Raw genomic sequence first — 53,482 nt, forward strand, 5'->3', positions numbered from 1 at the left:
TCTGCACCAACGCCGTCTACCACCACCAGGACAACCGCACCCGCCTCGCCCCGCTGCGGACCCTCGCCCTGAAGGCGATCACCGACGAACCCTAGGAGGGCCACCCGTGCCCAGCACCACGCTCGCGTCCCTCACCACCCTGCGGCTCGGCGGCCCGGCCGGCGGCCTCCTGCAGGTCGCCGACCCCGACGACTGGTTCGAACTGGTCCGTACAATCGGCGACCGACAGGAGGACGCGCCCCTCACGCTCGGCCACGGCAGCAATGTCATCGCCGCCGACACCGGCCACGAGGGCACCGTCGCCGTGATGAACACCCGGGGCATCACCGTGAAGCGGGTGGACGACGACACGGTGGCCGCGACCGTCCAGGCCGGCCACCCGCTCGCCGACCTCGTCCAGTGGGCCGCAGCCGAACACCTCGCCGGAATCGAGTGCCTGGCAGGCATACCCGGCACTGTCGGAGCTGCCCCGGTCCAGAACGCCGGAGCCTATGGCCAGCAGGTCTCCGGCACCCTCGACCACCTCACCGCCTGGGACTGGGACATGGGCCGCCTGCGGACCCTGCCCGCCCAGGCATGCCGCCTCCGCCACCGCGACAGCCGCTTCAAGAACGACCCCGGCCGCTGGACCATCCTCACCGCGACGTTCCACCTCACCCGCTCACCGGCTGCCCCGATCACCTACCAGCCGCTCGCCGACGAACTCGGCGTCTGTGTCGGCGCCCGACCGCCCGTCGCCGAGGTGGCCACCGCCGTCCTCGCCAACCGTCACCGCCGCGGACTCCTCCTCGACCCCCACGGCCCCGACGCCCGCCAGGCCGGATCGGTCTTCCTCAACCCACCCGTCACCGCCGCCCAGGCCGCCCGTTGGTCGGCTGCCGGCTGCCCAGTCCACACCGACAGCGACGGGCAGCTGCGGGCCAGCGCCGGCTGGCTGCTGGAGCACACCGGCTACCGCCCCGGCTACAAGATCGCAGACGGCATCCGCTGCTCGGAACGCCGCACCCTCACCCTCACCGCCCACGACGGAGCAACCGCGACGGACTTCGCCCAGGCCCTCACCGAGCTCTCGGCCCAGGTCGAGATCGCGACCGGGATCAAACTCCGGCCCGAACCGACGTTGGTCGGCGCCTGGACCGCCACCGCCAACGACCCGCAGCAGACCACGGAGATCAAGTGATCGAGGTGCGGCCCAGCCAGCAGATGCAGTCCCTCGGCGTCGTCCAACAGGGCATCCCCATCCTCAACCAGCCCGCCGAACCCTTCGACCTCCCGGCCGAACACGCCGCCGCCCAGACCGTGATCGACGAGCTGTTCGCCGCCGTCGATCGCATCGGCCGCGTCCACTCCTTCGCCAAGGGCATGGGCCTCGCCGCCCCGCAGATCGGTATCCCCCGCGCCGCCGCCCTCGTCCTTCCCCTGACCGCCGACGCCGAGCCGATCATCCTGCTCAACCCGACGATCACGGCCGTCTCCGACGAGACCGACGAGAAGTACGAGGGATGCCTCAGCTTCTTCGACGTCCGCGGCATGGTCCCTCGCCCCTCCGCATGATCGTCACCGCGGCCAACCTCGACGGCACCATCACCACGGTCACCTACGAGTTCGGCTTGGCCCGCCTCATCGCCCACGAGATCGACCACCTCGACGGCCTGCTCTACACCGCACGCATGGCTGCCGGCGTCGAGCCCATCCCTGTCGAGCAGTACCGGCAGACCGGCCAAACGTGCTCCTACGAGCGGTGAGCGCCTGCCGACCTCACCCTGAGCACTCTGGCGTCTCACGGTGACGGCCCTGGACACTGGGCTTGTCACACGTTCCATCGCTCACCGCCTGTCGTGGCCGGGCCAAGCCCCGGTTGCGCCGCCCGTGCACTCCTCCATATTGGAATAAGGTAGGACAAAGGGGGTCACTGACCGGGGAGGTCGGATGGCTACGAGCCTAGTGACCGAGTACAGCCCGAAAGAGTGGAAGAACCTAGTTCACCTCGGGCAAGAGCTGGTCGACAGCGAGAGCACGGTCCAGTTCCGGCTGGGTGACATCGGCCTTGAGCTGGTGCCGCTACCGCCGAAGGGCAAGCGCTTGCCCATGAAGGCGTACAGCATGCTGGCCGACTACGCCGACGAGGTCGGGCTCACGCGGGAGACGTTCGAGGGCTACCGGCTCGTCGCAGGCGCCTGGCCGAAGGACAAACGGCAGGAAGACGTCTGCTGGACGGTCCATTCCATCCTGTCCTACCGGCACGACCGGTTCGAGTTGATCCTCGACCCTCCGGTACACCGCAAGACTGGCCGCCGAGAGTGGACCTGCGCTGCGGCCCAGCGGGTAATGGGCTGGAAGACCGACGTTCCTGAGACTGAGGACGAGCGCCTCCAGATGGTCGAGGACCTCCTCAACGACGAGCAGGTAGCGGCCAAGGCTGTTGAGCGCGCCATGAGCCGGAAAGAAGTGGCGCGCCGCGTCGTCGAGCGGCCGGCTGTTCGCGAGTCGTTTAACCGGGCACAGACCGAGCGAATCGTCGAGGCGCACGAGCAGACGAAGAAGCGCCCTGAGATCCGGCGCATCAACGAACAAGCAGAGGTGTACTCCGTCCTGCATCTCTGCTCCGACTTCACTCACGGCATCGGCCGAGCGTTGCCAACCCTCCACGTGGCCCAGCTCTCCGAGGACGCCAAGGACTCGATCCGCGAGGGACTTCAGCGCGTGACTGCCGCAGTCTCGTGGACAGAGCATGCCCTGGACACGGGGAGCACCGATATCGACTCCGCACTGGAACGGCTGCTGGCGGAGTAGCGAATGAAACAACATCCACAGGAAGGAGCAGGCCGTCTGCCCTCCGCGCGCTCGGGGAAGCACAGACAGGGAAAGCATCAAGACGATCGGCTGGAGGAGCCGGAAGGCTGCGCGGAGGATGCTCGTCCAGTTCCCAAGGGATGAATAGCGATGACCGTGTACCAGCACGCCGAGGTATCGGCACAGATGGTCAAGGACGCCTTGGACGAGGCAGGAACCCGGGGCTTGACGTTTGACGAGCTGCTCGACGAAACAGGTCTCACGCGCTGCCAAGTCAGGTACGGGATGGCTTACCTGCGAGAGAGCCTTGCAGGGCTGAAGGACTCATCGGCCGTGTTCACGTACGACCCCAGAGACAACGTGTACCGCACCGAGTACATCCCGGAAGTCGCCGACTACTACGAGATTCTGAGGCTCCAGGGCGACGCGACTCGGACCCTCCGGATGTTGGCCGGCACGGTGATCCCCCACTCGAGGCTGGCCCGGACCAAGCAGGTGCGTCTTCTGCGCCGCCACCTGGAGGTCGTCGTCGAAGACACCAAGGACATCCTCGCGCCGGTGTGACCGGTCCAGCCCAACACGCGAAGGGCTGGACTGCGGTGAAGCCGTATGCGCCCTCAGCCGGCTCCACCTCGATCCGTCGCGCCGCAACGGGGAGCGATGCGCCCTCGACCGAGATCCCGCTCCCGTCGCCGGCCAGCAATGCCAGACACCGGAACAGCTAACGCAAGACATGGCAATAAGGGTGGACTAGTAGTCCAGGGAAGCATCTAGACACCTGGATACGAGGCATGCAAGTATCCAGGCATCCGCCAGACGGCGGATGCATTGGGAGGGATGGCATGTCTCAGGAACAGCAGTTCGTCTCGGTACCGGTTCCGATCCAGCACGTCACGCAGGTGTACGCGTTTCTCGCGGAACTCGCCGGCATCACGACGGGTCCATCGGCAGAGACCACCGCCACTCCGCTGGACGACGGCGAATGGCCCTTCGTCGAGTGGGGCGTGCAAGACCTGCGCAAGCTGACGCAGGACGCACTGGACTCCGTGCAGGTGGTCACCGGAGTACTCGACATCCTGGCCAAGCAGCCCGGCGAGCGAGTGAGCTACACCTCGCTCGTGGAACTGCTCAACGTGGACCGAAAGCGCCTACGGGGCGTCCTGTCCGCCTTCACCCGCGTCGTACACAAGCACTACGGTCGACGGAACTGGCCGATGACCTGGGTGGAGGCTCCCAGCGAGGGGACCGACCTCAAGTCCGAGTTCTACTACACGGTGAGCGAGACCACCGCCGCGCGGTGGCGGGAGGTTCGCACTCAGAGCTGATGGCGGCCGAGACGAGTCCCACCGCGCGGGAGATGTCTGAGGCAACCAGTTGTGGTTGCAGTTCTGGTTGCATTCACCCCCGTCCGGGGGCGTTCAGCGCCCGACCGGCGAGTCATTCCGCCGCAGGTCAGGACGCCTACGACCGTCCCCGGACAGCCGGACGAACAGTTGGAAAGCGTGTTGGGGGCAACCCCTCACGAGTTCGAATCTCGTATCCTCCGCCTCTGCCCAGTAGGGCAGTTGAAGGCCCCGACCGGGTTCCCGGTCGGGGCCTTCTTCGTGTCGTGGTCTCAGTTTTGGTCTCAGTTCGTCGGCACCGGGTGAGCAACTGCCCCGGACCGCCCCGGCGGCACCGCAGCCCCGGAGACCCGACCACTGCCACGCACATGATCCCCACCTGAACGGGTAGCCGCATGGTTCGAGGAGCTGCAACGGGAAGCAGGCGAACCACCGTGGAGAGTCACCTCGGCCCAGCAGCGGTTCGCCGTCACTGCCAGCTCGATTTCACCGCCGGAGGTGGAACGTCCCCCGTCAGCGAAGGTAGGGCATTCACGCGCCGAACCCTGTCCGGTTGGCATCTCGCCCCATCCGTTCTCGGCGACGACGTCCAGCTCATCGTGTCGGAACTGCTCACCAACGCCGCCAGGTACACGACGGGCCCTCTCGCACTGGATCTGGACCAGAACGGCCCGTGCCTGCGCATCACCGTCATCGACCCCCGCTCCGGCACCGTGCTGCCCGATCCGGGCACGCACCGGCCGGCACGGGTCGGCGGCCATGGCCTGTTCATCGTCGACCGCCTCGCCCTCTGCTGGGGCACCCTCCCGAACGCCGGCGGCAAGGCCGTATGGGCCGAACTCCTCGTCCCCTCCGAACAACCACCGCCATCGCCTTGAAACCCCGCGCCGTGACACGGATCCGCGGGCGAAAACTCGACCCCGCGTTCCACGGTGTGGCCCAACAGCGGATCCTCAAGTCAGGCATGGCAAAAGCGGAATCCAGGTTCATACTTATGGTATGTCGGATGAGCGAGAGCCGCGAACGAGCTGGACGTTCCTGACGCAGCACGCGCGTGTGCTGTTGATGATCTCGCGGGATGCGGACGTCCGCTTGCGGGACCTGGCCGCGATGTGCGGCATGACCGAACGGGCCGCGCGGGCGATCGTCACGGACCTGGAGAAGGCCGGCTACCTGACCCACTCCCGGCACGGACGCCGCAACCGCTACCAGGTGGTCCGCGGCACGTACTTCCGTCATCCCGCCGAGGGCCACCACGAGATCGCCGGGCTGCTGGCCCTGTTCGCCGATCTCGCCCCCGACGCCGGCCACCAGCCTGCGACCGCCACCGGTGATCATCATGATGAGCATCCGTGACCCCGCGCCAACCCGTCTCCCGTACCCCGCCGCACCTTGTGCGCGTCCCGGCCGCTCTGCCACCACCCCTCCCGTTGAGGCGGTGAGTCCAGTGCCCGACCCCAGCGGATCCACCCGGCACGGATCGGGTGAGGAGCTCCGGACGGACACTCCGTCTCGCTACGCGGTGACCCTTCCGGGTGTACCCGGCAGGCACAGTCCGCTCGAGGTCGTCGTCGTTCATGCCACGGACGAGGTGACCGCGGACGGGGCCCTGGTCTACGCGGACAAGGCCGGCACCTTCCGCGTAGAGATCATCGGGGAGACGGCCCGACCGCTCGCCGAGCCCGACCGGTCCGGAACGGCACACGTGCATGCACGCCACCCCACTGCCCTGACCTCGCCGCAGCTTCGCTCCGGGCATGGCCCGACCTGGCACCGTGCTCGATTCCTGACCGGCGCAAACAGCTCAGGACTCTCGAACGCGGGCACTCAGCCTCAGGCAGCCTTGCCCGCGACGAGGCTGGTGACACGGTCGGCCATGAGGACACCGAGGATGTAGCCGTCCTCGTCGACGACGGGCCAGACCGCCAAGCGCTTGACCCGCATGGCGATCGCGGCCAGGGCCAGGCCCATGGTCGGCCAGGCGAACGGGCCGCGCTGGTGGGTGGTGGCACTGATCGCGGTCCGTCCGGTGTACCAGGAGCGGTTCAGGAACGGATGGAGTCCGGTGCGGGTGACCAGCCCCTCGCACCGGCCGTCGTGGTCGCGGACCAGCAGGTAATCGAGGTGGGCGCCGCGGAGGACGTCGTCGGCCTGGTCGACGGTGCTGTCGTCGGCTATCTGGTAGTCGCAGGTGTCCATGGCGTCGGCGACCGTGAGGCCGCGGCCGGGCCGTACCGCCTGCGGGGAGTGGGTGGTCACGGTGCTCACCGTTCCCGTCTCCGGCCGCCCTCTGGGGCTGCCGAGCTTTCCTTCACCCAGAACGAGGCCGGAACGGTTACCGGAATACGTGATGCCCTGGATGCCTACGACCCTACTCCGGTGGCGAGCGGACCGGAGCAGCCCGCTGCGGAGTAGCTTGGAAGACAACCGAGGACATATCGCACATCGGCATCAGCGTCGACGTCGCCCTGGGTCATGACGGGTCCCTCGCGGACCGGACGGGCGGCTTCGCATGATGCCGATTCCTTTCCCAACCTCTTCCTCTCCTGGGCCGTGGACGGCACCCGGCGCCCCGCTGCTGCCTCGCCTGGTTCTGGAACCGACGATGTCACGGGAGGGCGTCTTCGACGGCGCCTGGTGGCCCCGCTCGAACCACGTCCTCGCCGAACTGCCGGACCTGATCACCGCGCTCGGTGCCCACTTCGGGCGCATCGTCCGGGTCGGCCTCGACACCTCGGCCTGGGACCTCGTGCCCCGGTCCGTGGCGGCGAACGGCCTGACGGTCAGAATCAACTGGTTCACCGGCAGCGACGCGACGATCAGCGTCACCCGGGGGTTCCAGGACCACTTCCTGCTGCTGGTGGTACCGCCCGGCACCAAGTCGGCAACGGCCGCCTCGGCGATGGCCGGCGCCTCGGCGACCGGCAACCACACCCCGGCGGCAGAACTCCTGCTCGGCTGAACGGCCCGGGCACGGTCTCGGCTGCCGCTTCGAGAAGGCGGCAGCCGACGCCGCGTCCGGACCGGACCGGACCGGACCGGAGTAGCCTGGACATCACCGAAGGCACTTCGCATGCCGGCACCGGATACTGGCGTCGTCTCCGGCGAACGGCAATGCCGGACCCGGCTTCTCGGCCGGGCCCGGGGACAGGTCTCTGATCATGACCACGACCCTCGATCGTGCGACGACGCCCGCCGCCACGGATTCCACGGCTCGGCTCACCCTCGCGCCCAGTGGCGTGCGGCCCGGCCGTCTGGACGGTGCCTGGTGGCCCCGCTCGCGTGATCTTCTTCTCGAACTCCCCGCCCTGGCCGCCGAGATCGACGAGCGGTGGGGCCGGATCACCCGGATCACCGTGAACCCCGCGCGGTGGCCTGTCATCCCCCGGCGGATCCCGGTCACGGGTCACACCGTCCACGCGGGCTGGTTCACCATCGAACAGGACCAGCACATGATCATGGTCTGTTCCTATGCCCCCCGTCGGCTGAGCCTGCTGGTGGTCCCGCCCCAGACGGATGCCGTCGAGGCCGCCCGGCTGATGGCCGAGGCCGCCGATCCCGCGAACACCAGGACCGCGAGCGAACTGCTCGCCGCCGAGCCGAGCACCGGTGCGACCGGGCCGGAAGTCGGTTCCGATTTCCTGCCGTCGGCCGTCACACCCTCCACCGGGCTTGGCGAGGCCGACCGGCGAGCCGATCTCGCCCGGAGCCGGGCCGCCTCCTGGCCGGCATCCGCGTAGGCGGCCGGCGGGAGCTGCCCGGGCCGGAGCCGGGCTGGCTCACTCGCGTGACCACTCGGTCTCGGCCTGGGGTTCACCGTCGGCACCGGTCCCTTCCCAGAGCCGGACCCTGACTGCCCGAGGGCCCGGCGCGGGTCGGGAGAGGGTGCGAACGAACACGTCCCGGAGATGGTTGGCCGCCCGCTGCGGCGGACCGTCGTACTCCAGCGGATTCGACATCGTCGTGTCGTCCTGCCGGGACCAGCGGCCGTCGTCGTCCTGGGTCTCCAGAATCCACCGGTAGCGCTGCATCGTGCCCTCCTGTGACAACCCTCCTGCCCTGACACGACCGTACGAGGCGGGCGGGCGGAGGGCGACCGGGGATGTCGACCGGCAGCCGCGGCACCACAATGGAACCAGGAGCTGAGGAGATGGCCGATGTTCGAGGCAGGCGCCATCCGGGAGTGGCGCGGCCATGACGTGGTCGACGCCGACGGACACAAGATCGGCACGCTGGAGTCCGTCTATGTGGACACCGTGACCGATCAGTCGTTCTTCGCGACGGTCATGGTCGGCCTGCCCACCCGCCGCCGCCTGGTGTTCGTCCCGCTGTCCGACGCGACGGGTAGGTCCCGGTTACCTGAAGGTCCCCCGGCCCAGGAGCCAGGTGAAACACGCCCCGGCCATCGACACCGACGGCGAACTCCCCGCCGAGGACGAGGCAGCCGTCTTCGCCCACTACGGGCTGGACTACGCACCGGGCACGGGCGGAGAGCGCCGCCTGGCCCGCCGCTAGGAGCCCTCCTGACCATGAAGGAGGCCGACGATGGCCCTGGTACTGTTCCTCGTCATCGTGGCGATCGTGCTCGGACTGGTCGGTGTCGTCGCCGAGGGCCTGAAGTACCTGCTGTTCATCGGCATCGCCGTGCTGATCGTCGCGCTGATACTCTCCGCCGTCCGGTTCCGGCGCGGGGGCCGGTCCGTGAACCGCTGAGTACCGTGCCGGGTCCGGGCCGGACCGGGAGTAGCCTGGACATCACCGAAGGCACCCCGCATGCCGGCACCGGACACTGGCGTCGTCTCCGGCGAACGGCAATCCCGGACTTGGCACCGGCCAGGCTCGGAGACGGGTCCTTGATCATGACTGTGATCGACGGCGCGACGCTTGCCACCCCCGAACCCGCCCTGCGGTTCTCCCTGGCACCGGACGGCCCGCGAGCCGGACGGCTGGACGGGGCCTGGTGGCCCCGATCGCACGACCTTCCTTCCGAACTCCCCGCCCTGGCCGCCGAACTGGACGAGCGATGGGGTCGAGTCGCCGGAATCACCGTGAACCCCGCCCAGTGGTTGACCGTCCCCCGACGGATCCCGGTCGCGGGCCACACCGTCCATGCGAGCCACACCGTCCACGCGAGCTGGTTCACCGCCGTGCAGGACCAGCACACGATCTCGGTCCGCTCGCACCTTGCCCGTCGGCTGACCCTGCTGGTCGTCCCGCCGCGGACGGGAGCCGTCGCCGCAGCCTGGCTGATGGCCGAGGCCGCCGATCCCGCGAACACCAGGACCGCGAGCGAACTGCTCGCCGACGAGCCGTCCGCGAAGATGCCCGACCGGCGGGGGATCGTCTGGCCGGTACGCGACCCCTTGGTCTCGGCCTGGGGCTCCGCCCGGTGGGGCGGGCCGTCGTCCCCGCCCGGGCGCTCCGGCACTGGCCCCCGACCGGCCACCGGTGACGCCGACCACCGGTGACGCCGCCGCCCGATCCTTCGTTCTTTCGCTCCCGGCGGGTCGCCGTCAGTACTCGGAGCCGCTTCGCAGGTAGGTGCCAGCGACCTGGAGCCACGCTCCGGGGCTGAAGCATGCCTCGATCCGGTGCGGGGTGTCCTCGAAGACCCGCAGGACACGAAGCGCCCCGCTGGGGTGCAGGTCGTACTCGAAGGTGACGCCGTCCGCACCGTCCTCGTACTGCAGGTCCAGCGGCCCCTTCGACGGCTCCGCCGGCGACCGGGCCTCCGCCGAGAGTTTCACGTAGACGGACATCTTCACGTCCCACCTTTCCTGCCTGCCCGGCGTGACCGGCTCACGGGTCTGCCCCTCAGGGCGTTTCGGCCGGGGGGCCGGAGCTGACGCCGGTGTCGATGAGGATCTGCCGTGCCGAGTCACTGCCACCGGCCCTGACCGCGCGTGCCATGGAGGCCAGGGCCGCCTCCTGGCTCGCATGTGGGGGGACGACGAGCAGGCTGAAGTGGTCACGGTCGCCCCGTGTGACGATCACGGTGTCGTCGCCGACCGGGTAGCGGTCGATGTGCACCGACCGGCCGTCGACCATCAGACTGGCCGGGACGTCGTCCCAGGCGCCCGCGTCGAGGCCGACGCTCACGATGGGGCCGAGATGACCGGTCAACGCGTGGATCAGGTCAGGGAGTTCGGCGCCGATGTCGCGTGAACGCGGCCACCATGCACCGTCGAGCACGCCTTCGCGTGACCGGGTGGTCTCCAGGCGCAACGCTACCGTCCCCGGCTTCGCGGCCTGCCGGAACCGCTCCGGCAGAAACCCGTAGCGGGAATCGCTGGCTTCGTCCGACATAGCTCGCCACCTGTCAGCCCTGAGAGACCTGGCACGCCGGGTGCGGGCCGGGCCTCGCGGGGAGCGACAGCTCGGGCCGCTCCGATATCCCACGGTACTCCGCCCGCACCTGGCCGGCCCGACCGGTCGTGAGAGCAGGGGCGGCGTGCCGCTCTCAGCGCCACTCGATCAGGAACAGGGTGGCGTCGTCGCTCGTGTGCCCGCCCCGCTTCTCCTTCAGCACGTGGGAGAGCGCCCGCACCACGGCCCGCACCCCCTCCTGCGAACGCTCGACGCGGTTGACCCAGTCGATGAGCTGGTCCTCCCCGAACTGTTCCCCGCCGGGCTCGCGCTCCTCGACCAGGCCGTCGGTGAAGCACAGGACCCGGTCGCCATGCCGCAGTGCCCGCTCGCTGATCACGGGCTCCTCGCCGCCGAAGCCGACCGGCAAGGTCGTCTCGCTCTCCAGCCGCTCGACGACGGCGTGGTCGCGGATCAAAAGGGGCTGCGGATGGCCGGCGTTGACCCACTGCAGGTGGCCGCTGACGGTGTTCAGGCGCATCATCTGCGCGGTGACGAAGTGGTCCGGCCCGAACTGCTCCGCGATGGCCCGGTCCATGAACGCGTAGATCTCGGCCAGTCCGATGTCGGCTCGCCTGGCGTGCCGGTACGCGCCGATGGCCACGGTCGCCATGGCAGCGGCGTCCAGCCCGTGGCCCATGGCGTCGATCGTGGCCACGTGCAGAAGATCGTCGTTCAGCGCGTAGTCGAAGCTGTCGCCGGCCACCTGGTAGGCGGGTTCGAGGATGCCGGCCACGGCGACCCGCGGGGCGGTCATCGCCAACGGAGGCAGCAGTGACCACTGGATCTCCGCGGCCACGCTCATCGGCTGGAGGCGCCGGGCCTGGAAGATCCGGTCGGTGTAGCCGCTCTTGGTGACCAGCAGATCCGCGACCAGGGAGGCGAAGCGCCGTAGGAGCCGCCGGTCGTCGCCATCGACGTCGTCCAGCGTGAGTGCCAGCACTCCCACCTCGTCCCCGCCGTCCAGCAACGGCAGGTACACCCGCACCCCGTCGCCCTGCGGCACCTCGACGGAGACACCACTCAGAAAAGCCGCGCCTGCGGACGAGCCGTCGATCGGCACCGGCTCCCGGGCGGCCAGCCCCCGTCCGGACAGCGGCACCAGCACCAATTGCCCGTAGTCCTGCAGCAGGAGCACCGGGTCACGGCCACCGATCCCACGCACCGCGTCGGCGACCAATGGAGCAATCAGATGGGGCGGAAGCTCGTGGGCCTGGTCGAGCAGTGCGCCCAGCAGGTGTTCGCCGAACCCCTCCGACCGGTCCAGGCGCCGCTCGCCGTCCCTGCCCACCGACGATCCTTCCTGTCCCGTACAAGTCGGCACGGGCGCGATCAACCCCGGCACCCCGGTGCGGTTCACCGGGCCGGTCCTTCCATTACGCCCGACGGCGACGCATTCCGCCCCCCGGTTACGCCCCTCCCTGCGGGGCGACGCCGCCGAGAAATCGGCTCTACCACCCGTGGGCACGACCCCGATGCGCTGCGGAGGCCGCCGATCCTGGTCTCAGTTCTGGTCTCATTCACCCCCGTCCGGCCGGGTTCAGCCGCCGCTCAACCACATATTTCGCCGCAGGTCAGAACCGGTGTGAACGCCGACGGACACCGTTGCGGAGAATTGGAAAGCGTGTTGGGGGCAACCCCTCACGAGTTCGAATCTCGTATCCTCCGCCTTCACGAAGGCCCGGACCGTCTCGTACGGTCCGGGCCTTCGTCGTACCCGCCCCGTTGGTACGTCATCCTTGTGCTCCCGGCCTGTGCTCCCGGCCGACTGCGGCAGGGCACGGATGTCCTCCTACGTGGTGAGGTGCCTCATCAGCAAGAAGAGCGGATCGGTGCTGGCCACCTGGCTGCGCGGTCTGGACGCGGCCGAGTTGGAGCGGGTCCTGGCGGCGCGCCCGGACGCCGTGTCGGCTCCGGAGCCGCGGTCGGTCGGTGAACTGGCGGACCGGCTCCAGCGGCCGGCCTCCGTGGCACTGGCCCTGCCCCGGCTCGCGCTGCCGTGTCTGCAGGTGGCGGAGGCCGCCGCCGCGCTGACGGTCGTGTCACGGGACGGCCTGGCGGGCATCCTGGGCGCGACGCACGGTGACCGCGCCCACGCGTTGGATGCCGTCCTGGCGGCGATGGCCGATCGCGCCTTGGTGTGGCCGACCGAAAACGGGCTGCTGCACATGGCGGCGCCCCTACGGAGTGCATGGAATTCACCCCTGGGACTCGATGCACCGCTCATGCACCTGCTCGCGGGCTCGAACTCCGACGAGGTGGCGCGCATGGTGGCAAAACTCGGCGTCAAACCGGCCGCCAACAGGAAGGAAACGCGGCTGGCGGCGCTGGTCGAGCATCACAGCGATCCGGCTCGGGTCGCGGCGCTTGTCGCCACGGCGCCTGCAGCGACCAGGAAACTCCTCGAACGACGGGCGCACGAGACTCCGGAGCGACCGGGGTTCGTCATGTTCGGGACTCCGCAAGCCGGCCCCAGGCCCGCCGAGCAGTGGGCGCTGGAGCGGGGGTTGCTGATCCGGGACCGCCGCTGGTCCGGGCCGGCCCGGATGCCCGCGGAGGTGGCACTCGCACTGCGCGGCTCCGACTGGCACGCCCCGTTCACTCCCGTCCCGCCCGACGTGCGGTCGGTGCCCGTCACCGCCCCGGACGTCGAACGGGAAGCCACAGCCGCCTCGATGGCGTTCGCCGCCCATGCCGTGTCCGTCCTGGGGGCGTGCGCCGCCGCTCCCCCGGCTCGGTTGAAGGCCGGCGGGGTCGGCGCCCGCGAACTGTCCCGGATCGGCAAGGCGGCGCAGTGCGACGAGATCGTGGTGCGCCTGGCGCTGGAGGCGGCGAGCGCGGCCGGGCTGCTGGCCCGGGACGGCGACCGGGTCGCGGCGACCGCCGCGTACGACACCTGGGCCGAGCAGAAGCCGGCCGACCAACTCACCGTGCTGCTCCAGGCATGGTGGGCGCTCCCGCTGACCCCCGGCGGGAGCCGCGACGAGGATGGCAAGGCTCTGCCAGCGCTCGCCGGGGCGCCGCCCTGCGGAGGCTGCGTACAGGCCCGGCACGGGCTGCTCGCGGCCGCGGCGCAGCTCCCGGTCGGCGAAGGGGCGGTGAACTCGGCGGAGCTGGGGGCGCTGCTCGTGTGGCTCCGCCCGCTCGCCGACGAACTCCCCCAGGACGCCACACCGTTCGCCACCTTGATCCGGGAGGCGGAACTGCTCGGCGCACTCGCGCTCGGGGCCGTGTCCCCGATCGGGGCCGCCCTGCTCGCCGACGACGCCGAGGACCTGACCGACGCCTGCCGGCGACTGCTGCCCGCAGCCAGCGGGACGGCCCGCTTCGGCAGCGACCTCACGGCCGTGGTGACCGGTACGCCGTCGGCACCCCTCCTCGCGCTACTGGACTCCGTCGCGGACCGGGAGACCGCCGGTGCGGCGTCCGTCTGGCGGTTCAGCCCGAGAAGCGTCCGCCGGGCCCTCGACACCGGCCTCACCCCCGACGCCCTCACGGCCGACCTGGCCGCCGTCGCCGTCGAGTCGCTTCCCCAACCACTCTCGTACCTGATCCAGGACACCGCTCGCGGCCACGGCCGGGTGCGCATCGCCTCCGCCGCCTGCGTGATCCACGGTGAAGAGCCCGCCCTCCTGGCCGAACTCGCCGCGCACCGCAAGCTCTCCCGGCTCGGCCTGCGGCAGCTGGCACCAACAGTGCTGATCAGCCGAACTCCACCGGACAAGACGCTCGCGGCACTGCGCGACGCGGGCTACGCCCCGGTCGCCGAGAAACCAGACGGGTCCGTCCGGATCGAGCGGGCCCAACACCGCCGCGCGGCAAGCCCCGTCCCACCCCCGCGCCTCCCCGGCAGCCGGCGCCGCCCACAGCAGACGGGCGACCGCACCGCAGACGTCGGGGCCGGCGTCGACCTCCCGGCCCTCGCCACCCGCCTGCTGGGCGCCCCGCAGGACGTTCCGGAGCCCAACCCGTACGACGGCCGCCCCTACGCCAGCGACACCGAGGAGATCATCGCCGGGCACGCGCGCAACCTCGCCTTCACCGATGTCCGCCAGCTGGCCCACGCCGTCAATAACGGTCAGGCCATCACGATCGAGTACGTGGCCACCTCGGGCAACGCGACCGTCCGCACGCTCAGCCGGCTCGAACTGGACGCCCCGTATCTCCACGCCTGGTGCCACCTGCGGAACGACGAGCGGGTGTTCACCATCTCCCGCATCCACGGGGTGATGCCCTCGTAGCCGGCGACCCAAGGCATGAGCGCTCGGCACTCCGGTCTCGATTGCGGTCTCTGGGCCCAGGGCGACGTCTTCAGCCGAGATCCTGCTCGGGCCTTGAGCGGCCCGGGTCGGACAAGCTGTCCAGCAGGTCCGCAACGGTGGGGTGATGGGAGTGGGGGGCGAGTCGCCCTTGGAACCACTCGGCGAGGCAGGCCGGTAGGCGGCCGGTGAGAACGGCCGCTCGCCGTACGGTGGCGGCTGCCGCTTCGGCCTCCCCGAGGGCGAGTTGCGCCTCCACGACGCCCTGGAGCCGTTCGCCGAGGTGCGGGGAGAGCGTGTGCGGCGTGGCCGGGCCGACGCCCGGCACGGTCTCGTAGGAGGACATCGCCCGGTCGGGACGGCCGAGGCGCAGCCAGGTGTTCCCCCGCGAGACGGCGAGGTACGCCTCGTCGACGGCGGCGCAGGAGGGGTCCGCGGCGGCGTGCCACGGCGGGGCGCCCCGCAGGGCTGTGGCGGCCCGGTCGAGTGCGCGCAGGCTCCCGCGGGCCTGGCCGAGGTCGGCGAGGGCGCGCGATTCGTGGGTGGCGAAGGCGGCCGCCAATCGTGGGGTCGGCCTGGGGAGGACGCTCCGGGCGGCAGCTATCAGCGACAGCGCATCGCCGGGGTCGCCGAAGCGGAGGTGTCTGACCGCCAGCAGGGAGAGGTATGCGGCGGCATGCCGTGGTGCCCCGGCCGCGCCGGCGGCGCGGATCGCGGCCAGGGTGTACCGCTCGGCCTGGCTCTCGTTGCCCTGGGCGCCGCAGAGCCAGGCGCGCAGCGCGGCGGCGCGGGCGGCGAGCAGGAGCAGTCGGGCGCCGAGTGCGCGGTCCTGGCCGTGCGTGGCGAGCAGGCCGCCGACCAGCTCGTACTCGGCGCGGGCGGCCGTCTGGAGGGCGGCCGGGAGCACTGGTGTTCCCACTTCCAGGGCCTCCAGCGCGCCGAGCCGGGTCCCGATCCAGCCGAGCGTCTGCGGAACGGGCGGGACCGCGGCCTGGCCGGACGTCCGGTGGCCGTCCGCCAGGACGGCGAGGGCGTCCTGGATCTGCGCGGAGAGGACGGGACCGGTGACGACGAGGCCTGAGGCGGCCGGCCCGGCCGACGGCGAGATCCCGTTGAGAACGGCGACCGCGCCCTCCGCGGTCCACGGCTGGGTCAGCAGGTCCGCGTCCCCGGTGGCCAGACGCAGCCAGCACGGCCAGCCGAGGTGCCGTACCGCGCCCTCGGGCACCTGGTGGATGTGCGCCATGGCCAGCTGCGCGGTCGGCTCCGGGACGATCCGGCCGGACTCCCAGCGCGACACCTTCTCCCGCCGCGCCGCCATCTGCCCGAAGCCGAGCTCGGCGTGCGTTCGCGCGACCAGCTGCGCCCGTCCGGTCCCCCGCCGCGGGCGGCATCGGTGACCGGACAGAGGGGAGGTGACCCGGTGGACGACCCGGGACAGGGGCGGCGGGGCGGTTCTGTTCAGCTCATCGCCGTGGCGCTCGCGTCCGTCGTGTCCGCCGCGGCCTCCCGCGGCCTCTCCGACCGGCCGGGGCTCGTGGTGAGCACGGCCATCGGAGCGACCGTGGGCGCGGCCGCGCGCTGGTCGCTGTACCGCGTGCGGCTGCGCGACGACCTCGACAGGCACGGGCAGAACCAGTGAACTCTGCCGGAATGAACCGAGGGGAATGGGAAAACGTGCGGGGACAAACCCTCGCGAATTCGAATCTCGCATTCTCCGCCTTCGGCGTCAGGCGGGCTGGTTCCAGGTTGCCATCTGGTCGCGGAAGGTGGGGCAGCTGACGATGTCGGTCTTGCCGCACTGGAGGGCGTGGGTCAGGAGTTGGTGGGCGTGGTCGAGGTCGATCATGCGCTGTTCGATCTCGGCGATCTTGGCGCGGATCATCGCCTGGCGGCGCGGCTGGTCCTGCTGGAACTCCCGGACCTCGGCCAGGGTCAGTCCGGCCTGCTGGAACTTGCGCAGCAGCACGATCCGCTCCGCGGCCTGGGGCGGGTAGCGGCGCTGGCCGCTCTGGCGTTCGGGAGCGGGGAGGAGGCCGTGGCGCTCCCAGAACCGGATGGCCGACGCGGGGACGCCGGTGGTCTCGGCGAGCTGGCCGATCGTCATGCGCATGGTCCGCCCCTCCTGTCGCTTGACTTGAACCTTAGTTCAAGTCGCAGAGTTGCCGACACGTGCGGCGGCGGCGAAACGGCCGCCGCCGAGAGGGACTTGGGAGACGTAGAGATGACAGAAGCACCTGAGGCCCGGCAGCTCGTCGAGGCTGCCCGGCAGCTCTTCGTGGCGGGGGTGATGTCGCACTCCGGGCACGCCAACCTGAGCGTCCGGCTGGATGCCGACCGCTTCCTGCTCACCCCGGGGTTCGTCCGCGACCTGGAGCCCGATCAGTTGGCGACCGTCAGTGTCGACGGGCAGGTCCTGGCGGGAGAACTGCGCTCCGTCAGCGCCGAGATCATCACCATGCACGGCGTGGTCTACCGCGCCCGCCCGCACGTGGGCGCGATCATCCACACCCACTCGCCGGCCGCGACGGCCTTCGCGGTGGCCCACCGGCCGCTGCCGTGCCGCACCGAGCCGATGCTCCGCTTCGGACAGCCCGAGGAGGTGCCGGTGGTGCCGTGGGGGCCGCGCGGTTCGGACGTGTCGGTCCGGGGCATCGCCGACGTCCTGGAGCGGCGCCCGACGACGGCCGCGGTCCTGCTGGCCAACCACGGGCTGCTGGTGTTCGGCCCGGACGCGGCGGCGGCCGGTCACCTCGTGGTGGCGATCGAGGAGAGCGCCGAGGCCGAGATCGCCGCCGCGGCGATCGGTGGGGCCGTGGACTTCCCCGCGGGCGCGCTGGACGCCGTCCGGGCCTCGATCGCTCGGGTGTCGGCATGACCGACCGCGGCTTCGCCGAGCGTTCCGAGGCCCTGCGGGACCGCTACCGGACGACGGTCGGGAGCGTCCCGGCCGCCGTGGAGGACCGCCTGCGGGTGGCGCAGGCCTACGGCCGGCTCCCCACGGAGGAGGCGTTCACGGCCCTGCGCCACATCGTGCTGGCCGACAACCCGCTCGGCGGGCGGGTGCAACAGCTGGTCCACTTCGGGCAGTTGCTGGCTCTCGGCCGGACGGAACCGGCCCGGATCCACGCCCGGGGAGCGCTCCACGCGGGCGCCGGCATCGCCGATCTCATCGGAGTCGCCGAGACCGCGCTCATCACCTCGGGCACGCCGGCCTACGCGCTCGGCATCGAGATCGTCGTCGAACTCCTGCGGGACGGCGACGACGACGGCGACGACTGCGACGGCGGTGACGACGGCAACGGCAACGGCGGGAAAGCCGGCTGAGTCAGGACAGGGGCTTGGTGAGGCACGCGGTTCCGTCCGTACCGAGGTGCGGGGCCGCCCGGTAGCCCTCGCTCTCGTAGAGGGCGATGTTCCGGGTGCTGCGGGCGCCGGTGGACAGGACGGCCCGGGAGCAGGCCGGGTCGGCGGCGGCTTCGGCGGCGCGGAGCAGCCAGCGGCCGAGGCCCCGGCCGCGCTGGTCGGGGGCGACGCAGAGGCGGCCCAGGTGCCAGTCGGGGCCGGTGCGGCGGGCTCGGGCCATGCCCAGGAGGCGGCCGTCGCGCCAGAGGCCGGTGGTGTGCCAGGTCGCGAGCCAGTCGCGGATCTGCTGCGGCGACTCGTGCAGGGCGGGGACGGCCAGGGTGTCGTTCGCGAGGGCCTCGTCCACCCAGCAGCAGCGCTGCAGGACGGTGACCTCGGCCGCGTCGTCGGGGGTGAGCGGCCGTACGTACGAGCCGGCCAGCGGACCGGGCAGGGTTCCGGGGCGTTCGCGTTCGCGCAGGGGGCGCAGGGCGTGGGCCACCTGGACCAGTTCGTCCAGCATCCCGTGGGCGGTTCCGGCGAGGGCCGGGGCGGGGCGGACCTGCCCGGCCTCCACCGCGTCGCCGAGGCGGATCGCGACCGTGGCGGCCAGCGGGACCAGGCGCAGCGTGGTCACGACCTGCTTGGCGTGCTGGACGGCCCGGGTGCCGGCCGAGGTGTTGCCGTAGCTGACGAAGCCGATCGGCTTCCAGGCCCACTCCCGGTGGAGGTAGTCCAGCGCGTTCTTCAGCGTCGCCGGCATCCCGTGGTTGTACTCGGGGGTCACCACGAGGAACCCGTCCGCGGCGTCCGCGATCGCGCTCCACCGCCGGGTGTGCTCGTTCCGGTACGCGCCCGCCGCCGGGTGTTCCTCCTCGTCGAGGAACGGCAGGTCGAGGTCCCCGAGGGCGAGGGGGACGAGCTCGACGCCGAGTTCGGCGGTCCGGGGCGCGAGCGTTCCGACCAGCCACTCGCCCACGGCGGGCCCGAGGGCGCCGGGGCGGTTGCTGCAGACGAGGACGAGGACGCGCAGGGTTTTCGTTGACATGGAAATGAAATTAGCCGGTAGATTGATTCCATGTCAACGAAACCGTCGCCGGACCGGACCCCACCGGTCGGGCCCCCTCCGGACCGGACCCCACCGGACCGGATGACCCCCCGCTGGCTGAGCCCCGACGAGGAGCGCGCGTGGCGCGCCTTCCGCCGCCTGGTGGTCGCCGTCCAGGCCGGCACGGCGCGGGACCTGGCCGCGATCGGACTCTCCGAGCCCGACTACGAGGTGCTGAGCACGCTGTCGGAGCGCCCCGGGCACACCAGCACCCTCCACGAACAGGCCGCGAAGATGGACTGGTCGCGCAGCCGCCTGTCCCGGCACGCCACCCGGATGGAGGAGCGCGGACTGCTGCGGCGCGAGCCGGACCCGGCGGACGGCCGGGGCTGCCTCCTCGTCCTCACCGAGCACGGCTTCGACACGCTCGCCGCCGCGGCCCCCGCGCACGTCGCCTCCGTGCGCCACCACTTCGTCGACCGGCTCACCGCCGAGGACCTCGCCGCCCTCGAAGGGATCGCCCGCAAGGTGGCGGAGCCCGGCGGCCGGTGACCCGCCCCCGCCGGAGCACGCGCGAGGGCCCGACCGGCGTACCGGTCGGGCCCTCGTGTCGCACTCCGCCCGGTCGGGCGGGCCAAGCAGGTCAGACGGCCCGGGCGGCACCCGAGCGGGGGAGGCGGGCGCGGATCGCCCAGGCCGCCGCCGCGAGGGCGAAGCCGTAGACGGACACCAGGCCGTGGCCGTTCTCCTGGGCGAGCCACATCGCGAGGCCGAGCGCCGGGACGCCGGCGGCCAGGGCGAGTTCCTTGGGGAGTCGGGTGCGGGTCAGGAAGGCGAGGGCGAGGGTGGCGCCGAGGAAGTAGGTGGCTCCGGAGCTGCCCGCGAAGTTGCGGGGGTCGGTGCTGGGGCCGTCACCGAGGCCGAGCAGGCTGTCGATGCGCCCGGGCAGCAGGATGCCGGCGAGGAAGAAGCCGAGGGTGAGCGGGCCGCCCCAGTACCACTGGGCGAGGGCGGCGACGGCGGCGAGGGTGAGGAGGTTCCACAGGCCACCGAAGAGGCCGCCGTTCTGCATGAACACCGAGGTGAACTCGCGCCACCAGCCGGACTTGGCCGGGTCCGCGTCGAGCGCGTCCATGGCGCCGGACCAGACGAGCTGGAGCAGCACGCCGCCGACCGCGAGCCCGGTCAGGGCGACGGCCGCCCACGGGAGCGGCCGCCCGCGCAGGGTGTCGCGGCCGACCACGCCGAGACCGCAGTTGACCATCATGACCATCAGCGCGGCCGTGGTCACGTTGAAGACGATCGCCCCCATGACTGGCTCCTCCCCCGGGCTACGGCGTTTTCCAACACCGTTCGAAAACCTGATGGCGCAAAGCTAGCACAGTTTTCGAACGGTGTTGGAAAACGCGGTACGGTGAGATCCATGAAGCTCACCAAGGACCGCATCGTCGACGCGGGCATGGCCGTCTTCGCCGAGTCCGGCTACCAGAACCTGTCCATGCGCCAGGTCGCCGACCGCCTCGACGCCCACGCGGGCAGCCTCTACTACCACGTGCGCGGCAAGGACGAACTGCTCGCCCTGATGGCCGACCGGGTCTGCCTCCGGGCGTACGACGCCGGCACCGCGGCCCTGGCCTCCCTGCCGCCGGCCGCCACCTGGCAGGACCGCGTCCACGCCCAGGCCGCCGCCCTGCGCCTGAGCATCAAGGAGCACCCCGGCGGCGCCCAGCTCCTCGCCGAGAGCCCCGGCACGCTCAGCACCGGCGCCCTGTCCCTGATGGAGCGCCTGCTGCGCACCCTGCTCGACGCCGGGCTGCCCGCCGACCGCTGCGGCATCGCCGCCGACACCCTGCTCAGCCACGTCACCGGCTTCGTCCTCCAGGAGGAGAACCAGCCCGCCGCGCCGCCGCCCGTCACCGCCGAGCTGTACGCCGAGCTGTGCGAGCGGTTCCCGCTGCTCATGGGCGGGTCGGTCCCCCGCCTCGACCAGGACGAGAAGTTCACGCGCAGCGTCGACCTGCTCTGCGCCGGCTTCGCGGCGCTCACCTGACCGGTCGGGGGCTCGGCGGGACGTTCTGGTTGACGCGGAAGAAGTTGTCCGGGTCGTAGCGGCCCTTGAGGGCGGTCAGCCGCTCGTACGTGGCCGGGCCGTAGGCCTCCAGGACGCGCTCGCGGCCCTCCCGGCCGAGGAAGTCGACGTACACGCCGCCCGCCGAGAAGGGGTGCAGCCCGGCCCAGAAGCGTCTGGCCAAGGCGATGTGCGGTTCCGAACGGCCTTGCTCCCAGCCGCTGTTGATGTTGATCAGGTACCGCGCCGCGCGGTGGGTGTAGGCCGCCACGGCCCGGCGCGGCCGAGTGCGGCCGAGTGCGGCCGGGTGCGGCGCCACCGGGCACGGCCCGGCGCTCGGGTAGGGCCGACACGGATCCTAGCGGCGCTAGACATCCGAGCATCGACACATCTAGCATTGCGTCAGAAGCTAGCGGCGCTAGGGGTCGCCGCGGCGGATCCTCGGGAGGGGACATGCAGAACGCACTGGCCGTCGTCACGGTCGTGGTCGTCGGCCTGCTGGTGGGCGTGGAGTTCGCGGTGGCGGTCTTCGTCAACCCGATCGTCGACGGGCTGCCGCACAACGGCGGTCTCGCGGCACGCAGCGCGGGGGCCCGGCTGCTCGGCCGGGTGATGCCGTTCTGGTACATCGGCTCGATGGCACTCGGCGCGGCCTGGTCCGCGACGGCCTGGGGCGACGGCGGTGCCGGCCTGGTCGCCACCGCCGCCGGACTGCTCGCCCTCAGCGTGCTGATGTCCGTCGCCCTGCTGGTCCCGATCAACTCCCGGGCCGCGCGGTGGACTCCGGAGAACGCCCCGGCGAACTGGCGCGAGCAGCTCGGCCGTTGGGACCGCCTCCACTACGGGCGGGTCGCCGTCATCGTCACGGCCTTCGTCCTGCTGGTCGTCGCCCTCGCCTGACGGGGACGGCAGCAGATCCGGCAGCAGATCCGGCAGCGGGCCCGGCCGGAAGCCCGGCAGCAGGCTCGACAGCGGGCCCGGACGCCATCCCGGCCGGCGGTCAACTCCGGTGGTAGTACTCCTCGATGGGCGTGCGCGCCTCGGCGAACAGGGCCGGGCCGTCCTGGTCGAGGACCGGCCAGGCGCCCGATTCCGGGTTGAGCTCGACGAGCTGCTCGGTGGAGAGGGCGTAGACGACCCGGCCGATGCCGGACCGGACGAGGGCGCCGCCGCACATGCCGCAGGGCTGGCAGCTGGTGTAGAGCGTGCTGCGGGCGGCCACGTCCGGGGCGAGTTCGCGGGCCGCCCAGCGGGCGAGCTTCAGTTCGGGGTGGGCGGTGATGTCGTCGTCGCGCCGCACGGTGTTGTGGGCCTCGGCGAGGACCGCGCCGTCCGGGCCGGCCAGCAACGAGCCGTACGGGGCGTCGCCCAGGGTGACGGCGCGGGCCGCGATGCCGATGGCGGCGCGCAGGAGGGTCTCGTCGGCGGGGGTGATCATGCTGCGGCTCTCCACTCGGTGGTCACGGCGGTGAGTGCCCGCCAGGCCGCCTCGGGCCGGCGGGTCTCCTCGGGGTCCCCGTTGTACGGGTCGAACACCACGGTCTCGGCGCCGAGCCGGCAGAGCCAGTGGAGGTCGTCGACGATCTGCTCGACGGTGCCCACGCCGGCCGGGCGGTCGGGGTCGTCGACCGGGGCCGCGGTCGGCCGCAGGGCGATGCGGGGCGCGAACCCGGGCATCGGCTGCTCGGCCAGGATCGCGCGCATCCGGTCCACCGGGAGCTTCAGCGGGTGCCAGGCGTCGCCGTACTCGACGGTGCGCCGGATGGCCGCCGCGCTGTGGCCGCCGACCCAGACGGGCACCGCCCGGGTCCCGGACCCGGACTCCCACTCGGCGTGCCGGGCGTCCCGCAGCCGGCCCAGGTACTCGTCGGTGAGCCGGCCGCGCGCGCCGAACGGCACGCCGAGCGCGGCGAACTCCTGACGGGCCCAGCCGACACCGACCCCGAGGACGAACCCGCCGCCGTTGAGCCGGTCGAGGGTGTCGGCCATGCGCGCCACCAGCAGCGGGTCCCGGTAGGGCAGGACGAGCACGGTCGTGCCCAGCCGCAGGCCGGTGGTGATCCCGGCCAGCCAGGACAGCGTGGTGAACGGCTCGTAGAACGGCTCCGGGTACCGCTCGGCCACGTCGGGGGTCACCACCACGTGGTCGGAGACCATGAGGAGGTCGAAGCCGAGCCCCTCCACGGTCCGCGCCCATTCGCGCAGCACGCCGGGGTCCGTCCCGGGCCCGAAGTTCGGTACGTTGACGCCTAGTTGCATGGTCCGAGACTATCCCCGCGATCATGGCGGACGGAACGGAGAACTCCCGGCGATCAGCGTCTTCTGCCGCGATTCTCCCGGTAGCATCGCGGCATGGCCGTGGATCTCGACGACATCGACTGGGCGATCATCGAACAGCTGCAGCAGGAGGCCCGGATCTCCCTCAGCGAACTGGGCCGGCGGGTGCGACTCAGCGCCTCGGCCACCACCGAGCGGGTGCGGAACCTGGAGTCGCTGGGCGTCATCACCGGCTACCACGCCGTGGTGGACCTGACCAGGGTCGGCTACCCCGTGCTCGCCGTCGTCCGGCTGAAGTACCCGGGCAACCGCCACCAGCCGCTGCACCGGCTGCTCGCCGAGCGCCGGGAGATCCTGGAGTGCCTGCGCACCACCGGCGACGACTGCTACACGCTGAAGGTGGCCGCGACCTCCATGGCGCACCTGGAGGTGCTCATGGGCGAGCTGGCCGACTTCGGCAGCACCACGACGAGCGTCGTCTACAGCCAGACCCTGCCCGCCCGCGGGCCCGCCCGGCCCTGACGGCCCCGGCGAACACAGGCCCCGACAAACACAGGCCCCCGGCGAACGAAGGCCCGGACCGCACAACGGTCCGGGCCTTCTCGCGTCCACCCGCAGGACCCCACCCCCGCCCGGGCTTCCGTACGGCCGCCCGAGCATGTCATCATCTGATGACATCATTCGATGACATCGACCGATGACAACCCGGCCGATGTCCACGGCAACAAGGGGGAACGCGCCCATGGACACCCGGACCGGCCGGCCGACGCGACGCGAACGGGCCCTGGTGCCCGTGCTGGTGTTCCTCACCGCCGTGGTGGCGGTGATCAGCAGCCTCGGCGCGCCGATGATCCCGACCATCGCCGCCGTCGACCACGTGTCGTTGTCGGAGGCGCAGTGGTCCCTGACCGTCACGATGCTGGTCGGCGCCGTCGCCACCCCGGTCCTCGGGCGGCTGGGCGACGGCCCGTCCCGCCGGACGGCCACCCTCACCGCCGCCGCCGTCGTGGTGCTCGGCAGCGTGCTGGCGGCGCTGCCGCTCGGCTTCGGCTGGCTGATCACCGGACGCGCCCTGCAGGGCGTCGGGGTCGGCCTGACCTCGCTGACCATCGCCACCGCGCGGGACAGCCTGCCCGCCGAGCGGTCCCGTTCGGCCGTCGCACTGCTCTCGATCACCACCGTCGCCGGGGTCGGCCTCGGCTATCCGATCACCGGCCTGATCGCCCAGTCCTTCGGCTTCCACGCGGGCTTCTGGTTCGGCGCCGCGATCAGCGCCGTGGCCCTGGTGCTGGCCGCCCTGGTGCTGCCCTCGACCGAGGGCCGCGAGCGCCGCCCGCTGGACGCGCCGGGCGCGGTGCTGCTCGGCCTGGCACTGGTCGGGCTGCTGATGGTGCTCAGCGAGGGCGAGAGCTGGGGCTGGGCGAGCACTCGGCTGTGGACGGTGGCGGCGCTCTCGCTGCTGCTGCTCGCCGGCTGGATCCGCCACGAACTGCGCACCGCCCACCCGCTGGTGGACCTGCGCAGCCTGGCCAACCCCGTCGTGCTGACGGCGGACGTGGCCGGGCTGGTCGCCGGCGTCGGGATGTACCTGCTGATGTCGCTGGTGATCCGCTACGTCCAGACCCCGGTCAGCACGGGCTACGGCCTGGGCGCCTCGGTCGTGGTCGCCGGCCTCGCGCTGCTGCCGTTCTCGGTGTTCAGCCTGCTGACCAGCAAGGTGGTGCCGGTCCTCGCCCGACGCACCTCCCCCGCCGCGGTGCTGCCGGTGGGCTGCGCGGTCTCGCTGGGCTCGGTGCTCTTCTTCCTGTTCGCGCGCGGCAGCCTGTGGGAGCTGCTGGTGGTCATGGCGATCGCCGGGCTCGGAGTCGGCTGCACCTTCGCCGTGATGCCGGGGCTGATCGTCGGCGCGGTGCCCGCCGGCGAGGTCGGCAGCGCGGTCGGCTTCAACCAACTGCTGCGCACCGTCGGCTACTCCACCGGCAGCGCGCTGTGCGGCGCCGTCCTCCAGGCGCACACCGCGCCGGGGCGGGCGCTGCCCACCGACAGCGGCTACCGGGACGCCGCGCTGATCGGCTGCGCGGTGTGGGTGGTGATCGGGCTGGCTACGATCGTCCTGCCGCGGCTCACCGCCGCGGCCGCCGCCCGGCGGGGCGTGCGCGTGGACGAGGAGCTGATGGTGGAAGAGAGCATCGCCGACGGCGTGGCCGGCGAGAGCGACGTGCCCGTGCTGCGGGCCGGGGCCGAGCGGTGACCGAGCCGGCCGCCGCCGAGCGGGCAGCCACGGGGGCGGCCCCCGCCGAGCCGGCCCCCCGGCGCCGGGACGCCGCCCGCAGCCGCGAACTGCTGATCCGGGCGGCGATGGAACTCTTCGCGGAGCGCGGCTTCGACCGCACCACCATCCGCGAGATCGGCGAACGGGCCGGTGTGGACCCGGCGTTGATCGCCCGGTACTTCGGCGGCAAGACCCAGCTCTACCTGGCCACCGTCCGGGAGGAGCAGGGCACCGCGACCCCGGCCGACCTACTGGAGGAGGAGCGCCTGCGCACCCTGGTCGAACGGCTGTCCCGGCGCGGCCCCGGCCCGTCCTTCCAGGCCGCGGTCATGCCCGGGGACAGCACGGAGGTGCAGCAGGCCGCCCGCGCCTACCTGCACGAACGGCTGGTCGAGCCGCTGCGCGAGCGCTTCGTCACCGAGCAGGTGGACCGGCCGCAGCTGCGGGCGGAGCTGGCGGCGGCGGCCTTCGCGGGGATCGTCCTGGCCCGCTCCAGCGGGGCGTTCGGCGAGCTCGCGAAGACCGGGCCCGAGGAACTGGTACCGCTGTTGCACGACCTGCTCGCGGCCAGCCGGCCGACCCACTGACCGGCCGACCCGCCGACCCGCCGACCCGCCGAACTACCGTACGAGGTAGGCCGGTTCATCCTCCCCGGCCGGTTCGCCCTCCCCGGCCGGAGCCGCGACCGGGCGGCGGGCGAGGCCGAGGGCGGCCGCCCAGGCCAGGCCCGCGGCGCCGGCGAGAAGCAGCTGGACCCGGTAGTCGAGCGCGGCCACCAGGCCGGTGCCGAGCAGCAGGGCGAGCCCGGTGGGGGCGAACATCAGGGTGTTGGCCGTGCCCGCGACCCGGCCCAGCAGTTCGCTCGGGGTCTCCCGCTGCACGGCGGTCATCGCCGCGATGAGCGCGCACGGCAGGCCGAGGCCGATCGCCAGGCTGCCGCCGAGCACGACCGGCAGCCACGGGGTCGCCCGGGCCAGCACGCCCAGCGCGAAGATCGCCAACCCCGCGGCGGCGAAGGCCCGTTCGGAGGTCCGGCGCATCAGCGCACCGGCCGCCAGGCCGCTGACCACCGAGCCGAGGCCCTGGACCGGGGTCAGCACGCCGGCGAACGCGGGCGGGCGGTGCAGGCCGGTGTCGAGCATCGCGAAGGTGGCCGTGCTGCTCAGGCTGGAGAGCACCATCGCCGCCCCGCCGGCGAGCACCAGGGGCCGCAGCACCGGGTGCCGCCACAGGTGGCGCGCGCCCTCGGCCGTCTCGGCCCGCCAGTCCCGCCGGGCGCGGACGGCCGGGCGGTCCTCCCGGACCCGGACGAACCGGAAGACGACGGCGGCCAGGACGAAGGTGACGGCGTCCAGCACGGCCACCGCCGGCCCCCCGTACGCGGTGAACAGCCCGGCGCCGGCGAGCGGGGCGAGCAGCTTCATGCCCTCCATCGCGGTGAACACCAGGCCGTTGAAGTCACCGCGCAGTTCCTCGGGGACGGCGGCGGCCACCAGCGCGGTCTGTGCCGCGTCGGTGAGCACCATGCCCGCCCCCACCAGGGTCAGTACGGCGAACAGCAGCCAGACGTCCGCCGCCTTGTGCACGGCGACGGGCACGGTCATCACGGCGGCCAGCGCCAGGTTGGTGCCGATCAGGAGCGGACGGCGGCGCACCCGGTCGGCCAGCGTGCCGATCACCGGGCCCGCGAAGGTGGGCAGCCAGAGGCAGAAGCCGACCAGTGCGGCGAGGCCGTCGGAGCCGGTGAGGGTCTTGACCCAGATCCCGGCGGCGAGCGCCATCGCCGAGTCGCCGAAGCCGGAGGCGACCACCCCCGTCAGGTAGAGACCCGCGTTGCGGTCCCGCAGGACCTTGACCGTGCCCCAGCTCATTCCCGTCCCCCTCGATGCGTGCGCCACCCCGGCCCGTCGGTGGGACGGGCCGGCGCCACCCTACCCCCAAGCATATGATTGGCGGTAGGGATCCGCCCCCGCCGGATGCGGTTTACTGGCCTGCGTGACCGACACCGACCCCGTCCTGCGCGCCCTCGCCCACCCCCTGCGGCTGCGCATGCTCAGCCTCGTCTGGCCCGGGCCGATGTCGGCCGCCGAACTCGCCCGCGAGCTCGGCGTCTCGCACGCGCTCGCCAGCCAGCACCTGCGGCGGCTGGACGCGGTCGGCCTGGTCGAACTCGCCGAGGAACGCACCCGCCGCGGCGGCAAGGAGCGCCGCTACCGCGCCGTCCGCGGCACCCCGCTGTCCGACCAGCAGCAGGGCGCGCCGCTGCTCGCCGAGACCATGGCGCACACCCTCCGGGAACGCGCCGGACGGCGGCTGGAGGGCGCCGAGGGCGTGACCGTCGACGCCGAACTGTGGGTCGACGACCGCACCTGGCAGGACGTCCGCCGGCGGCTCGCCGACATCGCCGTCGAACTCCACGAGGCCGCCCGCCCCCCGCACACGCCGGGCACCGCGCCGCTCGGGCTCAGCCTGATGGCCTTCCCGCTGCGGGACACCACGGCGCCGGCCGAGGACTGACCGGCCCCGTTCCGCTGAGGACGGTCAACTCGCTTGACACGTCAGCCCGTTCACGGCGAAGCGCCCCGGCACGCCCGACCGGGCCCCGCGCGCGGCTCCCGTCAGCCGCCGAACTCCCGTGCCTCCGCCATGAGTTCGGCGACGGTCGCGGCCTTGCGGTCGGAGTAGGCGAGCAGCCGCCCGGCGGCCCGGACGGCCTCCCACTTGGCGCGCGCGTACCGGGCGGCGGCCTGCGGACGGGCCCGCAGGTAGTCCCGGAACATCAGGTTGTCCGCCCACAGCGGCCCGCCCAGCGCGACGACGTGGACGTTCGCCGGCCGCTCGCCGCGCCACCGCAGGTACTGCCGGCCGGGGACGCCGGACTCGCCCAGGTGCTCGAAGCCGAGCCCGCGGACGGCCGCAACCACCGCGTCGGTGTCGCCCGGGGCGCAGCCGATCTGGACGTCGAGCACCGGCTTGGCGTCCAGCTCGGGGACGGAGGTGGAGCCGATGTGCTCGACCTCGGCCGGCACCGGCAGCGCCGCCGCGAGCCGGTCCACGAGGGCACGGCCGGCGTCCGCCCAGGCCGGGTCGTACGGGGCCAGGTGGACGGGTTCGTCGAGGTCGGGCGCGGCGGGCATGACAGGGAGGGTAGCGGGCGCGCCGGACCCGGCGTCCGGCCAGGTGTCCGGCACGGTGTCCAGCCGGGACGGGCGCTCGGCGTGGTCGGCGGCGGGCATCGCGGGCATCGCGGGCATCGCGGGCATCGCGGCATGCCGGAAGGCCACGCGGACGGCCGGACGCGCCGATGGCCCCGGCCGCCCGAGGCGGGTCCGGGGCCGTCTGCGGCACCAGGGTTCAGCAGAACGTCACCCGACCGGCTCGGCCACCGGCTGCTCCGTCTGCTGCTCCGACTGCTGCTCCGCGTGCTCGGCCTGGCCCTTCGCCCCGCCCCGCATCAGCACCAGGGTGAGCGCCGCGGCCGCCAGGACGGCGATCCCGCCCACCGTGAAGGTGGTGGAGGTCGCGGTGCTGAAGGCCTGCCGGGCGGCGCCGGCCAGCGCGCCGTCCCCGTGCTCGGCGGCGAGGGCGAGCGCGTCGGTGACGGCGTGCCGGGCCGGGGCCGGCGCGCCGGCGGGCATCTCGCCGGTGTAGGTGCTGGAGAGCACGGTGCCGAGGATGGCGACGCCGAGCGCGGCGCCGGACTGCTGGATGGTGTCGTTGAGCGCGGAGCCGACGCCGGCGTGCTCGCCGGGGATGGCGCCCATCAGGGCGTTGGCGGCGGCCGGCATGCCGAGGCCGGAGCCGACGCCGAGCACCAGCATGGCGAGGGCGACCTTGGTGAAGCCGTCGCCGACCGACAGGGTGGCGAGCAGGCCGAAGCCGCCGGCGATGATCAGCATGCCGACCGCGGTCAGCACCCGCGGCGAGACCTTCTTGCCGAGCGCGGCGCCGAGGCCGTTGCACACGAGCGAGGCGACGGCCAGCGGGATGAAGGCCAGGCCGGTGTCGGTGGGCGTGAAGTCCAGCACGAACTGCAGGTACTGGGTGAGCACCAGCATCAGGCCGCCGGTGGCGAAGGTGAGCAGGACGAGCGAGAAGCTGGCGCCGGTGAAGACCCGGTTGCGGAAGAGCTTGATCGGGACCATCGGCGAGTCGGTGCGGACCTGGCGGATGCCGAAGGCGGTCAGCGAGGCGACGGCGACGACGAGCGCGGCGAGCGTCCCGGCGCTGGTGAAGCCGTCGCGGGGCAGCACGATGATGGACCAGACGAGGGCGGTCATCCCGACCATCGAGAGCACCATGCCGGGCACGTCGGGCTTGCGCCACGGGCCCTTGGACTCGGGCATCAGGACGACGGCGGCGATGATCGCGACGACCGCGATCGGCACGTTGAGCAGGAACACGGCGCCCCACCAGAAGTGGGCGATCAGCGCACCGCCCAGCACCGGCCCGCCGACCAGGCCGATCATGGCCACCGCGCTCCAGGCGGCGATCGCCTTGGGACGCTCCTCCTCGTCGAAGACGGTGATCAGGATGGACAGGGTGCTCGGCATGACCAGGGCGCCGCCGACGCCCATCAGCACCCGCCCGGCGATGAGCTGGCCCGGGCTGGAGGCGACGGCCGCGACGAGCGAGGCGGCGCCGAACAGCACCAGTCCGATGATCATCACCTTTCGGCGCCCGAAGCGGTCGGAGAGGCTGCCGGAGGTCAGCAGCAGGCCGGCGAAGACCAGGATGTAGGAGTCGATGATCCACTGGATGTCCTGCGCCCCGGCCTTGAGGTCCGCCGCGATCGGCGGGATGGACACCGTGAGCACCATGTTGTCGATCACCAGCACCAGGCTGCTGAGGCAGAGCACGATCAGGATGAGCCAGCGCTGCGGTTGCCGTACCACCGCGCACCCCCTTCGAAGTCGCCGCACCGGCCGTGCCGTGCGGTATCCGTCGTCAGCACCCCGTCCGCAGTCCCATCGGAACGGTGTGCGCTACGCCGAACACTGTACGGACAGCGAACGGTGTGCGCAATGGCGAACACTGCACGGAAGCCGAACAGTGTGCGCGCGGCCGTACGGCGTTCGGCGATCCGGCCTATGCTGGACGGCGACGGGCCCGGCGCAGCAGCCGGGCCGGCGGAACGAGGCCAGAAGGAGGGCCGGATGACGGCCAAGTCGGAGGACGAAGCGGACACCCGGCGGAGCGCCGCGCCCAGGAAGGGCAAGGACGCCGGCCCGGGCATCACCAACCCGTGGGCCCGCCCGCAGCGCCCCCGGCGCGAACAGCCGGTGCTCAGCCGCGAGCAGATCGTCCAGGAGGCGCTGGCCCTGCTGGACGCCGAGGGCGTCGAGGCCCTGAGCATGCGCAAGCTCGGCACCCGCCTCAACGCCGGCGCCACCTCGCTGTACACCCACGTCGCCAACAAGGACGAGCTGCTGGCGCTGGTCGTCGACCAGGTCTTCGGCGAGCTGCCGATGCCGCGGGCCGAGGGCGCCGAGCAGCCGGAGGTCTGGCGCGCGGCCGTCGAGGGCTGCGCCGAGGACATGCGCGCGTGCATGCTGCGTCACCCGTGGATGGTCTCCGTGATGGGCGACGTCGGGATGGTGTACTTCGGCCCCAGCTGGATGCGGGTCTCCGAGGCGATGCTCGCCCTGATGGAGACGGCCGGCTTCGAACCCCGCGAGGCCAACGACGCGATGGGCGCCGTCATCGGCTACACCATCGGCTCGGCCAGCGTGGAGGCCGCCTGGCTCAGCGCGCTCAAGCGCAGCGGCCGCGACGAGCAGGAGTTCATGGACGAGATGCTGCCCGCCGTCATCGAGGCGACCAAGGACTACCCGCGCCTGCACCGGCTGTACCACACGGCCGTGCAGCAGGACGTCGCGGACGGCCGGGACAGCGGCTTCCTCACCGGCGTCCGGCTGGTCCTGGACGGGGTCGAGGCCGCGCTGAAGGCCCGGCAGCAGCAGGGCTGACCGACCACGGGCGGGGGCGGTCCGCCGAACGGCCGCCCCCGCCGGACCGGCGCGCTCGGACGCCTGCGGACCGGCGCGCTCCGACGCCTGCGGTCAGGCGTCCTCGGTGCCCGGCCGCTCCCCCACCGTGCGGCCGAGGTCGATGATCCCGAACGCCGCGCCCTGCGGGTCGCCGACCGCCGCGAACCGGCCGAACGGGCTGTCCATCGGCCCGAAGTACACCTTCCCGCCGCGCGCCGTCAGCCGGTCGATCGCCGCGTCGGTGTCGTTCACCCCGAAGTAGACGCTGATGTACGAGGGCGCCTCGGGCGGCAGGAAGTCGCCCACCGCCGCCATCCGGCCCAGCACCGGCCGGTCGCCGACCTTGAACATCCGGTAGTCGAAGTCACCGCCGACCATCTTCAGCTCGCCGTACGGGAAGACCGCCGGGAAGAAGGCGTCCGCCTTCGCCGGCTCGCGGGTGATCACCTCCGCCCAGCAGAACGAGCCCGGCCCGTCCTGCTTCTCGAAGCCCGCGTGCACCCCGCCCTGCCAGACGCCGAACACCACGCCGCCCGGGTCCCTGGCGATCACCATGGTGCCGAAGTCGCCGACCGCCATCGGGCCCATCACCACCTCGCCGCCGGCCGCCCGGATCCGCTCGGCGGTGGCGGCCGCGTCCGGCGAGGCCAGGTACAGGCACCAGGCGGACTGCACCTCCTGGCCGGGCATCGGCGGCACGATCGCGGCGACGGCCTTGCCGTCCGAGTACGCCTGCGTGTAGTTCCCGTACTCCGACGAGCTCTCGCCGAAGGTCCAGCCCAGGACGTCGCCGTAGAAGGACTTCGCGCCCTCCAGGTCGGTGAACATCGCGTCGGCCCAACAGGGTGTGCCCTCAGGTAGCGCAGCCATGGTCCTGCCCTCGTGTGCGGCGATGCGCGCACGCCGGCGGGCGTGCGCGGCCCCCGACTCGCCAGCCTAGCCACGGCGCGGCGGACCCGCGCGGGATCGGGCCCGCGCGGGTGCTTTCCGACTCCCGCCGCTACCTCACCGGCGCCGCCCCGGCCGGCTGCGGGCGCAGCGAGGACGTGCCCAGGCCGGTCGGGCCGAGCGGCACCGCCCCCACGGCCGCCGCCGGCGCCGGCGCCGCCTGGGCGCCGCGCGCCGCGAGCACCCGCTCCTCGCCGAAGTGCCGCCGCAGGTCCTCCTCGCGGTACCGCCGGCAGCCCTCGTGCCAGTTCAGGATGCCGGCGAGCCAGTCCTCCAGCTCCCGCACGTACCGGTCGAGGACCGCCCCGGCCGCCGCGTCCAGCCCGAAGTCCTCGGACATCACCGGGAGTTCGCTGCGCACGACGTGCTGGAACTGGTCCAGGCGCGAGCGCATCAGGTCGCCGACGATCCGCACGGCCGCCGGGTGGTCGCAGTCGAAGAAGTTCTGCACGACCAGGACGGCGTTGTGCAGCTCGCCCTCGTACTCGATCTCCTTCCGGTACGAGAACAGGTCGTTCACCAGGGCCGCGTAGTCCATCGCGGAGTTCTCCAGCGAGCGCATCGCGCCGTGCCGGTACACCTCCGGCGGCACGTCCTCGCCGTGGCCGATCCGGCTCAGGGCGGCGGTGAGGTCGGAGCCGAAGGTGGCGCGGCGCATCTCCAGGTAGTCCACCGGGTCCGGGACGCGGTTCTGGATGTGGTTGGCCAACTCCCAGACCCAGCTGGCGATCATCGACTCGACCGACGCGCGCAGCCGGCCCCGGGCCTCGGCGCCCATCGGGCCGGCGGTACGCTCCCAGAGGTCGGCGAGGCCGCGTTCCAGCGCGTTGACGGGCTCGGGTGCGGCGGTCTCGTCCAGCGGCATGAACAGCGCGAGCCGCTGGTTGGCCAGCTTGGCCCCCGGCAGGTCGCGGGTGCGCCCGAAGACCGCCGGGTAGTAGTCGTCGGCCCAGGTACCCCAGGCCAACCAGGCGGAGGAGACGTCGAGTTGCTCGGCGGTGGCCTCCGGGTGGATGCCGGCCGCGCAGAGCGGGAGGTCGTAGTCGGCCAGCGACTCGGCGTCCCAGAGGCCCGGTCCGGGCAGGCCCGGCTGCTCGCCCAGCAGGCCCATCCGCCCGGCCCACTCCGCCAGGCGTTCCCGCGCGCCGTCCAGGTGCGGACTCATCCGCAGCTCGAACGGCAGTGCGAGCTCGGGCAGTTGGAACGGACCGGTCGGCCGGTACGGCAGGTGGCTGTGCGCGCGGGCCCGCCGCACCGCCGGGGCCGGTCCGCCCGAGCGCCCGTGCGAACCGTCCGCCACCGGGGCCCCCGTCGCCCCGCCGCGCAGGACGTCCAGCGCCGAGGTGCCGATCCCGCCGATCGCGTACGCGTCCCACCAGTTGCCGCCGCCGGCGCCCGTACCCGGCAGTCCGGGCAGCCCGCCACCGGCGCCCGGCGCGACCTCGGACTCCGGACCCGCCGCCGTGCCACCGCCGTTCATGTAGCGGCTGGACCGCATGTGCCACTCGTGGCCGCCCGCCTGCCAGTCCTGCAGGCCCTTGACGTACGCCAGCACCCGCGCCCGGCCCGCCGCGTCCAGCCCGGACTCGGCGAACAGCACCGGCAGTTCGGTGAACACGGTGTTCTCGAACTGCTGGAGCCGCGAGGTGAGCAGGTCGTTGACCGCCTCGGCGGCCTGCTGCGTGGAGCACTCCAGGAAGGTCTCCAACACCAGGATGCCGTTGCTGAGTTCGCCCTCGTCCTCGACCTCGCGCTGGTACGAGAAGATGTCGTTGCGCAGGTGCACGCCGTCCGCGAAGGCGTCCATCAGCACCCGCAGCGGCCGCGAACCCGAAACCTCCTGCGGCACCTCGGCGTTCGCCGCGTACTCGACCAGCTGCGCCGACCACGGCGCGCCGCCGACCTTGCGGCGCATCTCGATGTACTCCACCGGGTTGGCGATCCGGCCGGCGTCGATGTTGGCGAGCTCCCACAGCGACTCGTCGAGCAGGTTGCGGGTGCTCTCGGCGAACCGCTTCCGCCAGTCCGCCCCCATCGCCGGCACCGTGCGCCGCCACAGGTCCGCCAGCCCGGCCTCGACCGGGTTCTCCGGCTCGGGCAGCTCCGCGTCCGGGTCGGCCGGCATGAACAGCGGCAGCCGGTCCAGGTGCGCCTTTCCGGCCGCCCGGTCGTTGGTGCGCTTGTACATGTCGAGGAAGTGGTCGTCGAAGAAGAACACCCAGACGTACCAGTCGGTGACCAGCGACAGCGCCTCGGCCGAGCAGTCGGGGTGCGTGTAGGCGCACAGCAGCCCGTAGTCGTGGGCGTCCAGATCGGCCTGCTCCCAGATCCCGGAGCCCTCCAGCATCCCCATCTCCCGTGCCCACACGGTGGAGTGGGCCCGGGCCTCGTCCAGGTGCGGGTTGAGCCGCGCCGGATGCGGCACGTAGAAGGACGGCAGTTCGAACGGCTGGGTCACGGCGGGCAGGCCTTTCTGGACGCGTCGTTTGCAGCAAGGATGACCTGCCCCCACCACCCCGCACGACCCAACGGAAACAGTCATATGAGATGACTCGCCGGCCCGGGCAAAATGTATTCCGCACCCGGACCGAAGTCCCCGAAAAACCAATCCGCCGACGAACCATGCAGTTCCAGCAAGGGAACAGAACACCAAGAGTTCCCCAGATACGGGCGTGTTGACAGCAGCCGATCTCACCGCGTCCACCAGACTGGGCGCCGACCCGACGTCAACTCCGAGGAGGGTACGCGCATGAACGTCACCGTCCGGCTCGCCCAACAGCCCGAGGCCGACGAACTGCTCGGACGCAGCGCGCTCGCCGTGCTCGTCGGCATGTTGTTGGACCAACAGGTGCCCATGGAATGGGCGTTCACCGGCCCGCTGACCATCGCCCAGCGTCTCGACCGGGACGACCTGGACGCGCACGAGATCGCCACCTACAACCCGGAGGAGTTCGTCGCGCTCCTCTCCGCCAAGCCCGCCGTCCACCGCTACCCGGCCGCGATGGCCAAACGGGTGCAGCAGCTCTGCCAGTTCCTCGTCGCGCAGTACGACGGCGAGGCCGACGCCCTCTGGAAGGGCGTCCGCACCGGCAAGGAACTGCTCAGCCGGCTCAACGCCCTTCCCGGCTTCGGCAAGCAGAAGTCGCAGATCTTCCTGGCCCTGCTCGGCAAGCAGTACGGCGTACGGCCGGAGGGCTGGCGCGAGGCCGCCGGCGCGTACGGCGAGGAGGGCGCGCACCGCTCGGTCGCCGACATCACCGGGCCCGAATCCCTCACCCTGGTACGGGAGTTCAAGCAGGAGGCGAAGCGCGCCGCGAAGGAGGCGAAGGCCGCCGCGAAGCCGCGCACCACCTCCCGGGTCACGACCGCCGGCGTCACCGCGCTCCGCTGACCCCGGGGATGGCCTCGCGAACGGCGGCGCGGACGGCCGTGCGGACCACCGCGCGACCCGCTTCCGCGCACGGCACCGTCACCGCACCCGCCGGTAGGCGTACCGCCCGCGCACCCGCCGGACGAAGTACCGCCCGTGGCTCTCCGCCGCCAGCAACTCCCGGTGCACGCGGGCCGGCACGTCCGCGTAGGCGTACACCCGGCCGCCGGCGAACTCCAGCTCCAGCCGCCGCGCCAGCGGGTCGTAGCCGACCGAGCGCAGCACCGAGGAGTCCACCGCCGTACGGTCCATGGCATCCCAGTGTGCGCCGAGGGCCCCGGCCGCGCATCGCGACCGGGGCCCTCGGCGGGCGGGACCTCCGTCAGACCAGGGCGGGCTCGCGCCGGTCCGCAGCGCCCTCGACCCCGCCCTCGACCCCGCCCCCGGCGACGACCCCGGCCGCGCCCGCCCGCCGCTTCGGCAGCGCGAACATCAGCAGGAACACCACCGCCAGCACCCCCGCGACCCACCACATCGCGTGCACGAAGGCCCCGCCGAAGGCCGTCCCGACCGCCTCCGGCGCGACCCGGTCGTCCATCGCCCCGAAGAAGGCGACCGACACCAGCCCGAGCCCGAGCGCGTTCCCCACCTGCTGCACGGTGTTGATCAGCCCGGACGCCGATCCGGCTTGGTCGCGCGGCACCTGCGCCAGCACGGCGTCGGTGATCGGCGCGACCACCAGCCCCATCCCGAGGCCCATCACGATCAGCGGCAGCGCCATCTGCCAGGGCGCGATGCCCGTCCCGTACCGGTCCGCCGCCGCGAGGTAGAGCAGCACGCCGACCAGCATCAGCAGCGCGCCGGCCTGCAGGACCCGCCGACCGAACCGCGGCACCAGCTTCTGCACGGACAGGCCGGCGGCGGTGGAGACGGCAAGCGAGAACGGGATGCCGGTGGCGCCGGCCTTGAGCGGGCTCCAGCCCAGGCCGAGCTGCATGTACAGCGTCCAGACCAGGAAGAAGATCCCGAGCGCGACGTTGAAGGCGGTCTGCACGGCGATGCCGGCCACGAAGGACCGCACCCGGAACAGCGACAGCTCCACCAGCGGCGAGCCGTCCCGCCGGGTCTTGACCTTCTCGTACGCCACGAAGAGCGCGAACACCGGCAGGCTGCCGGCCATCGACAGGTACCCCCACAGCGGCCAGCCGGCCTCCCGCCCGTGCGTCAGCGGGTAGATCAGCATCAGCAGCGCGAGGCTCGCCAGCAGTACGCCCACCAGGTCCAGCTTGAGGGCCCGGTCGGCCTTGGACTCGTCGATGAAGCGGCGGCCGAGCAGCAGGCCGGCGATGCCGACCGGCAGGTTGATCAGGAAGATCGGCCGCCAGGCGAGGCCGAACAGGTCGCCCTCGGTGAGCAGCGCGCCGATCATCGGGCCGGAGACCGCGCCCAGCCCGACCACCGCCCCGAACATGCCGAACACCTTGCCGCGCTCCTCCGCCGGGAAGCTCGCGTGGATGATCGACAGCACCTGCGGCACCATCAGCGCCGCCGTCCCGCCCTGGAACACCCGCATCGCGACCAGCATCTCCGGCCCGGAGGCCAGCCCGCACAGCGCCGAGGCCAGGGTGAAGCCGCCGATCCCGATCAGGAACAGCCGCCGGCGCCCGTGCACGTCGCCCAGCCGGCCGCCGGTGATCAGCCCGATCGCGAAGGCCAGCGCGTACCCGCCGGTGACCCACTGGACGGCGCCGAAGGAGGCGCCGGTGTCCGCCTGGATGCTCGGGATCGCGATGTTGACGATGGTCACGTCCACCAGGTCCATGAAGGAGGCGACCATCACGATCGCCAACGCGATCCACCTCCGCCGGTCTCCGCCCGCCGTACTCATCCGGTACTCCTCGCCCGCCTCGCTCGTCTGCTGCACGTCCACGACGGTAGGCGGCATCTAGGTCAGTTCCTGTCCCAGTTCGTCCGGCATGCTGGGAGGCATGACCGACACCCCGGCCCGGCTGCTGACCCTGCTGTCCCTGCTGCAGACCCCGCGCGAGTGGCCCGGCAGCGAACTCGCCGAACGCCTCGGCGTCAGCCCGCGCACCATCCGGCGCGACATCGACCGGCTGCGCGACCTCGGCTACCCGGTGCAGGCGACGCTGGGCGCGGTCGGCGGCTACCGGCTGGTCGCGGGCACCGCGATGCCGCCGCTGCTGCTGGACGACGAGGAGGCGGTGGCCATCGCGGTCGGGCTCCGGGCGGCGGCCGGGCACGCCGTGGTCGGCATCGAGGAGGCGTCCGTCCGGGCGCTCGGCAAGCTGCTCCAGGTGCTGCCGAGCCGGCTGCGGCACCGGGTCGGCACGCTGAACACCGCCACCCTCCCGCTCCCCGGGGACGGCCCGACCGTCGACCCGGAGGACCTGACGGTGCTCGCGAACGCCGTCGCCAACCGGGAGCGGCTGCGCTTCGCCTACCGCGCCTACGACGGCGCCGAGACCCGGCGCCTCGTCGAACCCGAGCGGCTGGTCTCGGCCGGCCGCCGCTGGTACCTGGTCGGCTACGACCTCGACCGCGACGACTGGCGGCTGTTCCGCGTCGACCGGCTGAGCGAGCCCTTCGCCACCGGCGCCCGCTTCACCCCGCGCCCGTTGCCCGCCGAGGACGCCGCCGCGTTCGTGGCGAGCAAGCTGCGCCGCCCGTCGGCCGCCGTCGAGGTGGTCGCCACCGTGCACGCCCCGGCGCGCAGCGTCCGGGCCCGCTTCAAGCCGAACGACTCCGAGATCGAGCCGATCGACGAGCACAGCTGCCGCCTCCGCTCGCGCGCCGACTCCCTGGAGTACACGGCGATGCGGTTGCTGATGCTGGACTGCGCCTTCGAGGTGCACGAGCCGCCGGAGCTGCGCGCCCACCTGCGCGGGCTCGCCGAGCGCGCCGACCGGGCGGCGGGGACCGGGCGTCAGGCCGAGACCTGATACCAGCCGTTCCCCGCGCGGAACCACAGCACGCCGTCCCGGCCGTGCGCGCGCTGCCGGTCCAGTTCGCCGGACAGCCCCACCCGTCGCTTCGCGGTCCGCTTCCACTCCTTGCCGACGAGCAGGTGCCAGGTCAGCTCGCCGTCCTTGGTGAGGAAGACGCCCTCCCGGCCACGGACGGCGAACCCGATCGGCAGCCGGACCGGGCTGCGCGTCGTGGTCGACGCCCCGCCGACCGGGTCGACCCGGGTGAGGTAGCTGCCCGAGGAGCTCGGGTACCAGGCCAGCCACGCGCACCCGCCCTCGGTCGCACCGGCCAGACCCTCCAGCGGTTCGCCGGGCAGGCCGCTCGGGCTCCACACCGCCCGGCCCGCCGTGTCGGCGGCCCGCAACCCCGCGGCGGCCATCGGGTGGTCGCCGAAGATGCCCTCGTCCCCGTAGGCCATCCAGATCCGGCCGTCCCGGTCGGTCACCAGCACGGGCATGTCGTCGCCGAGGGAGAGCTCCGCCTCCGGCGTCCCGTCCGGGCCGAACACGACGCCGTTGGGCAGCCAGCCGTCGTCCTCCTCGTCGGCCCGGTAGTCGGCCAGCAGCACCCGCCGGCCCGGCAGCAGCGCCAGGTGGTCCGGTAGGACCTCGACCCCGGTGAGCGGCACCCGCCACTCGCCCTGCCGGCCGAGCACCACCACCTCGCCGTCGTACGGCAGCGTCACGGACGGCCACGAGCCGGCCGGCGCCGTGTACTGCTCCGGCACCAGCAGCACGGCCAACTCGCCGTCCGGCCCGACCGTCCAGGCCCGGGCCCGGCGGCCGGCCGTCAGTTCCTCCTCGGGCAGCCGCCAGACCTCGACCGGACGATCGGGGGTCACGGTGCTCAGACCCCGTACTCGGCGGTCAGCAGCGCGCGGCCCAGCGTGTGGAAGGTCAGGTGGAATCCGACCTGCGCCGGCGGGGTGTCGGCGGTGACGTCCAGCTCCGCCACGTCCAGCGCGTGCACCGCGAAGACGTACCGGTGCGGCGCGCCGGGCGGCGGGGCGGCGCCGTCGTACTGGTTCCCCGGGAAGTCGTTGCGGCCGTGGAAGGAGGCGTCGCCGGGCAGGCTCGCGTCCGAGGAGCCGGCGCCGCGCGGCAGTTCGGTGGTGTCGGCGGGCAGGTTGAGCGCCAGCCAGTGCCACCAGCCGGAGCCGGTCGGCGCGTCCGGGTCGTAGCAGGTGACGGCGATGCCCCGGGTGCCCTCCGGCAGCCCCGACCAGGCCAGCTGCGGCGAGAGGTTGCCGCCGGCGTGGAGGAACTCCCGCGCCAGCGTGCCGCCTTCGGTGATGTCCTCACTGCTCAGCGGGAAGGACGGCACCTGCGGCAGGAACTCGTACGGCAGCGGCGGACGAACACTCATGGGGTGCACCTCTCGGGGTCGGACGACACGGATCACTGTAATGGGGTGCACGACCGATTCGGCCGCCCCTACAGTCGACGTCATGGCCTCCAAACTCGCCCAGTTGCTCTCGGATTCCCGCCGCGCGCTGATGACCATGCTCGGGATCCAGGCCGTCATCTGGACGGTGCAGGTGGTGAACTGGCTGGACGACTACGACCTGTCCCGGGACTACGGCCTGCGCGCGGAGCGGGTGGACGACCTGCCCGCGATGTTCACCATGCCGTTCCTGCACTTCAGTTGGGGCCACATCGTGGCCAACTCCTGGCCGCTGTTCGTGCTCGGCTTCCTGGCCGCCTACCGGGGCATGCGGAAGTTCCTGCTGGCCAGCCTGGTGATCACGGTGTCCGGCGGGCTCACGGTCTGGCTGCTGGCGGGCTCGAACACCGTGACGGCCGGGGCGAGCGGCATGGTCTACGGCTACCTCGGCTACGTGGTGCTGCGCGGGATCCTCGACCGCAACGTGCTGGACGCGGTCGTCGGCCTCGGCGTCGCCGCCACCTACTGGACGATCCTGATCGGCGTGCTGCCGGTCGCCCACGGCGTCAGCTGGCAGGGCCACCTCGGCGGGCTGATCGGCGGACTGGCGGCCGCCGCCCTGCTCCGCGACGGGGCGAAGCCGAAGCCCGCCCCCGCGTCCACCGCGTCCACCGCACCCGCCGCCTCGAACAGCCCCCACGCCGACCTGCTCAAGCAGCTCGACGACCTCGGCCTCTGAGATCCCTCCAGCGGGTGTCAGGTATAGACCATTCCCACCCCGGCGGCTAGCGTGGGCGGCGCACCAGCCCGCCCCCGCTCCGGAGCCGCACCGTGGAGTCGTCCGTCCTCGCCTTCGCCACCGACCTGCTCGACGAGGGCGCCGACGCCTTCTTCGGCAACCTCACCGACCGCGCCCGGGTCGGCGGCGTCACCCTCGCCTCGGTCTACCACGAGGCCCGCGACGTCTTCCCGCACAACCCCCGCCGGGTGGTCCGCTACCTGGAGCCCGGCGCCGCGTACTTCCGCCCCGACCCGGCCGCCTGGCGGGGCCGGCGCCTCGCGCCCGTCCCGTCCACCGCGATCGGCGAGCACGACCCCTTCGCCGAGGCCGCCGCGCAGGCCGGCCGCCGCAGCCTGAAGCTGCACGCCTGGACGGTGTTCTGCCACAACGACCGGCTCGGCTTCGCCCACCCCGACTGCTCCCCGGCCAACGCCTTCGGCGACCGCCACCTCACGGAGCTCTGCCCGGCCAACCCGGAGGTCCGGGAGTACGCCCTCACCCTGGTCGCCGAGCTCGCCCGGTACGGCGTGGACGCGGTCCGCGCCGAGTCCCCGCACTTCCACGGCCTGCGCCACGGCTACCACCACGAGCGCTACTTCGAGGAGCTGGGCCCGACCGCCGAGGCCCTGCTCGGCGTCTGCTTCTGCCCGCACTGCCGCGCCGCCGCCGTCCGCGCGGGCGTCCCGGCCGACGAGGTCGCCGCGGCGGTCCGGACGGAACTGCGCCGCCGGCTGGCCGACGAGCGGGCCGCCGCCGAGCCCGCCGACCTGAGCGCCCTCGCGGACGGCGCCTTCGCCGCGTACGTGGACGCCTCCGCCGCCACCGTCACCTCGCTCGCCGCCGACCTCACCGAGCAGGCCCGCCGGCACGGCATGCGGCTGAGCTTCATGGACGGCGGCGGCCCCGGCCGGGGCTGGCTCGCCGGCATCGACCTGCCCGCCCTCACCAAGGTCGTCGACCAGATCGAGACGCTCGGCTACGCGAGGACCCCGGAGGCCGTCCGGGAGAAGCTCGCCGCCTTCGCCCTGCACGGCGTCCGCCCGCAGGACATGGCGGTGATCCTGCGCCCGATGGCCGCCGACTGCGACGGCCCGGAGAACCTCGCCGCCAAGATCGCCGTCCTGCGCGAACTCGGCGTGCCCGAGGTCGAGTTCTACCACTACGGCCTGATGCGGCTGTCCTCCCTGGACCGGATCGGCGCCGCCCTCTCCGGCTGACCTACCGCCGCTTCCGGGACGTCCCGAACAGGCTGCGCGAGATCTCCTGCCCGAGCTGCCGCCCGGCCGAGCGGGCGAAGGACTTCACCGTCGGGTTGCTCAGCAGCGAGCCGAGCAGCCCGCCCGCGCCCTTCGCCTCCTCCCGCTCCTCCCGCTCCTCCCGCCCCTCCCGCCGCGGCGCGGGCTCGCGTTCGGGCTCCCGCGCCGGCTCGACGGGCTCGGGCCGCGCGGCGTCGGCCCGCGCCGTCAGCTTCTCGTACGCCGACTCCCGGTCGATCGCGTCCCGGTAGCGCGCCGTCAGCGGCGAGGCGTCGACGGCCGCCTGCAGCGCCGCCGCCTCGACCGGCCCCATCAGCGACTGCGGCGCGCGCAGCCTGGTCGCCGCGACGGGCGTCGGCGCGCCCTTCTCGGAGAGGACGGTGACCACGGCCTCGCCGGTGCCGAGCGAGGTGAGCACCGCGCTGAGGTCGTAGGAGGAGCGCGGGAAGGTCGAGACGGTGGCCTTGAGCGCCTTGGCGTCGTCCGGGGTGAAGGCGCGCAGCGCGTGCTGCACCCGGTTGCCCAACTGCGCCAGGACGTCGGCCGGCACGTCCTTCGGCGTCTGGGTGACGAAGAAGATGCCGACGCCCTTGGAGCGGATCAGCCGGACGGTCTGGGTGATCGCCTCCAGGAAGGCCTTGGAGGCGCCCTTGAACAGCAGGTGCGCCTCGTCGAAGAAGAACACCAGCTTGGGCTTGTCCGGGTCCCCGACCTCGGGCAGTTCCTGGTAGAGGTCGGCGAGCAGCCACATCAGGAAGGTGGAGAACAGCCGCGGCCGGTCCTGCACGGCGGGCAGTTCGAGCACCGAGACGACGCCCCGGCCGTCCGGGGCGGTCCGCAGCAGTTCGGCGGTGTCGTACTCGGGCTCGCCGAAGAACGCCCCGGCGCCCTCGTTCTCCAGCACGGTGAGCGCGCGCAGGATGACGCCCGCGGTGGCGGCGGAGAGGCCGCCGATGGTCTTCAGCTCCTCCTTGCCCTCGGGCGAGGTGAGGTGGCCGATCACGGCGGTGAGGTCCTTGAGGTCGTAGAGCTCCAGGCCCTTCCGGTCGGCGTAGTGGAACACCAGGCTGAGCGAGGACTCCTGGGTCTCGTTCAGGTCCAGCACCTTGGCGAGCAGCAGCGGCCCGAAGCTGGTGACGGTGGCCCGGACCGGGATGCCGGCGCCCTGACCGCCGAGCGCGTAGAACTCGGTCGGGCAGCCCTGCGGCGTCCACGGCTGCCCGACCTCGGCGGCCCGGGCGGCGGTGCGCTCGCTCGGCGTACCGGGCGCGCAGACGCCGGAGACGTCGCCCTTGATGTCGGCGAGGAACACCGGCACGCCCTGGGCGGAGAGCTGTTCGGCGATCAGCTGGAGGGTCTTGGTCTTGCCGGTGCCGGTGGCCCCGGCGACCAGCCCGTGCCGGTTGAGCACGCCGAGCGGGATGCGCACCTGGGCGTCGGGGTACGCGGTGCCGTCCAGCAGCACCGCGCCGAGGTCGAGCGCGGGCCCGGTGAAGGCGTACCCGTCGGCGATCTCGCGGACGGACGGCGGGGTGAGGGCGGAGGACATCGGCGCACACTCCTGAGCGACGGACGGCTGGCGGCTGGTGGCGAGGAAGGCGGGCCGCGACCGAACTTCGCGACATTTCCCATCAAACAGCCGCATTCGCCCGCCCGCAGCTCACACCCGGGGGCGTGGCGGCGCCGCGGCTGCTACGCCATTCGCCGTCCGAACGGTAGGCTTTCCGTGTGATCTTCAAGCGCATCGGCAATGGGCGGCCGTACCCGGATCACGGCCGGACGAGCACCCGCCAGTGGGCTGACGTCGCCCCGCGTCCGGTGCGGCTCGACCAGCTGGTGACCACCAAGGGCCAACTCGACCTGGAAACCCTGCTGGCCGAGGACTCGACCTTCTACGGGGACCTCTTCGCCCACGTGGTGAAGTGGCACGGCGACCTCTACCTGGAGGACGGGCTGCACCGGGCCGTACGGGCCGCGCTGCAGCAGCGCCAGGTGCTGCACGCCCGCGTCCTCGAAATGGAGTGACGGCCGTCCCCGGCCGCCTCACCCGCATCCCGGACCGCCCGACCGCCACCCCGCGGAGGGCGGTCCGCGCGTACCCGGACACCCGGCCGGGTACCCCCTTTCGGGTACCGGGATACTCCAGATGATGATCGTTTAGTACCTTCGCAGCCGGACGGCACTACGCTGCTGACTACGGCTACGACCTGGGATTCCGCCGCACCCGGCGGACACCCGCACCGGCCGACCCGTCATCCCGACCCCGCCCCGGCACGAGGGGGAGACAAACCGTGAGCATGTTGACTCCCCAAGGCCTCAAGGGGAAGCAGTACCGCGTCACCGGCAACGCCTACCCGCGGCTGGGCCGGCCCCCGAAGAAGAGCCGCAAGGTGATCGCGGCGCTCGCGGGCCTGCTCGCGCTGGCCCTGATCGCCCTCGGCGGCGTGCAGCTGTACGACATCTTCTCCGGCCGGAACAAGAACACCTCGGCGCAGGCCTGCGCGACCCCGTCCGGCAAGGCGCTGGCCGCCCCGACGCCGGGCGCCACCCCGGGCGCCCCGGGCGCTCCCGCCGCCGGCACCCCGGCCGCCGCCCAGGGCGACCCGCACGCGATCCCGAAGCCGGCCACCGTCACGGTGAACGTCTACAACGCCACCACCAAGGCCGGCCTGGCCGGGCGGACCGCCGAGGAGCTGAAGAAGCGCGGCTTCACCATCGGCAAGGTCGGCAACGCCCCGGCCGAGCTGGACAAGAAGGTGCCCGGCCCCGCCCAGGTGATCGCCGGCCCGGCCGGCGCCGGCGCGGGCACCCTGGTCGGCTCGCAGATCGCCGGGGCCGCCGTCACCGCCGACGCCCGCACCGACGCCACCGTGGACTTCGTGATCGGCGACAGCTACAACGCCCTGCTGGACGAGAACCAGGCGGCCGCCGCCCTCGCCCTGGCCGTCAAGCCCTCCCCCACCCCGACCGCCACCGGCAGCTGCTGACCCGCCGGCGGACGGACCCCGAACGGACGAGAGCCCCCCGACTCCGGTCGGGGGGCTCTCGTCCGTTCGGGGTGGGGGTCAGCCCGCGGTGCCGTACAGGCGGTCGCCCGCGTCGCCGAGGCCGGGGACGATGTAGCCGTTCTCGTTCAGCCGCTCGTCCAGCGCGGCGGTGACCACGGTGACCGGCAGCCCGGCCAGCTCCCGCTGCATCACCTCGACGCCCTCCGGCGCGGCCAGCAGCACCACGGCGGTGACGTCGGTGGCGCCGCGCTCGATCAGCATCTTGATCGCGGCGACCAGCGTGCCGCCGGTGGCCAGCATCGGGTCGAGCACGTAGACCTGGCGGCCGGAGAGGTCGTCCGGCATCCGGGTGGCGTAGGTGGAGGCCTCCAGGGTCTCCTCGTTGCGCACCATGCCGAGGAAACCGACCTCGGCGGTGGGCAGCAGCCGGGTCATCCCGTCCAGCATGCCGAGGCCGGCCCGCAGGATCGGCACGACCAGCGGGCGCGGGTAGCTGAGCCGGGTGCCGAGGGTGACCGCCACGGGCGTGGTGATCTCCACCTCGTCGGTGCGGACGTCCCGGGTGGCCTCGTAGGCGAGGAGGGTCACCAGCTCGTCGGTCAGGCGACGGAAGGTCGGCGAGTCGGTGCGCTCGTCGCGCAGGGTGGAGAGCTTGTGGGCCACCAGGGGGTGGTCGACGACGTGGAGACGCATGCATCGAGGTTAGCCCGCTCCCGGACGCGCGTACGACACGCCGTGCCAGGGCCGCTGACCGGGACGGGTCACCTCGCGGTGACACGCCGTGACACGCGGCGAATGTCCGGTCGGAAACGGATCCCGTGGTATCAACCGGGCCGAACTGGGAATGTCTCGACGCATGACGAGCAACCCGAAACCCGGGGACGGCTCGGCGGACGAGCCCGTCATCGGGGCGGGCCGGCGCTCCGGCCCGTCGCAGGACCCTCCGGAGACCGAGGCGGAGCGCCGCAAGCGGCGGGCCGTCTTCCTGCGCGAGCTCGCGGAGGCGCGCGAACTGCGCGAGCGGGTCCAGCCCCGGCGGACCAAGGAGCGGCGGATGCGCGAAGCGATGCGGATGCGAACGTTCCGGATCTGACCGGGCCCTCCGGGGCGCCCGGGCGCGCTCCGACACGCTCCGCACCGCACCGGTGGCACGCCGTCGCCCGCCGGTCGGGCCTTCCGACACGACCTGCGAAGACGCGCTGCCGAACACCCCCCGCAAGGGCGGGCTTTCTGTCACGATTCCGATGGGACGGTCCGAACAAGCGGACCGCCTCTGGCGCGGGGGCGGCCAGGATTCCGCGTCGCCCGTACGCGCCGACAGCCGAGACCGATGATCTTGGGAGTGTCCCTGGTGGCGTACTTCGCTGCAGTGCTTGCTCGCACCGAGGACGGGTGGGATGTGAGCGAGGCCGAGCTCGACGACGTCGAAACCCTGGCCGACCTGGCCGACCTGGCCCGCGACAGTGCCCAGGACGACGACAGCGTCCTGATCTTCATCGAACAGGAGGACGCCTGGTTCGCCATCGTCCGGGTGGACGGCGAGGAGGACCCGCGGATCTTCGTGTCGGACGGCGCCGCCGCCGCCCGCAGCTCCTACGGCTCCGTCCTCACCGACGAACTGGTCGACCAGGCCGGCGAGAGCGAGTTCGGCGACCTCGACCACCTGCTGGACGAGAGCGAGGACACCCAGGCCCAGGACGACGAGGACGAGGACGGCCGGGGCAGCGTCCCGGTCGGCCCGCTCGGCGACTCCCACCTGCTCACCGAGTTCGGCCTGGCCTCCGAGGACCTGCTCGGCCTCAGCGGCGAGGGCGCGGTGCCGGGCGACGCCCTGGAGGAGATCGCCGAGGCCCTGGGCTGCGGCGAGGTGCTGGAGGCGGTCCGGTAACGGCCGGTGCCCCGCACCGGCACCCGGGCCGGATGCCCGACACTGGATGCCATGCAGCCCGCATCCGCCGCGCAGACCGCACTCCGCATCGCCCCCCTGCCCGCTCCCGTCCGCCCCGACCCGGTCCGTGACCGCTGGGCGGCGCCGATGCGCCTCGCCATCGCCGAGGCCGCCCTGGCGCCGGCCACCGGTGACGTCCCGGTCGGGGCGCTCGTCCTGGGCCCGGACGGCGAGGTCGTCGGGCGCGGCCACAACGAGCGCGAGGCGGTCGGCGACCCGACCGCGCACGCCGAGGTGGTCGCCATCCGGCAGGCCGCGGCGAAGCTCGGGGAATGGCGGCTCTCCGGCTGCACCCTGGTCGTCACGCTGGAGCCGTGCACGATGTGCGCCGGCGCCATCGTGCTCTCCCGGATCGACCGGGTGGTCTACGGCGCCGTCGACGAGAAGGCCGGCGCGGCCGGCTCGCTCTTCGACGTGATGCGCGACCGCCGGCTCAACCACCGCCCCGAAGTGGTCTGGGGCGTCCTCGCCGAGGAGTGCGGCGAGCAGCTGCGCGCCTTTTTCGACACCCACCGCTGACCCCGGCCGCGGGCCGGCTCCGGATACGGATTTCGTGACCGCGCCACCCGTCCGGTAGAGTTCCCCTCGGTAGCGTGTCCGAGCGGCCAAAGGAGCACGCCTCGAAAGCGTGTGTGGGGGCAACTCCACCGTGGGTTCGAATCCCACCGCTACCGCTCGAAAGCCCGAGGGCCCGTCCGATCCGGACGGGCCCTCGGCGTTTCCGCGCACCCTCACACGCGAAAAAGGGCTCCGCACCCCGGGCCGATGACCACCGGTGCCCGGTCCGTGCGGAGCCTGAGGGGGGAGCGGCTCGGGGGGACTGACCGCTCCCCCTGCGGAGTTCCCACCACCGGGTCCGCGTCGGGGGAGAGTCGCGGCGCCCGGTCCCACAGCGGGGAACTCCGGTCCACGCACCGGGGATTCCTGCCAGATCCTCGGTACGTCGTCCATCCTGCCGCCCGGGCCGCCGCCGGGCACCCGGAGAAAGGCCCCACTCGCGGGGACCTTCGTCCCGCCGGGCGAACGCGTCGCACACTTGATAGCCCGTCCGGTGGATAAGCTGCCCCTGAGGGTCGCCCGGGGAGCCGATGACGGCGGCCCACAGCAGGGAGGAAGGTCACCGATGGCGCAGGCGAAGAAGATCGGCATCGTGCTCCTGCTCGTCTTCGTCCTCTACTCGATCATCACCTCGCCGGCGCGGTCCGCCGAGCTCGTCCAGCTGGGCTTCGAGGGCATCTCGAACGCCGCCAAGGCGGTCGGCACCTTCATGACCGGGCTGATCAAGTAGGCCCGGCCGGGCCCGGGGGCGGACGGCCCGCGAGCGGCGCGGACGCACCGGCTACCGTGGGCGGCACTTCCTGTCCCCGTCCGCGAGGAGCGGCATCGTGATCCGCCACCTGGTCCTGTTCAAGCTCAACGAAGGCGTCACCAAGGACGACGAGCGCGCGCTCGCCGGCGCCAAGGCCTTCGCCGAGCTCGGCTCGCTGATCCCCGAGCTGCGCGAGTGGGAGTGCGCCTGGAACACCACCGAGCGCGACATCGCGTACGACTACGCGATCAACAGCCTGGTCGAGGACCGCGAGGCCCTGCAGGCGTACCTGACCCACCCGGCGCACCAGGCCGCGGCGGGCCTGTGGCGCGAGTTCGCCACCTGGGTGATCGCGGACATCGAGGTCTGATCCCGGCACCGCGACAGGGCCCGGCGACGGGCCCCGCCCCCGCGGCCCGTCCCCCGGACGGCCCGCGCCGCCCCGCCCGGCCTCCGGGCGGGGCGTCCTGCTCTGTCCGGGAACGATCCTTGCGGCGCCTCGCCGCGGGGCCCGGCGCAGGTCGCACACCCCACCAACACACCTCCGCCGGGTACTTGCCCGAACTACGCCCACCTTGTGATGCTATGACCGGTTTTGCCGGACATGGCGAGGTGAGGAACCCGCCGCGACACCCGCTCCGCAGGGCCCGCCGTAGACGACTTTGGGAGGGGTGACGTGTCCGTGGACGATGTGCTGGCAGAGATCATCAGCCCGGCCGGCGAACTCCGCCCGGACGGGCTGCGCGGCCCCGGCGGGCGACCCGCCGTGGACGTCCGGACGCTGACCCGGGTGCTGTTCGAGCGGCTCGCCGAGCTGCCCCCGGACGCCCCCGAGCGGGAGCGGGTCCGGGCCGCGCTGATCGAGGTGAACATCCCGCTGGTGCGCTACGCCGCCACCCGCTTCCGCAGCCGCAGCGAGCCGATGGAGGACGTCGTCCAGGTCGGCACCATCGGCCTGATCAACGCGATCGACCGCTTCGACCCCACCCGCGGCGTGCAGTTCCCCACCTACGCGCTGCCGACCATCCTCGGCGAGATCAAGCGCTACTTCCGGGACAACGTCCGCACCATGCACGTCCCGCGCCGGCTCCAGGAGCTGTGGGTCCAGGTCAGCGGCGCGATGGAGGAGCTGACGGTGCTGCACGGGCGGGCGCCCAAGGTGCCCGAGATCGCCGCCAGCCTGCGGATCCCCGAGGAGGACGTCCGGGCCTGCCTGGACGCCGGGCGGGCCTACAACGCGGCCTCGCTGGAGGCGGCGCAGGAGCACGAGGGCGGGCTCGCCCTGCTCGACCGGCTGGGCTACGAGGACTCCGCACTGGCCGAGGTCGAGCACCGCGACATGGTCCGCCACCTGCTGGTCCAGCTCCCCGAGCGGGAGCGACGGATCGTGATGCTGCGGTTCTTCGCCAACCTCACCCAGTCGCAGATCAGCACCGAGCTGGGGATGTCCCAGATGCACGTCTCGCGACTGCTGTCGCGGATCCTGACGAGGCTTCGGACCGGCAACTCCTGGGAAGAGTGACATCGCAGCGCGTCACCCCGGTGTGACTTTTCGCGACGTTCGGGTTTGCCGTGGCCGGTGTGCCGGTATGGAGGGGGTTGGGCCCCCGCCGGGAACCTCCCTGCGTCGGCCCCCGTTCAACCGTCAGTCACGAGGGGGTGGGCGCATGTCCGGAGAGCTCGGCACTGCGGAGATCCACGCTGGTCAGGCCGAGGCCGCGGCCGTCGCCGAGGGCGCCGTCCCGCACCAGCGGGCCACGCCGGACGAGGCCCCGCCCGGCGCCGGGCTGGACACCCGGACGCTCTCCCGCGCGCTGTTCCTGCGGCTGGCCGCGCTGGAGCCCGGCAGCCCCGAGCACGCCTACGTCCGCGACACCCTGATCGAGCTCAACCTGCCGCTGGTCCGGTACGCCTCGGCGCGCTTCCGCAGCCGCAACGAGCCGATGGAGGACATCGTCCAGGTCGGCACCATCGGGCTGATCAAGGCGATCGACCGGTTCGATCCGGAGCGCGGGGTGGAGTTCCCCACCTTCGCGATGCCCACCGTGGTCGGCGAGATCAAGCGCTTCTTCCGGGACACCAGCTGGTCGGTGCGGGTGCCGCGCCGGCTGCAGGAGCTGCGGCTGGCGCTCACCAAGGCCGGCGACGAGTTGTCCCAGCGGCTGGACCGCTCCCCCACCGTGGCCGAGCTGGCCGCCTGCCTGGGGGTCAGCGAGGAGGACGTGGTCGAGGGCCTCGCGGTGGGCAACGCCTACACCGCCAGCTCGCTCGACTCCAGCCCCGGCGAGGAGGAGGGCGACGGCCCGCTCGCCGAGCGGCTCGGCTACGAGGACCTCGCGCTGGAGGGCGTCGAGTACCGCGAGTCGCTGAAGCCCCTGCTGGCCAAGCTGCCGCCGCGCGAGCGCCGGATCATCATGCTGCGCTTCTTCGGCAACCTGACCCAGTCGCAGATCGGCGAGGAGATCGGGATCTCCCAGATGCACGTCTCGCGACTGCTCACCCGCACCCTGGCGCAGCTGCGCGAGGGCCTGATCCACGAGGGCTGAGCCGCCGGGGCTCCCGGGCCCCGGCGCGCCGCATTCCGGACGGCCCGCATTCCGTCCGCGGCCGGGGCGGTGGACGAACCCGCGCCCGCATTGCATATTCGGACTGCGTCGTGACACAAGGTGTCAGATATTGCATGAACCTGCCCATTGGGGCGGAGAGTTGTGCGAGAGTGTGACGCGCGACGACTTCGGTTCCGACACCCCCGGGAACGGCACGTCGATCTACGGTCGGTAACCAGCTGTAGCACTCGGCTTCCGGTTTTTCATTTTCAATTCATTATTTGCATCACCGGTCCCGTTCCGGTCACAATCAGCGCCTTCATGGCTTCGCCATGAACGTTGGTAACAGGTTCGCTGCACTCTCGCCCAATTGGTCCCTCGCACGGCCACGCCTCGACCAGGATGGGCGCCGGGCAGCCTGCTGCCCGCGAACAGCTACAGGGCAGGCGAGCGAGGACCACCCGGCGCCTGCCTCAAGGGGAGGATCACCATGGGTCGAGCGACCCGAAGAGTCGCCGCTTGCGCGGCGGCAGTTCTGCTGGCCAGCGGCCTCCAGACCACCCTGGCTTTCGGCGACACCACGCCGCCCAGGATCGACCTCACCATCCTGGTCATCGACGACGGCGGGCCGTCGGTCGCGGCGATCACCGCCGAGCTGAAGAGCCAGGGCACCCCGTACCAGGTCGTGCGTCTGAGTGACACGAGCCGGCCCACCATCACCGCCGCTTTCCTGAGCGACACGGTGAACGGCCAGCCGCGCGGGAAGTTCCAGGGCATCGTCATGCCCAACGAAAACCCGTTCAGCAACACCGCCGAGATGGCCGCGATCGCGAGCTACGAAGCGGCTTTCAACGTCCGCCAGATCGACGCCTACACGTGGGCCAACCCGGCGGTCGGGCTGAACTACGCGTCGAATCCGGGATACGTCGGCACCCTCGACGGATTCCAGGCGGCCACCACGGCCGCCGGAACTTCGGGCCCGTTCGGGTACCTCAAGGGCAGCGTCCCGTTCGAGGACAACGACCCCAACGTCAGCGAGAGTTACGGTTACCTGGCGACCCCGCTCGCCAACCTCCCGGCCGGAGCCTCGTTCACGCCGCTGGTCGACGCCGCGATACCCAACGCGACCACCCGCGGTTCCCTCGTCGGCGAATACGCCCACGACGGCCGCAAGGAACTGGTCGTCACGTTCGTCTACAACCAGTACCAGCAGCAGTACCGGCTGCTGGCCCGCGGCATGGTCGACTGGATCACCCAGGGCGTCCACCTCGGCTACGACCGGAACTACTTCGCCACCCACATCGACGACGTGTTCCTGGCCGACGACCGCTGGTCGACGACGCTCAAGTGCACCCCCGGCGACGTCACCTGCCCGCCCGGCACCCCGGACACCGGCAACCCGATCCGGATGACCCAGGCCGACGCGCAGTACGCCAAGCAGTGGGAAGCCACCAACAACTTCACCCTCGACATGCTGTTCAACGGCAACGGCAGCGAGGACTGGAAGGCCGACCACCAGACCACGGTGGACCCGACCGCCAGCCAGATGATCGCCGACCAGAGCAGCTACCGCTGGGTCAACCACACCTACAGCCACCCGTACCTGGGCTGCGTCCAGGACGTCACCGTGGTGCCGTGGCGCTGCACCAAGGACGCCACCGGCAACACCGTCTGGGTCGACTACAACACGATCTACGGCCAGATCAAGAACAACTTCGACTGGGCCACCAAGAACGGCCTGAACGTCGACCCGCAGGTGCTCGTCACCGGTGAGCACTCCGGCCTGCTGACCGCCCCGCAGGAGACCAGCGACAACCCGAACCTGGCGCCGGCGCTGGCCGCCAACGGCATCCGGTTCACCGGCAGCGACGCCTCCCGCGAGGCCGCCCAGCGGCCCGTGGGCTCGTCCACGCTGACCGTGCCGCGGTACCCGATGAACGTCTTCTACAACGCCGGCTCGGCCGTCGAGGAGACCGACGAGTACAACTGGATCTACACCAGCAAGGCCAACGGCGGCAGCGGCGTCTGCGAGAACAACCCCAACTCCACCTGTCTGTCCAAGCCGCTGGACACCGCCACCGGCTACCAGTCGTACATCGTGCCGCTGGAGGCCCGGATCGACCTCGGCCACGTGCTGAGCAACGACCCGCGGCCGCACTTCATCCACCAGTCGAACCTCTC

60 protein-coding genes, 1 tRNA gene and 2 pseudogenes (1 of these 63 cut by a window edge) are annotated in these 53,482 nt (G+C 72.4%); 40 read left to right on the forward strand and 23 right to left on the reverse strand.

All coding sequences use genetic code 11. The annotated features are described in order from the left end of the window. Positions 1-106: 106 nt before the first annotated feature. The 8 genes and pseudogenes from VM95_RS19215 to VM95_RS45645 all read left to right on the forward strand — a co-directional run bounded on the left by VM95_RS19215 (position 107) and on the right by VM95_RS45645 (position 6,033). Positions 107-1,180: a UDP-N-acetylmuramate dehydrogenase gene (locus VM95_RS19215; protein WP_045698454.1), complete on the forward strand. Its 1,074-nt coding sequence runs from the start codon at positions 107-109 to the stop codon at positions 1,178-1,180. 23 nt (positions 1,181-1,203) lie between these two features. Then, positions 1,204-1,745, forward strand: a pseudogene (locus tag VM95_RS19220) (peptide deformylase). 184 nt (positions 1,746-1,929) lie between these two features. Next, the gene (locus tag VM95_RS19225; protein ID WP_045698456.1) at positions 1,930-2,793 is read left to right on the forward strand and encodes a DUF6192 family protein; all 864 of its coding nucleotides are present in this window, start codon (positions 1,930-1,932) and stop codon (positions 2,791-2,793) included. Positions 2,794-2,943: 150 nt separating this feature from the next. Then, on the forward strand, positions 2,944-3,357 hold the full coding sequence (locus VM95_RS19230; protein ID WP_045698457.1) for a hypothetical protein: 414 nt from the start codon (positions 2,944-2,946) through the stop codon (positions 3,355-3,357). A gap of 278 nt (positions 3,358-3,635) precedes the next feature. Further along, positions 3,636-4,118, forward strand: a complete 483-nt coding sequence (locus VM95_RS19235) for a hypothetical protein (RefSeq protein WP_045698459.1) — start codon at positions 3,636-3,638, stop codon at positions 4,116-4,118. Between the two features lie 452 nt (positions 4,119-4,570). Beyond that, on the forward strand, positions 4,571-5,014 hold the full coding sequence (locus VM95_RS42650) for an ATP-binding protein (RefSeq protein ID WP_157882148.1): 444 nt from the start codon (positions 4,571-4,573) through the stop codon (positions 5,012-5,014). A 121-nt stretch (positions 5,015-5,135) separates the two neighbouring features. Further along, positions 5,136-5,492 (forward strand): MarR family transcriptional regulator, encoded by a 357-nt coding sequence (locus VM95_RS19245; RefSeq protein WP_045698461.1) that lies wholly within the window; start codon positions 5,136-5,138, stop codon positions 5,490-5,492. Then, positions 5,479-6,033 carry a DUF6296 family protein gene (locus VM95_RS45645; protein ID WP_425265330.1) on the forward strand — a complete coding sequence of 185 codons (555 nt, stop codon included), beginning with the start codon at positions 5,479-5,481 and terminating at the stop codon, positions 6,031-6,033. The genes VM95_RS19245 and VM95_RS45645 overlap by 14 nt, the downstream gene beginning before the upstream one ends. Here the strand turns inward: VM95_RS45645 and VM95_RS19250 are convergent. Then, positions 5,970-6,404: a CBS domain-containing protein gene (locus VM95_RS19250; RefSeq protein ID WP_045698463.1), complete on the reverse strand. Its 435-nt coding sequence runs from the start codon at positions 6,402-6,404 to the stop codon at positions 5,970-5,972. The two genes, VM95_RS45645 and VM95_RS19250, sit on opposite strands and share 64 nt — an antisense overlap. A 247-nt stretch (positions 6,405-6,651) precedes the next feature. Between VM95_RS19250 and VM95_RS19255 the strand changes: the two genes are divergently transcribed. Continuing rightward, the gene (locus tag VM95_RS19255) at positions 6,652-7,098 is read left to right on the forward strand and encodes a DUF5994 family protein (RefSeq protein WP_279616836.1); all 447 of its coding nucleotides are present in this window, start codon (positions 6,652-6,654) and stop codon (positions 7,096-7,098) included. Positions 7,099-7,297: 199 nt separating this feature from the next. Continuing rightward, positions 7,298-7,876: a DUF5994 family protein gene (locus tag VM95_RS19260; protein WP_045698467.1), complete on the forward strand. Its 579-nt coding sequence runs from the start codon at positions 7,298-7,300 to the stop codon at positions 7,874-7,876. Positions 7,877-7,915: 39 nt separating this feature from the next. Here VM95_RS19260 and VM95_RS19265 read toward each other — a convergent pair whose 3' ends face one another. Continuing rightward, complete coding sequence (locus VM95_RS19265) at positions 7,916-8,167, reverse strand: hypothetical protein (RefSeq protein ID WP_045698469.1); 252 nt, start codon at positions 8,165-8,167, stop codon at positions 7,916-7,918. Positions 8,168-8,293: 126 nt separating this feature from the next. Between VM95_RS19265 and VM95_RS19270 the strand changes: the two are divergent. The 3 genes and pseudogenes from VM95_RS19270 (at position 8,294) to VM95_RS19275 (ending at position 9,604) form a co-directional block, all read left to right on the forward strand. Next, positions 8,294-8,651: pseudogene (locus VM95_RS19270) on the forward strand (PRC-barrel domain-containing protein). A gap of 30 nt (positions 8,652-8,681) precedes the next feature. Further along, positions 8,682-8,849, forward strand: a complete 168-nt coding sequence (locus VM95_RS43310) for a hypothetical protein (RefSeq protein ID WP_167352938.1) — start codon at positions 8,682-8,684, stop codon at positions 8,847-8,849. Positions 8,850-8,995: 146 nt separating this feature from the next. Then, on the forward strand, positions 8,996-9,604 hold the full coding sequence (locus VM95_RS19275) for a DUF5994 family protein (RefSeq protein ID WP_045698471.1): 609 nt from the start codon (positions 8,996-8,998) through the stop codon (positions 9,602-9,604). Between the two features lie 45 nt (positions 9,605-9,649). On the opposite strand, the gene VM95_RS19280 is transcribed toward VM95_RS19275, so the two are convergent. The 3 genes from VM95_RS19280 to VM95_RS19290 all read right to left on the reverse strand — a co-directional run bounded on the left by VM95_RS19280 (position 9,650) and on the right by VM95_RS19290 (position 11,793). Continuing rightward, positions 9,650-9,895, reverse strand: coding sequence for a hypothetical protein (locus tag VM95_RS19280; protein WP_157882149.1), 246 nt, complete (start codon positions 9,893-9,895; stop codon positions 9,650-9,652). A 55-nt stretch (positions 9,896-9,950) separates the two neighbouring features. Then, positions 9,951-10,442 (reverse strand): DUF5994 family protein, encoded by a 492-nt coding sequence (locus VM95_RS19285; protein ID WP_045698475.1) that lies wholly within the window; start codon positions 10,440-10,442, stop codon positions 9,951-9,953. A gap of 154 nt (positions 10,443-10,596) precedes the next feature. After that, complete coding sequence (locus tag VM95_RS19290) at positions 10,597-11,793, reverse strand: PP2C family protein-serine/threonine phosphatase (protein ID WP_045698477.1); 1,197 nt, start codon at positions 11,791-11,793, stop codon at positions 10,597-10,599. Positions 11,794-12,286: 493 nt separating this feature from the next. On the opposite strand from VM95_RS19290, the gene VM95_RS19295 reads away from it, so the two are divergent. Further along, a complete protein-coding gene (locus VM95_RS19295; protein WP_045698480.1) occupies positions 12,287-14,743 on the forward strand; it encodes a helicase C-terminal domain-containing protein in 2,457 nt (818 codons plus the stop codon). A gap of 70 nt (positions 14,744-14,813) precedes the next feature. On the opposite strand, the gene VM95_RS19300 is transcribed toward VM95_RS19295, so the two are convergent. Next, on the reverse strand, positions 14,814-16,226 hold the full coding sequence (locus VM95_RS19300) for an NsdA family TPR-like regulatory protein (protein WP_482259616.1): 1,413 nt from the start codon (positions 16,224-16,226) through the stop codon (positions 14,814-14,816). Between VM95_RS19300 and VM95_RS19305 the strand changes: the two genes are divergently transcribed. Continuing rightward, positions 16,185-16,403, forward strand: coding sequence for a hypothetical protein (locus VM95_RS19305; RefSeq protein ID WP_045698485.1), 219 nt, complete (start codon positions 16,185-16,187; stop codon positions 16,401-16,403). The two genes, VM95_RS19300 and VM95_RS19305, sit on opposite strands and share 42 nt — an antisense overlap. Positions 16,404-16,490: 87 nt before the next feature. Here the strand turns inward: VM95_RS19305 and VM95_RS19310 are convergent, their stop codons facing one another. Continuing rightward, positions 16,491-16,874 (reverse strand): MerR family transcriptional regulator, encoded by a 384-nt coding sequence (locus tag VM95_RS19310; protein ID WP_045698488.1) that lies wholly within the window; start codon positions 16,872-16,874, stop codon positions 16,491-16,493. A gap of 111 nt (positions 16,875-16,985) precedes the next feature. On the opposite strand from VM95_RS19310, the gene VM95_RS19315 reads away from it, so the two are divergent. Together VM95_RS19315 and VM95_RS19320 are read left to right on the forward strand one after the other, a co-directional pair. Then, entirely contained in the window at positions 16,986-17,639 is a 654-nt protein-coding gene (locus VM95_RS19315) for a class II aldolase/adducin family protein (protein ID WP_045698490.1), read from the forward strand. After that, the gene (locus tag VM95_RS19320) at positions 17,636-18,088 is read left to right on the forward strand and encodes a carboxymuconolactone decarboxylase family protein (protein WP_078860168.1); all 453 of its coding nucleotides are present in this window, start codon (positions 17,636-17,638) and stop codon (positions 18,086-18,088) included. The genes VM95_RS19315 and VM95_RS19320 overlap by 4 nt, the downstream gene beginning before the upstream one ends. A 1-nt stretch (position 18,089) precedes the next feature. On the opposite strand, the gene VM95_RS19325 is transcribed toward VM95_RS19320, so the two are convergent. Then, on the reverse strand, positions 18,090-19,154 hold the full coding sequence (locus VM95_RS19325) for a GNAT family N-acetyltransferase (protein ID WP_045698492.1): 1,065 nt from the start codon (positions 19,152-19,154) through the stop codon (positions 18,090-18,092). A 102-nt stretch (positions 19,155-19,256) separates the two neighbouring features. Between VM95_RS19325 and VM95_RS19330 the strand changes: the two genes are divergently transcribed. Beyond that, positions 19,257-19,706, forward strand: coding sequence for a MarR family winged helix-turn-helix transcriptional regulator (locus VM95_RS19330; RefSeq protein WP_045698494.1), 450 nt, complete (start codon positions 19,257-19,259; stop codon positions 19,704-19,706). 91 nt (positions 19,707-19,797) lie between these two features. Here the strand turns inward: VM95_RS19330 and VM95_RS19335 are convergent, their stop codons facing one another. Continuing rightward, positions 19,798-20,466, reverse strand: a complete 669-nt coding sequence (locus VM95_RS19335; protein WP_052707446.1) for a hypothetical protein — start codon at positions 20,464-20,466, stop codon at positions 19,798-19,800. Between the two features lie 111 nt (positions 20,467-20,577). Here VM95_RS19335 and VM95_RS19340 point away from each other — a divergent pair, with 111 nt between their 5' ends. After that, positions 20,578-21,204, forward strand: a complete 627-nt coding sequence (locus VM95_RS19340) for a TetR/AcrR family transcriptional regulator (RefSeq protein ID WP_045698496.1) — start codon at positions 20,578-20,580, stop codon at positions 21,202-21,204. Here the strand turns inward: VM95_RS19340 and VM95_RS19345 are convergent. Beyond that, positions 21,197-21,493 (reverse strand): BBE domain-containing protein, encoded by a 297-nt coding sequence (locus VM95_RS19345; RefSeq protein WP_208615485.1) that lies wholly within the window; start codon positions 21,491-21,493, stop codon positions 21,197-21,199. The two genes, VM95_RS19340 and VM95_RS19345, sit on opposite strands and share 8 nt — an antisense overlap. A gap of 182 nt (positions 21,494-21,675) precedes the next feature. Between VM95_RS19345 and VM95_RS19350 the strand changes: the two genes are divergently transcribed. Then, a complete protein-coding gene (locus VM95_RS19350; RefSeq protein ID WP_045698501.1) occupies positions 21,676-22,122 on the forward strand; it encodes an anthrone oxygenase family protein in 447 nt (148 codons plus the stop codon). A 100-nt stretch (positions 22,123-22,222) separates the two neighbouring features. Here VM95_RS19350 and VM95_RS19355 read toward each other — a convergent pair whose 3' ends face one another. Then, the gene (locus VM95_RS19355) at positions 22,223-22,660 is read right to left on the reverse strand and encodes a nucleoside deaminase (RefSeq protein ID WP_045698502.1); all 438 of its coding nucleotides are present in this window, start codon (positions 22,658-22,660) and stop codon (positions 22,223-22,225) included. Next, on the reverse strand, positions 22,657-23,481 hold the full coding sequence (locus VM95_RS19360) for an LLM class flavin-dependent oxidoreductase (protein WP_045698503.1): 825 nt from the start codon (positions 23,479-23,481) through the stop codon (positions 22,657-22,659). The genes VM95_RS19355 and VM95_RS19360 overlap by 4 nt, the downstream gene beginning before the upstream one ends. A gap of 93 nt (positions 23,482-23,574) precedes the next feature. On the opposite strand from VM95_RS19360, the gene VM95_RS19365 reads away from it, so the two are divergent. From VM95_RS19365 to VM95_RS19375, 3 genes are all read left to right on the forward strand, one after another. After that, on the forward strand, positions 23,575-24,021 hold the full coding sequence (locus VM95_RS19365; protein WP_045698505.1) for an Lrp/AsnC family transcriptional regulator: 447 nt from the start codon (positions 23,575-23,577) through the stop codon (positions 24,019-24,021). Positions 24,022-24,241: 220 nt separating this feature from the next. Next, a complete protein-coding gene (locus tag VM95_RS19370; RefSeq protein WP_063773524.1) occupies positions 24,242-25,750 on the forward strand; it encodes an MFS transporter in 1,509 nt (502 codons plus the stop codon). Beyond that, a complete protein-coding gene (locus tag VM95_RS19375; protein WP_052706447.1) occupies positions 25,747-26,358 on the forward strand; it encodes a TetR/AcrR family transcriptional regulator in 612 nt (203 codons plus the stop codon). The genes VM95_RS19370 and VM95_RS19375 overlap by 4 nt, the downstream gene beginning before the upstream one ends. Positions 26,359-26,391: 33 nt before the next feature. On the opposite strand, the gene VM95_RS19380 is transcribed toward VM95_RS19375, so the two are convergent. Next, positions 26,392-27,642: an MFS transporter gene (locus VM95_RS19380; protein ID WP_045698507.1), complete on the reverse strand. Its 1,251-nt coding sequence runs from the start codon at positions 27,640-27,642 to the stop codon at positions 26,392-26,394. 124 nt (positions 27,643-27,766) lie between these two features. Between VM95_RS19380 and VM95_RS19385 the strand changes: the two genes are divergently transcribed. Beyond that, complete coding sequence (locus VM95_RS19385; protein ID WP_045698509.1) at positions 27,767-28,288, forward strand: ArsR/SmtB family transcription factor; 522 nt, start codon at positions 27,767-27,769, stop codon at positions 28,286-28,288. A 101-nt stretch (positions 28,289-28,389) separates the two neighbouring features. On the opposite strand, the gene VM95_RS19390 is transcribed toward VM95_RS19385, so the two are convergent. Then, positions 28,390-29,034: a GrpB family protein gene (locus VM95_RS19390; protein WP_078860170.1), complete on the reverse strand. Its 645-nt coding sequence runs from the start codon at positions 29,032-29,034 to the stop codon at positions 28,390-28,392. Between the two features lie 102 nt (positions 29,035-29,136). Next, positions 29,137-30,666: an MFS transporter gene (locus VM95_RS19395; protein ID WP_045698511.1), complete on the reverse strand. Its 1,530-nt coding sequence runs from the start codon at positions 30,664-30,666 to the stop codon at positions 29,137-29,139. Positions 30,667-30,927: 261 nt separating this feature from the next. Between VM95_RS19395 and VM95_RS19400 the strand changes: the two genes are divergently transcribed. Beyond that, positions 30,928-31,740 (forward strand): TetR/AcrR family transcriptional regulator C-terminal domain-containing protein, encoded by an 813-nt coding sequence (locus tag VM95_RS19400; protein WP_078860172.1) that lies wholly within the window; start codon positions 30,928-30,930, stop codon positions 31,738-31,740. A 93-nt stretch (positions 31,741-31,833) separates the two neighbouring features. On the opposite strand, the gene VM95_RS19405 is transcribed toward VM95_RS19400, so the two are convergent. Both VM95_RS19405 and VM95_RS40455 read right to left on the reverse strand, forming a co-directional pair. Further along, complete coding sequence (locus tag VM95_RS19405; RefSeq protein ID WP_045698513.1) at positions 31,834-32,631, reverse strand: VOC family protein; 798 nt, start codon at positions 32,629-32,631, stop codon at positions 31,834-31,836. 130 nt (positions 32,632-32,761) lie between these two features. After that, positions 32,762-35,167: a terpene synthase family protein gene (locus VM95_RS40455; RefSeq protein WP_052707448.1), complete on the reverse strand. Its 2,406-nt coding sequence runs from the start codon at positions 35,165-35,167 to the stop codon at positions 32,762-32,764. A 291-nt stretch (positions 35,168-35,458) separates the two neighbouring features. On the opposite strand from VM95_RS40455, the gene VM95_RS19415 reads away from it, so the two are divergent. Further along, on the forward strand, positions 35,459-36,100 hold the full coding sequence (locus VM95_RS19415) for an HhH-GPD-type base excision DNA repair protein (protein WP_045698515.1): 642 nt from the start codon (positions 35,459-35,461) through the stop codon (positions 36,098-36,100). A gap of 78 nt (positions 36,101-36,178) precedes the next feature. Here VM95_RS19415 and VM95_RS19420 read toward each other — a convergent pair whose 3' ends face one another. Both VM95_RS19420 and VM95_RS19425 read right to left on the reverse strand, forming a co-directional pair. Continuing rightward, positions 36,179-36,391: a KTSC domain-containing protein gene (locus VM95_RS19420; RefSeq protein ID WP_045698517.1), complete on the reverse strand. Its 213-nt coding sequence runs from the start codon at positions 36,389-36,391 to the stop codon at positions 36,179-36,181. A gap of 70 nt (positions 36,392-36,461) precedes the next feature. After that, complete coding sequence (locus tag VM95_RS19425; RefSeq protein WP_107073014.1) at positions 36,462-37,967, reverse strand: MFS transporter; 1,506 nt, start codon at positions 37,965-37,967, stop codon at positions 36,462-36,464. A gap of 100 nt (positions 37,968-38,067) precedes the next feature. Here VM95_RS19425 and VM95_RS19430 point away from each other — a divergent pair, with 100 nt between their 5' ends. Next, complete coding sequence (locus VM95_RS19430) at positions 38,068-39,042, forward strand: helix-turn-helix transcriptional regulator (RefSeq protein ID WP_045698522.1); 975 nt, start codon at positions 38,068-38,070, stop codon at positions 39,040-39,042. Here VM95_RS19430 and VM95_RS19435 read toward each other — a convergent pair. Both VM95_RS19435 and VM95_RS19440 read right to left on the reverse strand, forming a co-directional pair. Then, positions 39,027-39,911: a hypothetical protein gene (locus VM95_RS19435; protein WP_045698525.1), complete on the reverse strand. Its 885-nt coding sequence runs from the start codon at positions 39,909-39,911 to the stop codon at positions 39,027-39,029. The genes VM95_RS19430 and VM95_RS19435 overlap by 16 nt on opposite strands. Before the next feature lie 5 nt (positions 39,912-39,916). After that, entirely contained in the window at positions 39,917-40,435 is a 519-nt protein-coding gene (locus VM95_RS19440; protein WP_045698527.1) for a YbhB/YbcL family Raf kinase inhibitor-like protein, read from the reverse strand. An 82-nt stretch (positions 40,436-40,517) separates the two neighbouring features. Between VM95_RS19440 and VM95_RS19445 the strand changes: the two genes are divergently transcribed. Both VM95_RS19445 and VM95_RS19450 read left to right on the forward strand, forming a co-directional pair. Continuing rightward, positions 40,518-41,192 (forward strand): rhomboid family intramembrane serine protease, encoded by a 675-nt coding sequence (locus tag VM95_RS19445; RefSeq protein WP_052706453.1) that lies wholly within the window; start codon positions 40,518-40,520, stop codon positions 41,190-41,192. 92 nt (positions 41,193-41,284) lie between these two features. Next, a complete protein-coding gene (locus VM95_RS19450; protein ID WP_045698531.1) occupies positions 41,285-42,451 on the forward strand; it encodes a hypothetical protein in 1,167 nt (388 codons plus the stop codon). Between the two features lies 1 nt (position 42,452). Here VM95_RS19450 and VM95_RS19455 read toward each other — a convergent pair whose 3' ends face one another. After that, on the reverse strand, positions 42,453-44,039 hold the full coding sequence (locus VM95_RS19455) for a helicase HerA-like domain-containing protein (RefSeq protein ID WP_045698533.1): 1,587 nt from the start codon (positions 44,037-44,039) through the stop codon (positions 42,453-42,455). Positions 44,040-44,218: 179 nt separating this feature from the next. Between VM95_RS19455 and VM95_RS19460 the strand changes: the two genes are divergently transcribed. Next, a complete protein-coding gene (locus VM95_RS19460) occupies positions 44,219-44,515 on the forward strand; it encodes a type II toxin-antitoxin system VapB family antitoxin (protein WP_030061387.1) in 297 nt (98 codons plus the stop codon). A gap of 272 nt (positions 44,516-44,787) precedes the next feature. Further along, entirely contained in the window at positions 44,788-45,477 is a 690-nt protein-coding gene (locus VM95_RS19465; RefSeq protein ID WP_244178851.1) for a LytR C-terminal domain-containing protein, read from the forward strand. 78 nt (positions 45,478-45,555) lie between these two features. Here the strand turns inward: VM95_RS19465 and upp are convergent, their stop codons facing one another. Continuing rightward, positions 45,556-46,191, reverse strand: coding sequence for a uracil phosphoribosyltransferase (gene upp / locus VM95_RS19470; protein ID WP_045698544.1), 636 nt, complete (start codon positions 46,189-46,191; stop codon positions 45,556-45,558). A gap of 163 nt (positions 46,192-46,354) precedes the next feature. Between upp and VM95_RS19475 the strand changes: the two genes are divergently transcribed. From VM95_RS19475 to VM95_RS19510, 9 genes are all read left to right on the forward strand, one after another. Next, positions 46,355-46,591 (forward strand): hypothetical protein, encoded by a 237-nt coding sequence (locus VM95_RS19475; RefSeq protein WP_244178849.1) that lies wholly within the window; start codon positions 46,355-46,357, stop codon positions 46,589-46,591. Positions 46,592-46,828: 237 nt separating this feature from the next. Then, positions 46,829-47,386, forward strand: a complete 558-nt coding sequence (locus tag VM95_RS19480) for a tRNA adenosine deaminase-associated protein (RefSeq protein WP_045698547.1) — start codon at positions 46,829-46,831, stop codon at positions 47,384-47,386. 51 nt (positions 47,387-47,437) lie between these two features. Beyond that, positions 47,438-47,965: a tRNA adenosine(34) deaminase TadA gene (tadA, locus tag VM95_RS19485; RefSeq protein ID WP_052706456.1), complete on the forward strand. Its 528-nt coding sequence runs from the start codon at positions 47,438-47,440 to the stop codon at positions 47,963-47,965. Positions 47,966-48,033: 68 nt separating this feature from the next. Beyond that, a tRNA-Ser gene (locus VM95_RS19490) sits at positions 48,034-48,120 on the forward strand. Positions 48,121-48,569: 449 nt separating this feature from the next. Then, positions 48,570-48,734: a hypothetical protein gene (locus VM95_RS43315; protein ID WP_167352939.1), complete on the forward strand. Its 165-nt coding sequence runs from the start codon at positions 48,570-48,572 to the stop codon at positions 48,732-48,734. Between the two features lie 97 nt (positions 48,735-48,831). Beyond that, positions 48,832-49,125 carry a Dabb family protein gene (locus VM95_RS19495; protein ID WP_045698549.1) on the forward strand — a complete coding sequence of 98 codons (294 nt, stop codon included), beginning with the start codon at positions 48,832-48,834 and terminating at the stop codon, positions 49,123-49,125. Between the two features lie 369 nt (positions 49,126-49,494). After that, the gene (locus VM95_RS19500) at positions 49,495-50,277 is read left to right on the forward strand and encodes an RNA polymerase sigma factor SigF (protein WP_244178852.1); all 783 of its coding nucleotides are present in this window, start codon (positions 49,495-49,497) and stop codon (positions 50,275-50,277) included. A 145-nt stretch (positions 50,278-50,422) separates the two neighbouring features. Further along, the gene (locus tag VM95_RS19505; protein ID WP_045698551.1) at positions 50,423-51,301 is read left to right on the forward strand and encodes an RNA polymerase sigma factor SigF; all 879 of its coding nucleotides are present in this window, start codon (positions 50,423-50,425) and stop codon (positions 51,299-51,301) included. Between the two features lie 490 nt (positions 51,302-51,791). Next, a protein-coding gene (locus VM95_RS19510; protein WP_063773525.1) for a hypothetical protein crosses the window boundary here: on the forward strand, positions 51,792-53,482 show its 5' portion. The gene runs 661 nt beyond the window's last position; only the first 1,691 of its 2,352 coding nucleotides appear in the window; it begins with the start codon at positions 51,792-51,794; its stop codon lies off the right edge, out of view.

It is taken from the genome of Streptomyces rubellomurinus (assembly GCF_000961885.1).
GTDB classification, from domain to species: Bacteria; Actinomycetota; Actinomycetes; order Streptomycetales; family Streptomycetaceae; genus Kitasatospora; species Kitasatospora rubellomurina.

What these genes read in the sequence shown, in the direction of transcription:
- VM95_RS19350 (WP_045698501.1), top strand. Translation starts at nt 21,676, where the DNA reads ATGCAGAACGCACTGGCCGTCGTCACGGTCGTGGTCGTCGGCCTGCTG.
- VM95_RS19320 (WP_078860168.1), top strand. Translation starts at nt 17,636, where the DNA reads ATGACCGACCGCGGCTTCGCCGAGCGTTCCGAGGCCCTGCGGGACCGC.
- VM95_RS19260 (WP_045698467.1), top strand. Translation starts at nt 7,298, where the DNA reads ATGACCACGACCCTCGATCGTGCGACGACGCCCGCCGCCACGGATTCC.
- VM95_RS19475 (WP_244178849.1), top strand. Translation starts at nt 46,355, where the DNA reads ATGACGAGCAACCCGAAACCCGGGGACGGCTCGGCGGACGAGCCCGTC.
- VM95_RS19265 (WP_045698469.1), bottom strand. Translation starts at nt 8,167, where the DNA reads ATGCAGCGCTACCGGTGGATTCTGGAGACCCAGGACGACGACGGCCGC.
- VM95_RS19230 (WP_045698457.1), top strand. Translation starts at nt 2,944, where the DNA reads ATGACCGTGTACCAGCACGCCGAGGTATCGGCACAGATGGTCAAGGAC.
- upp (WP_045698544.1), bottom strand. Translation starts at nt 46,191, where the DNA reads ATGCGTCTCCACGTCGTCGACCACCCCCTGGTGGCCCACAAGCTCTCC.
- VM95_RS19400 (WP_078860172.1), top strand. Translation starts at nt 30,928, where the DNA reads ATGACGGCCAAGTCGGAGGACGAAGCGGACACCCGGCGGAGCGCCGCG.
- tadA (WP_052706456.1), top strand. Translation starts at nt 47,438, where the DNA reads ATGCAGCCCGCATCCGCCGCGCAGACCGCACTCCGCATCGCCCCCCTG.
- VM95_RS19465 (WP_244178851.1), top strand. Translation starts at nt 44,788, where the DNA reads ATGTTGACTCCCCAAGGCCTCAAGGGGAAGCAGTACCGCGTCACCGGC.
- VM95_RS19360 (WP_045698503.1), bottom strand. Translation starts at nt 23,481, where the DNA reads ATGCAACTAGGCGTCAACGTACCGAACTTCGGGCCCGGGACGGACCCC.
- VM95_RS19295 (WP_045698480.1), top strand. Translation starts at nt 12,287, where the DNA reads ATGTCCTCCTACGTGGTGAGGTGCCTCATCAGCAAGAAGAGCGGATCG.
- VM95_RS19255 (WP_279616836.1), top strand. Translation starts at nt 6,652, where the DNA reads ATGCCGATTCCTTTCCCAACCTCTTCCTCTCCTGGGCCGTGGACGGCA.
- VM95_RS19420 (WP_045698517.1), bottom strand. Translation starts at nt 36,391, where the DNA reads ATGGACCGTACGGCGGTGGACTCCTCGGTGCTGCGCTCGGTCGGCTAC.
- VM95_RS19225 (WP_045698456.1), top strand. Translation starts at nt 1,930, where the DNA reads ATGGCTACGAGCCTAGTGACCGAGTACAGCCCGAAAGAGTGGAAGAAC.
- VM95_RS19330 (WP_045698494.1), top strand. Translation starts at nt 19,257, where the DNA reads ATGACCCCCCGCTGGCTGAGCCCCGACGAGGAGCGCGCGTGGCGCGCC.
- VM95_RS19365 (WP_045698505.1), top strand. Translation starts at nt 23,575, where the DNA reads ATGGCCGTGGATCTCGACGACATCGACTGGGCGATCATCGAACAGCTG.
- VM95_RS19405 (WP_045698513.1), bottom strand. Translation starts at nt 32,631, where the DNA reads ATGGCTGCGCTACCTGAGGGCACACCCTGTTGGGCCGACGCGATGTTC.
- VM95_RS19245 (WP_045698461.1), top strand. Translation starts at nt 5,136, where the DNA reads ATGTCGGATGAGCGAGAGCCGCGAACGAGCTGGACGTTCCTGACGCAG.
- VM95_RS45645 (WP_425265330.1), top strand. Translation starts at nt 5,479, where the DNA reads ATGAGCATCCGTGACCCCGCGCCAACCCGTCTCCCGTACCCCGCCGCA.
- VM95_RS19340 (WP_045698496.1), top strand. Translation starts at nt 20,578, where the DNA reads ATGAAGCTCACCAAGGACCGCATCGTCGACGCGGGCATGGCCGTCTTC.
- VM95_RS43310 (WP_167352938.1), top strand. Translation starts at nt 8,682, where the DNA reads ATGGCCCTGGTACTGTTCCTCGTCATCGTGGCGATCGTGCTCGGACTG.
- VM95_RS43315 (WP_167352939.1), top strand. Translation starts at nt 48,570, where the DNA reads ATGGCGCAGGCGAAGAAGATCGGCATCGTGCTCCTGCTCGTCTTCGTC.
- VM95_RS19430 (WP_045698522.1), top strand. Translation starts at nt 38,068, where the DNA reads ATGACCGACACCCCGGCCCGGCTGCTGACCCTGCTGTCCCTGCTGCAG.
- VM95_RS19285 (WP_045698475.1), bottom strand. Translation starts at nt 10,442, where the DNA reads ATGTCGGACGAAGCCAGCGATTCCCGCTACGGGTTTCTGCCGGAGCGG.
- VM95_RS19445 (WP_052706453.1), top strand. Translation starts at nt 40,518, where the DNA reads ATGGCCTCCAAACTCGCCCAGTTGCTCTCGGATTCCCGCCGCGCGCTG.
- VM95_RS19335 (WP_052707446.1), bottom strand. Translation starts at nt 20,466, where the DNA reads ATGGGGGCGATCGTCTTCAACGTGACCACGGCCGCGCTGATGGTCATG.
- VM95_RS19390 (WP_078860170.1), bottom strand. Translation starts at nt 29,034, where the DNA reads ATGCCCGCGATGCCCGCGATGCCCGCGATGCCCGCCGCCGACCACGCC.
- VM95_RS19235 (WP_045698459.1), top strand. Translation starts at nt 3,636, where the DNA reads ATGTCTCAGGAACAGCAGTTCGTCTCGGTACCGGTTCCGATCCAGCAC.
- VM95_RS19355 (WP_045698502.1), bottom strand. Translation starts at nt 22,660, where the DNA reads ATGATCACCCCCGCCGACGAGACCCTCCTGCGCGCCGCCATCGGCATC.
- VM95_RS19505 (WP_045698551.1), top strand. Translation starts at nt 50,423, where the DNA reads ATGTCCGGAGAGCTCGGCACTGCGGAGATCCACGCTGGTCAGGCCGAG.
- VM95_RS19440 (WP_045698527.1), bottom strand. Translation starts at nt 40,435, where the DNA reads ATGAGTGTTCGTCCGCCGCTGCCGTACGAGTTCCTGCCGCAGGTGCCG.
- VM95_RS19380 (WP_045698507.1), bottom strand. Translation starts at nt 27,642, where the DNA reads ATGAGCTGGGGCACGGTCAAGGTCCTGCGGGACCGCAACGCGGGTCTC.
- VM95_RS19370 (WP_063773524.1), top strand. Translation starts at nt 24,242, where the DNA reads ATGGACACCCGGACCGGCCGGCCGACGCGACGCGAACGGGCCCTGGTG.
- VM95_RS19310 (WP_045698488.1), bottom strand. Translation starts at nt 16,874, where the DNA reads ATGCGCATGACGATCGGCCAGCTCGCCGAGACCACCGGCGTCCCCGCG.
- VM95_RS19275 (WP_045698471.1), top strand. Translation starts at nt 8,996, where the DNA reads ATGACTGTGATCGACGGCGCGACGCTTGCCACCCCCGAACCCGCCCTG.
- VM95_RS19280 (WP_157882149.1), bottom strand. Translation starts at nt 9,895, where the DNA reads ATGTCCGTCTACGTGAAACTCTCGGCGGAGGCCCGGTCGCCGGCGGAG.
- VM95_RS19415 (WP_045698515.1), top strand. Translation starts at nt 35,459, where the DNA reads ATGAACGTCACCGTCCGGCTCGCCCAACAGCCCGAGGCCGACGAACTG.
- VM95_RS19455 (WP_045698533.1), bottom strand. Translation starts at nt 44,039, where the DNA reads ATGTCCTCCGCCCTCACCCCGCCGTCCGTCCGCGAGATCGCCGACGGG.
- VM95_RS19315 (WP_045698490.1), top strand. Translation starts at nt 16,986, where the DNA reads ATGACAGAAGCACCTGAGGCCCGGCAGCTCGTCGAGGCTGCCCGGCAG.
- VM95_RS19480 (WP_045698547.1), top strand. Translation starts at nt 46,829, where the DNA reads ATGATCTTGGGAGTGTCCCTGGTGGCGTACTTCGCTGCAGTGCTTGCT.
- VM95_RS19425 (WP_107073014.1), bottom strand. Translation starts at nt 37,967, where the DNA reads ATGAGTACGGCGGGCGGAGACCGGCGGAGGTGGATCGCGTTGGCGATC.
- VM95_RS19325 (WP_045698492.1), bottom strand. Translation starts at nt 19,154, where the DNA reads ATGTCAACGAAAACCCTGCGCGTCCTCGTCCTCGTCTGCAGCAACCGC.